52 protein-coding genes, 1 pseudogene and 1 riboswitch (1 of these 54 running past the window's edge) are annotated in these 57,671 nt (G+C 51.8%); of the genes and pseudogenes, 26 read left to right on the top strand and 27 right to left on the bottom strand.

The annotated features are described in order from the left end of the window. Positions 1 to 1,092, top strand: partial view of an SLC13 family permease gene (locus SK32_RS23035; protein WP_048214004.1) — the 3' portion only. Its footprint begins 213 nt before the window's first position; the window shows 1,092 of its 1,305 coding nt (coding positions 214-1,305); the start codon falls outside the window, past its left edge; the stop codon is at positions 1,090 to 1,092. Between the two features lie 113 nt (positions 1,093 to 1,205). Further along, the gene (locus SK32_RS23030; RefSeq protein ID WP_048214003.1) at positions 1,206 to 2,678 is read left to right on the top strand and encodes a DASS family sodium-coupled anion symporter; all 1,473 of its coding nucleotides are present in this window, start codon (positions 1,206 to 1,208) and stop codon (positions 2,676 to 2,678) included. A 39-nt stretch (positions 2,679 to 2,717) separates the two neighbouring features. On the opposite strand, the gene tpiA is transcribed toward SK32_RS23030, so the two are convergent. Together tpiA and SK32_RS23020 are read right to left on the bottom strand one after the other, a co-directional pair. Continuing rightward, entirely contained in the window at positions 2,718 to 3,485 is a 768-nt protein-coding gene (gene tpiA, locus SK32_RS23025; RefSeq protein WP_003028783.1) for a triose-phosphate isomerase, read from the bottom strand. Positions 3,486 to 3,596: 111 nt separating this feature from the next. Further along, entirely contained in the window at positions 3,597 to 4,193 is a 597-nt protein-coding gene (locus SK32_RS23020) for a YiiQ family protein (protein WP_048214002.1), read from the bottom strand. A gap of 100 nt (positions 4,194 to 4,293) precedes the next feature. On the opposite strand from SK32_RS23020, the gene SK32_RS23015 reads away from it, so the two are divergent. Further along, positions 4,294 to 4,722, top strand: a complete 429-nt coding sequence (locus SK32_RS23015; protein WP_048214001.1) for a DUF805 domain-containing protein — start codon at positions 4,294 to 4,296, stop codon at positions 4,720 to 4,722. A 33-nt stretch (positions 4,723 to 4,755) separates the two neighbouring features. On the opposite strand, the gene fpr is transcribed toward SK32_RS23015, so the two are convergent. The 4 genes from fpr to SK32_RS22995 form a co-directional block, all read right to left on the bottom strand. Further along, the gene (gene fpr, locus SK32_RS23010) at positions 4,756 to 5,502 is read right to left on the bottom strand and encodes a ferredoxin--NADP(+) reductase (RefSeq protein WP_048214000.1); all 747 of its coding nucleotides are present in this window, start codon (positions 5,500 to 5,502) and stop codon (positions 4,756 to 4,758) included. 95 nt (positions 5,503 to 5,597) lie between these two features. Further along, a complete protein-coding gene (gene glpX / locus SK32_RS23005) occupies positions 5,598 to 6,608 on the bottom strand; it encodes a class II fructose-bisphosphatase (protein ID WP_003840506.1) in 1,011 nt (336 codons plus the stop codon). 135 nt (positions 6,609 to 6,743) lie between these two features. Beyond that, complete coding sequence (gene glpK / locus SK32_RS23000; RefSeq protein ID WP_048213999.1) at positions 6,744 to 8,252, bottom strand: glycerol kinase GlpK; 1,509 nt, start codon at positions 8,250 to 8,252, stop codon at positions 6,744 to 6,746. 21 nt (positions 8,253 to 8,273) lie between these two features. Further along, on the bottom strand, positions 8,274 to 9,119 hold the full coding sequence (locus SK32_RS22995) for an MIP/aquaporin family protein (protein ID WP_048213998.1): 846 nt from the start codon (positions 9,117 to 9,119) through the stop codon (positions 8,274 to 8,276). Between the two features lie 426 nt (positions 9,120 to 9,545). Between SK32_RS22995 and zapB the strand changes: the two genes are divergently transcribed. The 3 genes from zapB (at position 9,546) to SK32_RS22980 (ending at position 10,937) form a co-directional block, all read left to right on the top strand. After that, positions 9,546 to 9,791 (top strand): septal ring assembly protein ZapB, encoded by a 246-nt coding sequence (gene zapB / locus SK32_RS22990; protein WP_019077914.1) that lies wholly within the window; start codon positions 9,546 to 9,548, stop codon positions 9,789 to 9,791. Between the two features lie 92 nt (positions 9,792 to 9,883). Further along, positions 9,884 to 10,447: a hypothetical protein gene (locus SK32_RS22985; protein WP_048213997.1), complete on the top strand. Its 564-nt coding sequence runs from the start codon at positions 9,884 to 9,886 to the stop codon at positions 10,445 to 10,447. A 100-nt stretch (positions 10,448 to 10,547) separates the two neighbouring features. Next, entirely contained in the window at positions 10,548 to 10,937 is a 390-nt protein-coding gene (locus SK32_RS22980) for a hypothetical protein (protein WP_048213996.1), read from the top strand. 37 nt (positions 10,938 to 10,974) lie between these two features. Here SK32_RS22980 and rraA read toward each other — a convergent pair whose 3' ends face one another. Continuing rightward, complete coding sequence (rraA, locus tag SK32_RS22975) at positions 10,975 to 11,460, bottom strand: ribonuclease E activity regulator RraA (RefSeq protein ID WP_048213995.1); 486 nt, start codon at positions 11,458 to 11,460, stop codon at positions 10,975 to 10,977. 269 nt (positions 11,461 to 11,729) lie between these two features. Here rraA and SK32_RS26550 point away from each other — a divergent pair, with 269 nt between their 5' ends. Together SK32_RS26550 and SK32_RS26545 are read left to right on the top strand one after the other, a co-directional pair. Next, complete coding sequence (locus tag SK32_RS26550; RefSeq protein ID WP_231591601.1) at positions 11,730 to 12,011, top strand: Arm DNA-binding domain-containing protein; 282 nt, start codon at positions 11,730 to 11,732, stop codon at positions 12,009 to 12,011. A gap of 86 nt (positions 12,012 to 12,097) precedes the next feature. After that, positions 12,098 to 12,505 (top strand): hypothetical protein, encoded by a 408-nt coding sequence (locus SK32_RS26545; protein WP_231591600.1) that lies wholly within the window; start codon positions 12,098 to 12,100, stop codon positions 12,503 to 12,505. Positions 12,506 to 12,674: 169 nt separating this feature from the next. Here SK32_RS26545 and tssD read toward each other — a convergent pair. The 3 genes and pseudogenes from tssD to SK32_RS22960 all read right to left on the bottom strand — a co-directional run bounded on the left by tssD (position 12,675) and on the right by SK32_RS22960 (position 14,061). Next, positions 12,675 to 13,096: pseudogene (gene tssD / locus SK32_RS22965) on the bottom strand (type VI secretion system tube protein TssD). Between the two features lie 75 nt (positions 13,097 to 13,171). Continuing rightward, positions 13,172 to 13,513 (bottom strand): putative T6SS immunity periplasmic lipoprotein, encoded by a 342-nt coding sequence (locus SK32_RS26785; RefSeq protein WP_180963306.1) that lies wholly within the window; start codon positions 13,511 to 13,513, stop codon positions 13,172 to 13,174. Beyond that, positions 13,510 to 14,061, bottom strand: a complete 552-nt coding sequence (locus tag SK32_RS22960) for an eCIS core domain-containing protein (RefSeq protein ID WP_048213994.1) — start codon at positions 14,059 to 14,061, stop codon at positions 13,510 to 13,512. The genes SK32_RS26785 and SK32_RS22960 overlap by 4 nt, the downstream gene beginning before the upstream one ends. Before the next feature lie 175 nt (positions 14,062 to 14,236). On the opposite strand from SK32_RS22960, the gene SK32_RS26625 reads away from it, so the two are divergent. Next, entirely contained in the window at positions 14,237 to 14,362 is a 126-nt protein-coding gene (locus SK32_RS26625) for a hypothetical protein (RefSeq protein ID WP_255562811.1), read from the top strand. Positions 14,363 to 14,634: 272 nt separating this feature from the next. On the opposite strand, the gene menA is transcribed toward SK32_RS26625, so the two are convergent. From menA to priA, 6 genes are all read right to left on the bottom strand, one after another. Beyond that, positions 14,635 to 15,564: a 1,4-dihydroxy-2-naphthoate polyprenyltransferase gene (menA, locus tag SK32_RS22955; protein ID WP_048213993.1), complete on the bottom strand. Its 930-nt coding sequence runs from the start codon at positions 15,562 to 15,564 to the stop codon at positions 14,635 to 14,637. A gap of 67 nt (positions 15,565 to 15,631) precedes the next feature. Beyond that, positions 15,632 to 16,963, bottom strand: a complete 1,332-nt coding sequence (gene hslU, locus SK32_RS22950; RefSeq protein ID WP_003028803.1) for an ATP-dependent protease ATPase subunit HslU — start codon at positions 16,961 to 16,963, stop codon at positions 15,632 to 15,634. Between the two features lie 9 nt (positions 16,964 to 16,972). Further along, positions 16,973 to 17,503, bottom strand: a complete 531-nt coding sequence (gene hslV / locus SK32_RS22945; protein WP_003028805.1) for an ATP-dependent protease subunit HslV — start codon at positions 17,501 to 17,503, stop codon at positions 16,973 to 16,975. A 92-nt stretch (positions 17,504 to 17,595) separates the two neighbouring features. Beyond that, the gene (gene ftsN, locus SK32_RS22940; RefSeq protein WP_075551463.1) at positions 17,596 to 18,570 is read right to left on the bottom strand and encodes a cell division protein FtsN; all 975 of its coding nucleotides are present in this window, start codon (positions 18,568 to 18,570) and stop codon (positions 17,596 to 17,598) included. Positions 18,571 to 18,663: 93 nt separating this feature from the next. Beyond that, positions 18,664 to 19,689, bottom strand: coding sequence for a DNA-binding transcriptional regulator CytR (gene cytR, locus SK32_RS22935; RefSeq protein ID WP_003825179.1), 1,026 nt, complete (start codon positions 19,687 to 19,689; stop codon positions 18,664 to 18,666). A gap of 156 nt (positions 19,690 to 19,845) precedes the next feature. Continuing rightward, positions 19,846 to 22,044 carry a primosomal protein N' gene (gene priA / locus SK32_RS22930; protein ID WP_048213991.1) on the bottom strand — a complete coding sequence of 733 codons (2,199 nt, stop codon included), beginning with the start codon at positions 22,042 to 22,044 and terminating at the stop codon, positions 19,846 to 19,848. Between the two features lie 204 nt (positions 22,045 to 22,248). Here priA and rpmE point away from each other — a divergent pair, with 204 nt between their 5' ends. From rpmE to SK32_RS22915, 3 genes are all read left to right on the top strand, one after another. Continuing rightward, on the top strand, positions 22,249 to 22,461 hold the full coding sequence (gene rpmE / locus SK32_RS22925; RefSeq protein WP_003028810.1) for a 50S ribosomal protein L31: 213 nt from the start codon (positions 22,249 to 22,251) through the stop codon (positions 22,459 to 22,461). 340 nt (positions 22,462 to 22,801) lie between these two features. Then, positions 22,802 to 23,482 carry an oligogalacturonate-specific porin KdgM family protein gene (locus SK32_RS22920; protein WP_048213990.1) on the top strand — a complete coding sequence of 227 codons (681 nt, stop codon included), beginning with the start codon at positions 22,802 to 22,804 and terminating at the stop codon, positions 23,480 to 23,482. An 89-nt stretch (positions 23,483 to 23,571) separates the two neighbouring features. After that, a complete protein-coding gene (locus SK32_RS22915) occupies positions 23,572 to 24,996 on the top strand; it encodes an MFS transporter (protein ID WP_048213989.1) in 1,425 nt (474 codons plus the stop codon). A gap of 59 nt (positions 24,997 to 25,055) precedes the next feature. On the opposite strand, the gene metJ is transcribed toward SK32_RS22915, so the two are convergent. Beyond that, positions 25,056 to 25,373 (bottom strand): met regulon transcriptional regulator MetJ, encoded by a 318-nt coding sequence (metJ, locus tag SK32_RS22910; RefSeq protein WP_048213988.1) that lies wholly within the window; start codon positions 25,371 to 25,373, stop codon positions 25,056 to 25,058. Positions 25,374 to 25,638: 265 nt separating this feature from the next. On the opposite strand from metJ, the gene metB reads away from it, so the two are divergent. Together metB and metL are read left to right on the top strand one after the other, a co-directional pair. Further along, a complete protein-coding gene (gene metB / locus SK32_RS22905; protein WP_005121701.1) occupies positions 25,639 to 26,799 on the top strand; it encodes a cystathionine gamma-synthase in 1,161 nt (386 codons plus the stop codon). A gap of 2 nt (positions 26,800 to 26,801) precedes the next feature. Then, on the top strand, positions 26,802 to 29,234 hold the full coding sequence (gene metL, locus SK32_RS22900; protein WP_048213987.1) for a bifunctional aspartate kinase/homoserine dehydrogenase II: 2,433 nt from the start codon (positions 26,802 to 26,804) through the stop codon (positions 29,232 to 29,234). 26 nt (positions 29,235 to 29,260) lie between these two features. On the opposite strand, the gene SK32_RS22895 is transcribed toward metL, so the two are convergent. After that, entirely contained in the window at positions 29,261 to 30,433 is a 1,173-nt protein-coding gene (locus SK32_RS22895) for a cytoplasmic protein (protein WP_048213986.1), read from the bottom strand. Positions 30,434 to 30,566: 133 nt separating this feature from the next. Here SK32_RS22895 and SK32_RS22890 point away from each other — a divergent pair, with 133 nt between their 5' ends. Then, complete coding sequence (locus tag SK32_RS22890) at positions 30,567 to 32,123, top strand: bifunctional metallophosphatase/5'-nucleotidase (RefSeq protein ID WP_048213985.1); 1,557 nt, start codon at positions 30,567 to 30,569, stop codon at positions 32,121 to 32,123. A 38-nt stretch (positions 32,124 to 32,161) separates the two neighbouring features. On the opposite strand, the gene SK32_RS22885 is transcribed toward SK32_RS22890, so the two are convergent. Then, entirely contained in the window at positions 32,162 to 32,539 is a 378-nt protein-coding gene (locus SK32_RS22885) for a carboxymuconolactone decarboxylase family protein (protein ID WP_048213984.1), read from the bottom strand. A gap of 89 nt (positions 32,540 to 32,628) precedes the next feature. On the opposite strand from SK32_RS22885, the gene SK32_RS22880 reads away from it, so the two are divergent. The 3 genes from SK32_RS22880 to katG all read left to right on the top strand — a co-directional run bounded on the left by SK32_RS22880 (position 32,629) and on the right by katG (position 36,931). Continuing rightward, positions 32,629 to 33,537, top strand: coding sequence for a LysR family transcriptional regulator (locus SK32_RS22880; protein WP_048213983.1), 909 nt, complete (start codon positions 32,629 to 32,631; stop codon positions 33,535 to 33,537). Positions 33,538 to 33,694: 157 nt separating this feature from the next. Further along, entirely contained in the window at positions 33,695 to 34,582 is an 888-nt protein-coding gene (gene metF / locus SK32_RS22875) for a methylenetetrahydrofolate reductase (protein ID WP_005121692.1), read from the top strand. A 168-nt stretch (positions 34,583 to 34,750) separates the two neighbouring features. Then, positions 34,751 to 36,931 carry a catalase/peroxidase HPI gene (gene katG / locus SK32_RS22870; protein WP_048213982.1) on the top strand — a complete coding sequence of 727 codons (2,181 nt, stop codon included), beginning with the start codon at positions 34,751 to 34,753 and terminating at the stop codon, positions 36,929 to 36,931. An 85-nt stretch (positions 36,932 to 37,016) separates the two neighbouring features. Here the strand turns inward: katG and gldA are convergent, their stop codons facing one another. The 6 genes from gldA to argE all read right to left on the bottom strand — a co-directional run bounded on the left by gldA (position 37,017) and on the right by argE (position 45,965). Next, positions 37,017 to 38,120 (bottom strand): bifunctional L-1,2-propanediol dehydrogenase/glycerol dehydrogenase, encoded by a 1,104-nt coding sequence (gldA, locus tag SK32_RS22865; protein ID WP_048213981.1) that lies wholly within the window; start codon positions 38,118 to 38,120, stop codon positions 37,017 to 37,019. 12 nt (positions 38,121 to 38,132) lie between these two features. Further along, a complete protein-coding gene (gene fsa / locus SK32_RS22860; protein WP_048213980.1) occupies positions 38,133 to 38,795 on the bottom strand; it encodes a fructose-6-phosphate aldolase in 663 nt (220 codons plus the stop codon). Between the two features lie 247 nt (positions 38,796 to 39,042). Beyond that, positions 39,043 to 39,891, bottom strand: coding sequence for an AraC family transcriptional regulator (locus SK32_RS22855; RefSeq protein ID WP_048213979.1), 849 nt, complete (start codon positions 39,889 to 39,891; stop codon positions 39,043 to 39,045). 85 nt (positions 39,892 to 39,976) lie between these two features. Beyond that, positions 39,977 to 41,710 carry a phosphoethanolamine transferase CptA gene (locus SK32_RS22850; protein WP_048213978.1) on the bottom strand — a complete coding sequence of 578 codons (1,734 nt, stop codon included), beginning with the start codon at positions 41,708 to 41,710 and terminating at the stop codon, positions 39,977 to 39,979. Between the two features lie 209 nt (positions 41,711 to 41,919). Then, positions 41,920 to 44,571: a phosphoenolpyruvate carboxylase gene (ppc, locus tag SK32_RS22845; protein ID WP_048213977.1), complete on the bottom strand. Its 2,652-nt coding sequence runs from the start codon at positions 44,569 to 44,571 to the stop codon at positions 41,920 to 41,922. A gap of 242 nt (positions 44,572 to 44,813) precedes the next feature. Further along, positions 44,814 to 45,965 (bottom strand): acetylornithine deacetylase, encoded by a 1,152-nt coding sequence (argE, locus tag SK32_RS22840; protein ID WP_048213976.1) that lies wholly within the window; start codon positions 45,963 to 45,965, stop codon positions 44,814 to 44,816. Between the two features lie 155 nt (positions 45,966 to 46,120). Between argE and argC the strand changes: the two genes are divergently transcribed. From argC to oxyR, 4 genes are all read left to right on the top strand, one after another. After that, positions 46,121 to 47,125 (top strand): N-acetyl-gamma-glutamyl-phosphate reductase, encoded by a 1,005-nt coding sequence (gene argC / locus SK32_RS22835; RefSeq protein WP_048213975.1) that lies wholly within the window; start codon positions 46,121 to 46,123, stop codon positions 47,123 to 47,125. 7 nt (positions 47,126 to 47,132) lie between these two features. Next, complete coding sequence (gene argB / locus SK32_RS22830; RefSeq protein WP_086523529.1) at positions 47,133 to 47,909, top strand: acetylglutamate kinase; 777 nt, start codon at positions 47,133 to 47,135, stop codon at positions 47,907 to 47,909. A 108-nt stretch (positions 47,910 to 48,017) separates the two neighbouring features. Then, on the top strand, positions 48,018 to 49,391 hold the full coding sequence (gene argH / locus SK32_RS22825; protein ID WP_048213973.1) for an argininosuccinate lyase: 1,374 nt from the start codon (positions 48,018 to 48,020) through the stop codon (positions 49,389 to 49,391). Between the two features lie 285 nt (positions 49,392 to 49,676). After that, a complete protein-coding gene (gene oxyR, locus SK32_RS22820) occupies positions 49,677 to 50,594 on the top strand; it encodes a DNA-binding transcriptional regulator OxyR (protein ID WP_003028858.1) in 918 nt (305 codons plus the stop codon). On the opposite strand, the gene sthA is transcribed toward oxyR, so the two are convergent. After that, the gene (sthA, locus tag SK32_RS22815; RefSeq protein WP_040233022.1) at positions 50,577 to 51,977 is read right to left on the bottom strand and encodes a Si-specific NAD(P)(+) transhydrogenase; all 1,401 of its coding nucleotides are present in this window, start codon (positions 51,975 to 51,977) and stop codon (positions 50,577 to 50,579) included. The two genes, oxyR and sthA, sit on opposite strands and share 18 nt — an antisense overlap. Positions 51,978 to 52,168: 191 nt before the next feature. On the opposite strand from sthA, the gene fabR reads away from it, so the two are divergent. Then, positions 52,169 to 52,804, top strand: coding sequence for an HTH-type transcriptional repressor FabR (gene fabR / locus SK32_RS22810; protein ID WP_003028862.1), 636 nt, complete (start codon positions 52,169 to 52,171; stop codon positions 52,802 to 52,804). Between the two features lie 15 nt (positions 52,805 to 52,819). After that, positions 52,820 to 53,179, top strand: a complete 360-nt coding sequence (locus tag SK32_RS22805; RefSeq protein ID WP_003028863.1) for a YijD family membrane protein — start codon at positions 52,820 to 52,822, stop codon at positions 53,177 to 53,179. 82 nt (positions 53,180 to 53,261) lie between these two features. On the opposite strand, the gene trmA is transcribed toward SK32_RS22805, so the two are convergent. Further along, positions 53,262 to 54,362, bottom strand: a complete 1,101-nt coding sequence (gene trmA, locus SK32_RS22800; RefSeq protein WP_048213972.1) for a tRNA (uridine(54)-C5)-methyltransferase TrmA — start codon at positions 54,360 to 54,362, stop codon at positions 53,262 to 53,264. A gap of 115 nt (positions 54,363 to 54,477) precedes the next feature. Then, positions 54,478 to 54,674, top strand: a riboswitch (cobalamin riboswitch). Between the two features lie 64 nt (positions 54,675 to 54,738). Between trmA and btuB the strand changes: the two genes are divergently transcribed. Together btuB and murI are read left to right on the top strand one after the other, a co-directional pair. Then, positions 54,739 to 56,577, top strand: a complete 1,839-nt coding sequence (btuB, locus tag SK32_RS22795; RefSeq protein WP_048213971.1) for a TonB-dependent vitamin B12 receptor BtuB — start codon at positions 54,739 to 54,741, stop codon at positions 56,575 to 56,577. Further along, a complete protein-coding gene (murI, locus tag SK32_RS22790; RefSeq protein WP_048213970.1) occupies positions 56,522 to 57,373 on the top strand; it encodes a glutamate racemase in 852 nt (283 codons plus the stop codon). Before btuB ends, murI begins: the two co-directional genes overlap by 56 nt. Positions 57,374 to 57,671 lie beyond the last annotated feature (298 nt).

The following is a 57,671-nucleotide window of genomic DNA, read 5'->3' as shown; positions in this document are numbered from 1 at the left end:
ATCGCAATTCGTAAAACGGGGCTGGCGGACCGGGCGGCGAGGGCATTGTCGTCAAGGCTGACAGACTCCTGGCCATTAATGGTCGCAAGCGTAGTGCTATTGAGTTATGCGCTGGCGTTCGTCATGCCGTCCAACATGGGACGTATTGCGCTGCTGATGCCGATTGTCGCGGCGATGGCGAAACGGGCTGGAATTAACGACGGCACGCGCGCCTGGTATGGTCTGGCGCTGGCCGTTGGGTTTGGGACGTTCCAGCTTTCCGCCACGATCTTACCTGCTAACGTACCAAACCTGGTGATGAGTGGCGCTGCGGAAGGCTCTTACGGCATCCACCTCAATTATCTTCCCTATTTGCTGCTGCATACGCCCGTGTTGGGTTGGCTAAAAGGCGCGGTACTTATTGGTCTTATCTGCTGGCTGTTTCCCGGCCAACCTCATGCTCCGCGCGATCTGACGCCACCTGAGCCAATGAGTCGTGATGAAAAACGTCTGGCCTGGATGTTAGCGGTGGTGCTGTTTCTGTGGGTCAGCGAAAGCTGGCATGGTGTGGGGCCGGCATGGACCGGGCTGGTGGCGGCGGTGATTACGCTGTTGCCGCGCGTAGGATTTATTAATGGCGAAGAATTTTCCAGTGGGGTGAATATCCGTACCTGCATTTACGTGGCGGGTATTCTGGGGCTGGCCATCACCGTGACACAGACCGGTATCGGTAGCGCGGTAGGCGAGGCGCTGTTACAGGTGATGCCGCTGGATGCGGACAAACCGTTTACCAGCTTCCTTGCATTGACCGGCATTACCACCGCGCTCAATTTCATCATGACGGCGAACGGCGTTCCGGCACTGTATACCACACTGGCACAAAGCTTTTCAGATGCGACCGGTTTCCCGCTACTCTCGGTGATTATGATTCAGGTACTGGGCTATTCCACACCGCTATTGCCGTATCAGGCATCACCGATTGTGGTGGCAATGGCGTTAGGAAAAGTACCGGCAAGAGCTGGAATGCTGCTGTGTATCGCGCTGGCGGCGGCAACGTATCTGATACTGCTGCCGCTGGATTATCTGTGGTTTAGCGTGTTGGGGAAATTATAGTTGCATCAGAATGTTAATTTTTTGTTTTGTGAGTGGGTGAATTGTATTATGCGCACCGATATTGGTTAATACCTGAGCGCATAATTGCGTGCTGGAAACTCAAGGATTGATTCATGGACAGATTGACCCCCATCCGCTGTTGGCCTGCCATCATCTCGATTGTTATTACGCTGACCATCTGGTTTGTTATCCCATGTCCAGCAGATGTCACCCCCGAGGCGTGGCATCTGCTGGCATTATTTATCGGTACTATCGCGGCAATTATTGGTAAAGCGATGCCTATCGGCGCGATTGCGATTGTGGCAATTATGCTGGTAGCCATGACCGGCGTGACGCATCCCGGTAAACCCACCGCGGCGCTGAGCGATGCGTTAAGTGGTTTCTCCAACCAGCTTATCTGGCTGATCGGCATCTCGATTATGTTGTCGCAAAGCCTGTTGAAAACGGGGCTGGGCGCGCGTATCGGCTATGGGTTTATTGCTTTGTTTGGCAAAAGAACGTTGGGTATCGCGTGGGCGCTAACGCTGGCAGAAACGCTGATCGCACCCGTTACGCCAAGCAATACCGCACGCGGCGGCGGTATTATTCACCCAGTGATGCGGGCGATTGCGGAAAGTCTGGGTTCTCAACCCGGTGACAAAGAGAACGGTGCTACAGGTCGTTATCTGGCTCTGGTGAACTACAACATTAACCCGATCAGTTCGGCAATGTTTATTACCGCTACCGCGCCAAACCCGCTTATTGTGAGTTTCTTGACCAAAGGGACGGATGGGGTGCTGAATATGACCTGGGGAATGTGGGCGATTGCGGCGCTTCTTCCTGCCGTTGTCTCACTGGGCGTGATGCCTATTGTCATCTGGTGGCTCTATCCGCCCGCTATTACACGCACGCCGAATGCGCCAGAGTTTGCCCGGGAAAAGCTGGGGGCACTCGGTCCGTTGTCGCTGGCTGAAAAAATCACCCTCGCGGTTTTCGCTTTGCTGCTCTGCCTGTGGGCAGGTGTTCCTGCCATGCTGATGGGCAGTACCTGGGCCGTTAACCCCACCAGCGCGGCGCTCATTGGCTTGTCTGTTCTGTTAGTGACAGGGGTATTGAGTTGGGACGATATCCTTAAATGCCGCGGTGCATGGGATACGATAGTCTGGTTTGCCGCACTGGTTATGATGGCGGATTTCCTGAGCAAACTGGGTCTGGTGGGGTGGCTGGCGACGAGTGTTGGTAGCGCAATTGACCATCTCGGCGTGCACTGGAGTATCGCCACGCTGCTGCTGATCCTGCTTTATGTCTATTCACACTACTTTTTCGCCAGTACCACTGCACATATCACGGCCATGTTCGCGGCTTTCTTTGCTGCCGGATTAGGCCTCGGTGCTCCACCGGCGCTGCTCGGTCTGATGCTGGGCTTCTCCTCCTCCTTGATGATGTCACTGACGCACTATGGCACGGGTACTGCGCCTATTATCTTTGGTTCGGGCTATGTCACGCTGGCGGAGTGGTGGAAAACGGGGCTGGTGATGAGTGTGGTCAACCTGACCATTTGGGGTGTGACCGGCGCCTTCTGGTGGCACTGGTTGGGATACTGGTAGTTAATACAGCGGGAGGAGTGCTCCTCCCGCTTTAACAACTTAAGCCTGTTTAGCGGCTTCTGCTGCTTTAACGATGACTGCGAAGGCGTCTGCTTTCAGAGAAGCACCACCCACCAGCGCACCGTCGATGTCCGGCTGAGCAAACAGTTCTGCCGCGTTAGCTGCGTTTACAGAACCGCCGTACTGGATGATAACTTGTTCAGCGATTTTCGCGTCAGCTTTAGCAATGTGGTCACGAATAAATTTGTGAACAGCCTGAGCCTGAGCAGGAGTTGCAGATTTACCGGTACCGATAGCCCATACAGGTTCGTAAGCGATAACCACGCCTTCGAATGCTGCTGCGCCCTGAGTTTTCAGCACTGCGTCGATCTGACGTGCACAAACTTCTTCAGTTTTGCCCGCTTCGTTTTCTGCTTCGGTTTCACCGATGCACAGAACTGGAGTCAGACCCTGCTCTTTCAGCACAGCGAATTTCTTCGCGATCAGTTCGTCAGACTCTTTGTGGTAAGTACGACGCTCAGAGTGACCGATAATGATGTACTGCGCGCCGATATCTTTCAGCATTTCAGCAGAAGTTTCACCGGTGAATGCGCCAGACAGGTTCAGGTCAACGTTCTGCGCGCCCAGAATGATGTGGCTACCGGCAGCGGCGTGTTTCGCCAGGTCGATATACATTTCCGGCGGAGCGATTGCTACTGCACAGCCAGCAACGCCAGCCAGTTCTTTACGCAGGTTAGCAACCAGTTCGTTTACCATGTGGCGGCTGCCGTTCAGTTTCCAGTTACCCATCACTAAAGGATGTCGCATTTCATTTCTCCACGCTTGTCAGCGAATTAAGGAAGATGGCCGCCCGTCAGGGCAGCATGGTCTGTGAAACAGTATAGAGATTCATCTGCGGAAAGGCTTTGCTTTTTGTCATCAATTCGCCTTCTCAAGACTTTCTGATAGTGCCAGCTTAATCGGTTCAACAGCGAAGGTCAGCCCCTTTTCGCCGTTATCTGCAACAACATAGCGGATTGCGCCTTCCGTTTCGGCGTAATAGTGCTTACCTTTGCCGGCAGCGAGCAGTTTTTGCAGTTTTTTCTGGCTCTGTTCCTTCGTTAGTAGCGGTGCGACGGTGCGGATGACGGCGGTCATGTATTCCAGCGCTTTCGCTTTGGCTGTCTTTTGTTCTGGCCCCTGAATGGGTAACCAGGTTATCTGCATGCTTTTGATTTTAAGGGTGCCGCGTTCAAGAGCGGAAGACGCATACAGGTTTTCATTGATTTTACTGGCCGCGCGGGTGAGATTTGCCCGATCGCGGCTGCTGTCGATGGCACGGAACTCATTCAGAATAAGCTTCGGATTCTGCGTATTAAAGTTTTCGCGAAACTGGCTAATCGACAGGTCAAAGGTCGGCGCACCCGCCAGTAAATAGGGGGCCGTGGTTGCCGTCGATGGCTCTTCCGCCAGCGCCGCTGTATTCACGGACATGGCTGAAAACAATAATAAAAACAGTGTAAATCCTTGCTTCATCAATCGTACCTTTCATTCTCACTGCTCACGATTAAAACGGTAACCGTCGGGCTTGTCAAAAGGGTAAACTGTTCTGGAAGGTAATAATAAAGGAACTTACATGACCATACAGCAGTGGTTATTCTCATTTAAAGGACGTCTTGGACGCCGTGATTTCTGGATTTGGATAGGCTTGTGGATAGTCGGGATGCTGGTTCTGTTCTCGCTGGCGAGTAAACAATTGCTCGATATCCAGACGGCGGCATTTTGTCTGGTTTGTCTGCTGTGGCCGACGGCTGCAGTCACAGTAAAACGTCTGCATGACCGGGGGCGCTCCGGAGCGTGGGCGCTGTTGATGATTCTGGCGTGGATGCTGCTGGCCGGAAACTGGGCAGTATTGCCCGGTGTCTGGCAATGGGCGGTAGGCCGCTTTGTACCGACGCTGATTCTGGTGGGTATGCTTATCGATCTGGGCGCGTTCGTTGGCACCCAGGACGCAAATAAATACGGTAAGGACACGCAGGACGTAAAATACAGAGCTGACTCGTAGGCCGGATAAGCGTGAGCGCCATCCGGCAAGCCCTCACCAGTAATGCTCAGCGGTCATATGGCCCGGTCGACGACGCAGGTGTTTGGTCATCTGCCGGGTTTCTTTCAGCAGTTGCTGCGTGTCGCGTACCATTTGCGGGTTACCACAGAGCATCACATGACTGGTTGCTGTATCCATGGGTAGCCCAACAGCAGCTTCCAGCGCGCCGCTCTCAATCAACGCCGGAACTCGCCCGGTTAATGAACCTGCGGCGGTTTCACGGCTCACAACCGTCTGGATGCGTAATTTACCTTCGTAGCGTTTTTCCAGGTCCTGCATTAACGGCAGATAGCTTAAATCGGCGGCATAGCGGGCGGCATGGACCAGCACCAGATTCTTAAAACGGTCCAGATCTTTGCCCAACTGCAGAATCGATAAATATGGGCCGATAGCGGTACCGGTTGCCAGCATCCATAGCGTGTCACAATCGGGGACTTCATCCAGCACGAAGAAACCAGCAGCTTCACTCACCACCTGGACTTCATCGCCAGTCTTCAGTGCTGCCAGACGAGGGCTGAGTTTGCCGTCGGGAACCGTCACCAGATAAAACTCTAAATCGGGGTTATCAGGGGCATTTACGTAAGAATAGGCGCGCTGGACGCGTTCGCCGTCGATCTCAAGGCCAAGCTTAGTGAACTGACCTGCAGTGAAAGGAGGAACTGGAGCTCGCACGGTCAAACTAAACAGGGCATCGGTCCAGTTTTGCACCTTTGTGACTTTGCCTGTTACCCAATCTGCCATGGTTTTCTCCTGTCTGCTTTGATTGCCTTATCTTCGTTCGTTGGACGAAAGATTTCCAGCCCATATGGGCTGGAAGGCTCTATTGATCAAATCAATTACAGGATGTGCGCCTGCACATCCGGATCTTTGCGATCGAGGTAGTGGATGGACTGAATACGACGGATCGTACGTGATTTCCCACGGATCAGCAGTGTTTCGGTGGTGGCAATATTACCTTTGCGGCTAATCCCTTCCAGCAGATCGCCTTTGGTGATCCCGGTGGCGGAGAAAATGACGTTGTCGCTACGCGCCATTTCATCGAGGCGCAGCGCTTTGCCCGCTTCAATGCCCATGGCGGCGCAACGAGCCAGTTCTTGTTCGCCAATGCGACGGTTCTCTTCGCTGTCGCCTTTGACGTCATGACGCGCCAGCAAACGGCCCTGCATGTCGCCGTCCAGTGCGCGGATCACCGCTGCGGAAACCACACCTTCAGGTGCGCCGCCAATGCCGTACAGCACGTCAACTTCACTGTCTGGCATGCAGGTCAGAATGGAGGCCGCAACGTCGCCGTCTGGAATAGCGAAGACGCGCACGCCCAGTTTTTGCATTTCGGCGATCGTTTCATCATGGCGTGGTTTGGCCAGAATGGTTACGGTCAGCTCACTCAGCGGTTTATTGAGTGCAGCGGCAACGTTATGCAGGTTGGCTTCCAGCGACAGGTTCAGGTCGATAGACCCTTTTGCGCCTGGGCCGACAATCAGCTTTTCCATGTACATATCTGGCGCATTCAGGAAGCAGCCTTTATCGCCCACAGCCAGTACGGCCAGCGCGTTTGCCTGACCCATTGCCGTCATGCGTGTACCTTCGATAGGATCGACGGCGATGTCGACCGCATCGCCAAGACCGGTCCCGACTTTTTCACCGATAAACAGCATCGGCGCTTCATCAATCTCACCCTCGCCAATCACGATGGTGCCGTCGATGTTGACCTGGTTGAGCATAATACGCATGGCGTTCACCGCCGCGCCGTCGGCGGTATTTTTATCGCCGCGGCCCAGCCATTTATAGCCAGCCAGCGCGGCCGCTTCGGTCACGCGTGAAAATTCAATGGCAAGTTCTCGTCTCATTGCAAACTCGTAGCTGAAAGGAATGGCGCGAAGTGTAGCACAGGGGAGGGGACGATATTATTGATGTGTGTGCGGGGTTGCCCCCGCACGAAGAGATTGCCGGATAAGCCAAAGTTGCCATCCGGCAATGACGTATTACTCGTCGTGATCTTCCCACGCCAGAGCGCGTTTGACCGCTTTTTTCCAGCCGCTGTAACGGAAGTTACGTTCGGTGGTTTCGATGCCTGGGCGGAACTCACGCTCAATGACCGCTTTTTCCTGCAGCTCATCCAGATTCTGCCAGAAGCCGACAGCCAGACCGGCCAGATATGCTGCGCCTAATGCGGTGACTTCGCGGACTTCCGGACGCTCTACGCGGGTACCCAGAATGTCAGACTGGAACTGCATCAGGAAGTTGTTGGCGACCGCACCGCCATCGACGCGCAGGGCGTGTAAACGAATACCGGAGTCAGCCTGCATCGCTTCCAGCACGTCACGCGTCTGATAAGCGATAGACTCAAGCGTTGCACGGATGATGTGGTTGGAGTTTACGCCACGGGTCAGGCCGAAGATGGCGCCGCGTGCATACGGGTCCCAGTACGGTGCACCCAAACCGGTGAACGCCGGAACAACATATACGCCGTTGGTGTCTTTCACTTTGGTGGCGAAATACTCAGAGTCGAATGCATCGCTGATGAGTTTCATTTCATCGCGCAGCCACTGGATGGATGCGCCAGCCATAAATACCGCACCTTCCAGCGCGTAGTTCACTTCCCCGGTCGGTCCGCAGGCGATAGTGGTCAGAAGCCCATTTTCTGACTTAACGGCTTTCTCGCCAGTATTCATCAGCATGAAGCAGCCAGTACCGTAGGTGTTCTTCGCCATCCCTTCTTTCACGCACAGCTGACCGAATAGTGCAGCCTGCTGGTCACCCGCGATACCGGAGATAGGAATACGTGTGCCGCCTTTACCACCGATGTTGGTCTGGCCATAGACTTCAGAAGAACGACGCACTTCTGGCAGCATGGCACGCGGAATGTCCAGCGCATCCAGCATCGTGTCATCCCAGTCCAGGGAGTGGATGTTGAACAGCATGGTACGCGAGGCGTTGGTGTAATCCGTGACGTGTACGCGTCCCTGAGTCATTTTCCAGATAAGCCAGGTGTCAACGGTACCGAACAGCAGTTCGCCGCGACGAGCGCGCTCACGCGAGCCTTCTACGTGGTCGAGGATCCACTTCACCTTGGTACCGGAGAAATACGGGTCAATCACCAGGCCGGTGTTGTTACGGATGTATTCTTCCATGCCATCGCGCTTGAGCTTTTCGCAGATATCTGCGGTACGACGACACTGCCACACAATGGCGTTATAGATTGGTTTACCGGTCTCACGCTCCCAGACGATGGTGGTCTCACGCTGGTTGGTAATACCGATCGCTGCAATTTCATCGGAACTGATATCGGCTTTCGCCAGAACTTCAACCAGCGTAGAGCTTTGGGTTGCCCAAATTTCCATTGGGTCGTGTTCTACCCAACCTGCTTTCGGGTAGATTTGCTCGAATTCGCGCTGTGAAACGGCAACGATATTCGCATCGTGGTCCATTACGACCGCGCGGGAGCTGGTGGTGCCCTGGTCGAGCGCAACGATATATTTTTTTTCAGTCATAATTTTTGTCCCGTAGTCACATTACAGCGAAGCTTTTTGTTGAGTGTTAGCCGCCGCGTCTTTTTCTTCAATCGCGCAGACATCGCACGGTAAATGGCGACCAATCAGTTTGCGATATGCCCATGCGCCCAAAATCGCGCCGGTAATTGGGCCAAACACCGGAACCAGGAAGTAAGGGATATCACGACCACCCGTGAAGGCAATCTCACCCCATCCGGCCATCCAGGCGAAGAGTTTCGGTCCGAAGTCACGTGCCGGGTTCATCGCAAAACCGGTCAGTGGGCCCATGGATGCACCAATAACGGCAATCAGTAAGCCGATCAGCAGCGGTGCCAGTGGACCACGCGGTACACCATTACCATCATCGGTCAGTGCCAGAATCAGCCCCATTAGAATAGCGGTAATGACCATTTCAACCGCGAAGGCCTGCACAAAATTGATATGTGGGTTTGGATAGGTGGAGAAAGTACCTGCCAGATTGAGGCTTTCTACACTACCGCGCACGATATGGTTCGTTTGTTCGAAATCGATGAAAAGATTGTAATAAAGCCCGTAAACCAGTGCCGCTGCGCAAAAGGCGCCGGCAATTTGCGAAATAATAAAAGGAACGACTTTGCGTTTGTCAAAACACGCAAACAGCCATAGTGCGATTGTGACTGCTGGATTCAGATGTGCGCCAGAAACGCCTGCGGTCAGATAGATAGCCATGGCTACCCCCAGACCCCAGATGATACTGATTTCCCACTGACCAAAAGTAGCCCCGGCCACTTTGAGTGCAGCGACACAACCCACACCGAAGAAAATCAACAACCCGGTACCGAGGAATTCAGCAATGCACTGGCCTTTCAAGGTTGATGTTTGACTCATAATCGGATCCTGAAGAGTTTAATGTTTATTGTATGCGAGAAGGTCACTGACATCCCCGGAGCCGGTAGGCACACTGTTAATTTATCGTTAACGCTCAAAAACGAGAAATATCGAAATTAAAATGTGTGTACTCCATCAACAAAATGAGCGTTTTCGCGCCATTGCGCGGTATTTGTTATACAAAAATAGTGTGAGCTGAATCATTTCACCGATCATCCTGTTAACACTTAAGAGTTATGACAGTTGTGTCACCAGGACAAAGATTAAAAGTGTTGCAAACCGCAATCTGCGCGGGATGCCGCTGGACAGGGATGGCGCGGCTTCATACAATCGGTGTTAAGTAGTGTGCGCTCGTTTTTATTAAGGCGTCGCCGGTTATCGGGACGAGGATTTTTATCCATCAACGCCTTGCAATTCAGGAGAGGTATGACGATGTCATTAGAAGTGTTTGAGAAACTGGAAGCAAAAGTACAGCAGGCGATTGATACCATCACGCTGTTGCAGATGGAAATCGAAGAGCTGAAAGAAAAGAACAACTCACTGTCGCAGGAAGTTCAGTCTGCACAGCAGCAGCGTGAAGAGCTGGAGCGTGAGAACAACAACCTGAAAGAACAGCAGAACGGCTGGCAGGATCGTCTGCATGCCCTTTTAGGTCGTATGGAAGAAGTCTAATTCTGATTTCTTTAAAAAGGCATCCATAATGGATGCCTTTTTACTATGTAGAGATTAGGATATCGTAACTTTTAAATTTCAAAGAATACGATATGACAAAAAGAAACGATATTATTGATAATTCGGATCGATTTATCACCAGTGATATTAAATATGGCCTTATCTATACAGAGAATCTAGGATGGATTGATTTAGGCCATGCTAATCCAGCAGGGGCGGAAAGATTATGGTTTGAAATGATAAGAGCTCGTGGTGGTGATAGCGAATTTTATGAAGTAAATTATCATCAAAGTATGTCCAAAAACATTCATGGCCTAAATATTAATACTGGTATATATCGTAGATTTATGGTGCGACGAGGATTACCGGAACGAACCTTACAAGGTATTGCTTTATCGATATTCTTAGGTACGTCACATCGCTTCGAATCCTTGCAGGATTTTTGGCCTTACGTATATTTAACGGATAGTGGCTATAGTGCTGAAGATTTGGTATCGAACTTATTTGGTTTTTACCAAGCTGTAAATTATGCAGATTACACCTCTCGTCTTCAGATCTGTTCGAAAGAAAAGGCTTATCGTATCTGGGACTTCTATGGCCCTGTTGGTAAGTTTAAAAACAAAAGCGTTATTCCTTTACTATTTCCTGACCAATAGATAAGGATAAGAAACATGAACCCTACTCAGGGGAATTACCTTTATTTATGGATATAATAAAACCTGTTGCGAATCCAAATTATGTTCGGGAACTCCGCATATGAAGTTCAGGAAATCAGGTTTTATTATTGTATTTATGATTTTAATTTCGCTACTTTATTGCTGTTTCATGTTGAGCATCTTTACAGAAAAAATCTATACACAGCAGAATTTATTATTCTATCATCTGCTAACACCGAAACCTCTTAAACAGGTTCCAAGGGTATCCAGCGACTGGTTTTTTGTAAGCTATTCAGATGAAGGTAGCCATCTTCAACTCAGTGAAATAATTTTTACCGGAATACAAAAGAGTGACGTTCAGATAGCTGAGGATAAATTAAATGCTTATATCGAAACTTATCCTGCCAGTCGTGAGATGATGAGCGTCGTTGCCGAAGAAAAAAATGAAAAGTATGATATTAAAGTCATTCATTACGAATCAAATGAATGAAAAAAAGGCCATCAAATTTGCTGATGGCCTTTTTTACTTACTCGATATCGAGCGGGTCTTCGGAGAGGATTATCCCGGTGTTGTCGGCGTACAGGTGGTCGCCAGAGAAGAACGTTACGCCGCCAAAGTTGACGCGTACATCGCTTTCCCCAATACCTTCCCCTGCGGCACCGACCGGAATTGCGGCAATCGCCTGAATGCCGATATCCATTTCTCCCAGATCGTCTACCTGACGGACTGAGCCGTAGATAACCAGACCTTCCCATTCATTCTCTACTGCCAGCCGTGCCAGTTCGGCATCGACCAGCGCACGACGGACAGAACCGCCGCCATCGACCAGCAGAATGCGACCACGGCCGTTTTGTTCGAGCAGATCGTACAGCAACCCGTTGTCCTCGAAACATTTTACCGTGATGATTTGTCCGCCAAACGACGACCGTCCTCCAAAGTTAGAGAACAGTGGTTCCACGACGTTGACATCTTCCTGATAGATGTCACAAAGCTCGGATGTATCGTATTTCATAGGCTCAACGTTCAGTTGCTGCGAGAATTTTTAGTATATCGCGCTATGTGTACTGTTGGCAAAATCATCAATTGTTAATTAGTGTCCAGATCAATAAATATTCGTATTTTTCATTTAAAAACAGTCAATTACTGATTTTTAAGACAACCGATAATGACCTATAATTACCCGTATTTCCCTCTGTAAAGTATCCCCGAGGTATCCCCGGAAGATTGCTGGAGCATAAAAGAAAGCCCTATGAGAACGATTAGATTCACCAAGCCGTGCTGATGGAACTCCCCGTTCGCCTTGAATATGCTGATAGTGTCGTTAATGGGTTGCGGCTGCGCGTTACGTCCAGTGGCAGCAAAAGTTTTTGTGTGTCCCGAAAGCGCGACGGAAAATTTTACCGTGTGACGTTGGGCAAGTTCCCGGATATGACTATTGAGCAGGCCAGAGAGGGGGAATATAACGCCTTAAGTGAAGTAGCTACCACACGGCGTAACCCGAACGAACGACGGCGTGAAGAGAAAAAACGGGCGGTAACGCTGTCTGATGCTTTGGATGAGTAGATTAAATCCCGGTTGGCTGCCGGGCGTATGAAAAAAACGACCAGCGAAAATATGAAGACACTATCAATAATTATTCTGGTGACTGGATGGCTCTTCAACTTTCATCTATCACGCGTGAAATGATGGATACGAGACACCAGATCATTACCGGGCATGGCATATGGTTTGGTGGCCCGTTCAGGCGTGAAGAAAAAGTCAGTAAAGCCCAGGCTGATTTATGGGCACGTGTTCTGCGTGCTGTCTATCGCTATGCATATGATAGCTACCGTGATAGAGATGGCGGGAGATTGTTACCGGATCCGCCCACAACCATTTTAAGTACAAAAATGCTTTGGAATGGAAATACACGGAGAACAACTAAAATCAGAAATAATGATTTAGGCCGCTGGCTCAAGGCCCTTAATACCGTAAGACAATGGGCTATAGCAGGCTATAAAACTGATGTGTTGATGGGGGGAAGCCCAACCGTACGGAAATGTACGCTAAGAACGTAACCTTATGATTTTGAGTCTATAAAGTTGTTGCAGTATTGGTTTGATTTACGTTGATTTGATGACCAAGTACGCTCGTATTGCAAGTAAGCGTGTTTGGGAATAGCGACGAGTATTGCAGGCAGTCTGCTAAGTGGTCTTTATTTTCAACAGATCTGCCTGCCAATTCGATTTACCTCTGCTGCTGGTTGTAACCAACCGGGTGGCTCCAGTCATCGTCGTATTTGATATTCCCTTCGATATAAAACCACTCAATGCCTGAGTAGGTGATGGCGATATTTTCCATCATGCCTGGAGTGTGGGAACCCGGCATATAAGCATGAGCAGCATTGACGGACATGATTACGATGTTGTTAAGCGTAATTCGGTAAATCTCATATTCGATACCCGCCTCGTTGATGTCGTAATAGTGGATTACTGCCTTTTGCAGACTGCAACCGCAAAATATGGTGAGGTCTTATCAATCTCTTTGTGCAGGGTAAAAGCGTTGTGTTCGCGCGACCCCATCAGCTTACCAGTGTTGCGGCATGTGTTTTGGTACACACCGTAACTGCTGTTCATGATTTCAACTGCACCCTCACGGCCCAGCGCCATGCAACTGCCTTTGATCAGTTGTCCATTTTCATCATAAATATACATATAAGCTGGTAATGACATTTATAGATCTCCTTATTTTGTGCTTAATATTTGCCCGTTTCTGTCGATGAAAAAGTTGTAACGGTAATTCTTTCCGTTCAATGTGTATGAAGCCGCATAGATATAGCCCGGCGTTATCGGTATTTTTAAGCACGTTTCAGGGTAGGAGAGAGCTACATGCGAATTTTCCGCCAATGTCTTGTATTCATTTCCCTGCTCAGAATAAACGCCGTATCGGCTCAGAACGTCCGATTTATTAACAGAGAAGCAAAGCGAATTATTTATAATAGGGAAACTACGCCATGGGGGAACGCTATCACCAGCGCCACACCCAGCCAGCGCAAAAAAGGCAGGAATGAGAAAGTAGCGTTTCAATGCGGGAACCTCCCTAACACTTTCTCATAGCGGGATATGAGGCTAAGGACAGGTTCAGATGGATCGTAATCCTTGAGGCGATACAAATCAGAGCGGTTGCCGAATCCATATGTTTTAAGCAGCCAATAATCAGTCACCATTGCAGCCTGCTGCTCTAAGCCGTAATCCAAGAGTATGGCCTTATCCAACGTGTAATAGTAATCAACTGCCCAAGAGAACAGGCCCCGCATCCTTACCATCATCCCGCGCTGATGCTGCCAGACGTGCATCATTTCATGTAAAAAAAGATGCTGCCCACCAACGCGATCGTTATTAACATGCGGCTGTGAAAAGTCAGGCTCATAAGTACCTTCCTGAAAGTACAATTCGCCGTTGGGCGTCATGGCGTAGTTGTTCTTTTGGAGGTTGAAAGGTAGATAGCTGCTGCGGTGGATCCAGACTTCGTTATAGCGGATGGTGAAAGCGTAGAGGGTACGGGCCAAGTTAATCTCACCAAGCGTTAACAGCCGTAACCCGCCCCGGTCTATATCGTTCATTTCCCTTATCATTGGAGGCATCATCCATTGGTAAAAATACCTTAATACGCCTTAAAGTAAATTTTTTCCTGTTAAAAAATGCGGGAAATATTCGAAATTGTCACAAACTGCGGCTACGCCGCTTCTACCGTTAAGCCCCTGGTTTAGGGAGCAACCGTACGAGTTCGTACGCTAAGAACGTAACCTTATGAATTTAAATCTACAACGTCGTGGCGTTGTCGGTCAGGTTTACGTTGATTTGATTAACGGGTTTATTAACACCATTAATGCCGGAAACCGCACGGATACTGGCATTAATGGAAAAAGTAAATAAAACCCTCATTTTCTTTACTCGCCCAATCTGCTTAAAAAATGTACTTAGAGTACGCTCTCGTACGGGTGGGCTTCAGACCCCGTGATCGGTTAAGTAAGCTGGGAAACGCTGGTTTTAGTACTTATAGGTCACGGTGTTTACCGTTCGTTGGTATCTCCGAGGTATCCCCGGAAAATATAAAAAACATGAAAAAACCTCGCGACCCTCTATTGTAAGGGTTGCGAGGCGTTATGCGATTCTAAAAATTGAAATTATTAATTGATATTTGTCAGTTAAAGAGACCACTGACTTAAGAAAATTCCAACAACAAACAGCAGGTTAGTCAACAGTGCCGCTTTTACGGTGCGTTCCAGCATCGGGCGCATTGCCGCTGGATCCATCTCACGCATCACGTATCGCGCCTGTTTAATCAGCAGCGGAGCGGCGAGGATAAACAGCCATCCCCACAGGCTTTGCAGTGAAAACAGGTTAAACAGCGCCAGGCAGACCAGCGTCCCCATCAGCAGACAGGCGTGGTAGCGGCGGGCATTGACGGCGCCTAAACGCACCACCAGCGTGTTCTTGCCGTTCTCTCTGTCGCTGTTGATATCGCGCAGGTTGTTGACGTTGAGCACGGCAGTTGCCAGCAGGCCGCAGGCGGTAGCAGGCAGAATGAGCGCCGGAATCAACGTATGCGCCTGCAGATACCAGCTTCCCATCACGCTCAGCCAGCCGAAGAACACCAGCACGGAAATATCACCGAGGCCGATGTAGCCGTAAGGGCGATTACCTACGGTGTAAGTGATCGCGGCGATAATCGACAGGCCGCCGAGAATCAGGAAGCCGACAAAATCCGCCAGCGTGTGACAGGCCACCGCCACCAGCGCCAGACCGGACAGGCAGATTAAGACCACGGTGACAATCAGCGCACGCTTCATCTCCTGCTGGGTAATAACGCCTTTTTGCATGCCACGCAGCGGTCCGATGCGGTCGGGCTTGTCGCTGCCTTTGACGGCATCGCCATAGTCGTTCGCGAGATTGGACAGGATTTGCAGCAGTCCTGCAGTAATCAATGCTAGCAGAGCGACCAGCGGATCAAAGAACCCTTGCCACCATGCTAATGCCGTACCGACGATGATCGCCGCGAAGGCGAGCGGTAAGGTCTTAGGTCGTAAACTTTCCAGCCAGGCTTGTGAGCGGCTAATTTGTTGTTGTTCAGTCATATTTAGCGCCAATAAAAATGGGGCTTTATCAGCCCCATCAACAGTGATGAAAATGCATTGAACGCGATTATAGGATAAAACGGCTCAGATCTTCATCTGCGACCAGCGCATCCAGATGTTTGCTCACATATTCGGCATCAATTGTGATGCTTTGACCGTTCAAATCGCTCGCATCATAGGAAATATCTTCCATCAGACGCTCAAGAACGGTATGCAGGCGACGCGCACCGATGTTTTCGGTGGTTTCGTTAACCTGCCAGGCCGCTTCGGCAATGCGTTTAATACCCGATTCGGTGAAGTTGATGTCCACACCTTCAGTCGCCATCAGCGCTTTGTACTGCACGGTGATGGAGGCATTCGGTTCGGTAAGGATACGCTCAAAATCGCTGGTGGTCAGCGCCTGAAGTTCAACACGAATCGGCAGACGACCCTGCAGTTCCGGGATCAGGTCGGACGGTTTCGCCACCTGGAATGCGCCAGAGGCGATAAACAGGATGTGATCGGTTTTCACCATACCGTGTTTGGTAGAGACGGTGCAGCCTTCAACCAGCGGCAGCAGGTCGCGCTGTACGCCTTCACGGGAAACATCCGGACCGGAGGATTCGCCGCGCTTACAGATTTTGTCGATTTCGTCGATAAACACGATCCCGTGCTGTTCAACGGCGTCGATAGCTTCCTGTTTAAGCTCTTCCGGATTGACCAGTTTGGCCGCTTCTTCTTCAATCAGCAGCTTCATTGCGTCTTTGATTTTCAGCTTACGCGGTTTTTGCTTCTGACCGCCCAGGTTCTGGAACATGGACTGCAGCTGGCTGGTCATCTCTTCCATTCCCGGAGGCGCCATAATTTCAACGCCCATCGGTGCGGCCGCGAGATCGATTTCGATCTCTTTATCATCCAGCTGGCCTTCACGCAGTTTTTTACGGAACGCCTGACGCGCTGCAGAAGGTTCCTGCGGCTGCTCTGACTGTCCCCAGTTATTTTTAGCCGGTGGGATCAGCACGTCGAGAATGCGCTCTTCCGCCATCTCTTCTGCGCGGAAGCGGTTTTTCTCGATTGCCTGAACGCGAACCATCTTAATGGCAGCATCGGTCAGATCGCGGATGATCGAGTCAACTTCTTTACCTACATAGCCAACTTCGGTGAATTTCGTTGCTTCAACTTTGATGAACGGCGCGTTGGCTAGTTTTGCCAGGCGACGGGCGATTTCGGTTTTACCGACGCCGGTCGGGCCAATCATCAGAATGTTTTTCGGTGTGACTTCATGGCGCAGTTCTTCGTTGAGCTGCATGCGGCGCCAGCGGTTACGCAGGGCAATCGCCACGGAACGCTTAGCGTTATCCTGGCCGATGATGTGTTTGTTCAGTTCGCTGACAATTTCGCGTGGGGTCATTTCAGACATGGGGGATCCTTACGCTTTGGAGTTCAATTCTTCGATGGTATGGAAGTGGTTGGTATAAATGCAGATATCCCCTGCAATATCCAACGCTTTCTCAGCAATTTCGCGTGCGCCAAGCTCGGTGTTTTCCAGCAGAGCGCGTGCTGCAGCCTGGGCGTAGGGACCGCCGGAGCCGATGGCAATCAGATCGTTTTCTGGCTGAATGACGTCACCGTTACCGGTGATGATGAGCGATGCTGTTTCATCTGCAACGGCCAGCAACGCTTCGAGTTTGCGCAGCATACGGTCGGTACGCCAGTCTTTAGCCAGCTCAACGGCGGCCTTAACCAGGTGACCCTGGTGCATTTCCAGTTTACGTTCAAACAGTTCAAACAGCGTGAATGCATCCGCAGTCCCGCCCGCAAAGCCCGCAATGACTTTGTCGTTGTACAGACGGCGGACTTTTTTCACGTTGCCTTTCATTACGGTGTTACCCAGTGTGGCCTGACCATCACCGGCGATTACCACATGGCCGTTACGGCGTACGCTTACTATTGTTGTCACGAGCAGACCCCTTGGTTACAAATGCAGAATACAGGCCCCGCACAGTTGTACGGGGCGTAATGCAAGTATAGATGGGGGAGATTTTGGGGGTTTCAACCCCCAGTGGCGAGTCGAATGCAGTTTGTGTGGCCGGCAACTTTCAGGCGGCTGATGGTATTGTCGGCATTTTCCTTGCCTTTCACCGGGCCAATCACCACGCGATTCCAGCCGTTGTTGGTGGTAATGCGGGAGTTGAAGCCTTCAAAAGCCAGCTGCGCCCGCACGGTTTCTGCTTGCTCTGCGCCTTTAAATGACCCGCACTGCACCATCCAGCGGCGTTCGTCTTTTTTCTCCGCCGTCTGTTTTGGCGGCTGCGTTTCATTCGTTATTGGCGCGGCCGGCTGCGTTTTCGGCTGCGCGGCGGTGGTGTGCGCAGGCGTCTGCAACAGATCCTGATACGGCTGCTGGGCCACTGGTTTTGGCTGCGCTTTCGGCTGTTGTACCGGTGCGGCTTGTGCCGTACGCGTTTGTGGCTGCTGGTAAGGCTGTTCCGTCGCCCGTGGGCGCGGCTGCTGAGCCTGCTGCTGCGTGTTGGCCCATTGCTGTTGCTGCACCTGGCGTTGGCGCTGCAGCGTTTGCTGGCGCTGTTCAGGCGTTTGTTCGTTCCACGGTACTTCGTTGAGCTGTGTCGGCTGTTGACGCATATCAGCCTGCATTTGCGCCAGCAACTGGCGCTGCTCATTGGTCAACTGATCGGCGTTAAGCACTTCGCCACCCGCAGAGGGTTCGGTAGGCGCACGCACGCCAGGCTGACGGCTTTCCAGCTCTTTTATATAGCGCCAGCGTTCTTCCGGTTTAGGCGGGATGCCATTACCGGTGACTTTCTGGCTTTGCAGCGTCTCGGACTCTTCTTTCTTGTGATGCGTAATGAAGTACAGACCACCGATAAAGGTCACGAGTACGGCTGCAGCAATAGCGACCATCGCGGGGGATACCGCTGGCGTACTGCGTTGCTTTTTCCGTGATGTGCTCTTTTTGCGCCGCGAAGGTGCCGGTTGGCCGCGACGTACATAATCTCGTTGTGCCACTATCGTTTCGCTGTATTTATTCGTTCGTCAGCCCGCCATGTTACTTAAGCGACGGGCCTTTGACCAGACAGGGGAGTCCGAAAGCACTTTACTTTACGTCAGTGCCCGGGTAGTACCCCGAATAATTAGCTCGCAGTCCAGTAAACGTGAGCCACTGCTGACGCTCTGCCCTTGTAATTGATCGAGCAGTAACAGCATAGCTTCACGTCCGATATCGAAACGCGGTTGTGCGACGGTTGTCAGGGGTGGATCACAAAATTCCGTCAGTGAAATATTATCGAAGCCAATGATAGATAAATCATCCGGTACTTTTAAGCCCTGACGTTTGGCGTAAGAGAGTGCGCCAAGCGCCATCACATCGCTGTGACAAAAGACCGCGGTCGGAGGTTGCGGTAGCTCAAGCAGCTGTTTTAACGCGTTGGCGCCCGCTTCATAGGTGAAATCACCGCGCGCGATGAAGTGTGGATCGACGGTAATTCCACTGCGGCGTAGTGCCTGAACATAGCCTTGCAGGCGGTAGTGGCACAGCGGCATATCCTCTGGCCCGGCAATACAACCAATGCGCTTATGCCCCAGTTCCAGCAGATAATTCATCGCGTTAAAGGCGGCAGTGAGGTTATCAATGTGCACGGTGGGCAGTTCCAGCTCTGGCGCGAACTCGTTGGACATGACCATCGGCGGCAAGTTGCGTTGCTCTTCCACGCTGGCATCAAACGGCAGGCGCGAGCTGAGCAGCACCATGCCATCGATCTGCTTGGTGATTATGAGATTGAGGAAGGTCTTTTCCTGCTGGTTCTGGTGCGCGCAATCGCCGATCAGCACCAGATATCCCTGTTCTGCGGCGGTCACTTCTATGCCGCGAATCACTTCGCTAAAAAAGGGATCGCAGATATCCGGCACAATCACCAGAATGGTACGTGACTCATTACGCTTAACATTGCGTCCCATTGATTGGGGTAAATATCCCACTTCCAGCGCGGCCTGCTCAACCTTGTTACGGGTTGACTGTGAGACTTTGTCCGGGTTCATTAATGCGCGGGATACGGTTGCCGTTGAGACTTTCGCCTTCAGAGCAACATCTTTCATCGTAGCGGCGGCAACCTGCTTATTCGGTTTCACTCTTTCTCCTCGCCAGAGGGCTGCTGGCACAGACTCGTCCCTGGGTAACCTTCATCTGAAACATTTTTATCAGATAGTTAATGGAAGCGGTTACAGAATTTTCATAAAAAGTGTGATGGATGTTTAATTTTACGATCCGCCTCGCATCATGAGGCATTATCCCTCGATGGGATCGACATCCAGCACCCATTTAACCTTACGTGCATCGGGTAACGTATTGATCAGCGCCAGCGTGCCGCTGATGATATGTTGCAGGCGAATTCTCGACGGGTGCTGCAACAAAATTTGCCAGCGATAGCGACCGCCGCGTTTGGGCGCCAGGGCGGGAACCGGGCCGAGCACCCACAGCTTGTCATCAGACAGCGGACTGGCCTGAATCAGATTTCGTAACTGCTGTAAGAACATTGGCGCATGCTGGTTATTATGATCTTCTGCCCGCACGATCACATGGCTGGTCCACGGTGGAAGCTGGAGCGTTTGTCGCTCGGCCAGCGCCTGTTCGGCAAACGCGTCATAACCTTTATACAGCAAGGTTTGTAGCAACGGATGTTCAGGATGGTGCGTTTGCAGCACTACTTCGCCTTGTTTCCCGGCGCGCCCAGCTCGTCCGGAAACCTGGGTATAAAGTTGGGCGAAACGTTCAGCCGAACGGAAATCGGCAGAGAATAGCGCCCCGTCAACATCCAGCAGTGCAACCAGCGTGACATCCGGAAAGTGGTGGCCTTTGGCCAGCATTTGTGTGCCGATAAGAATGCGAGCGCCGCCGCGATGCACTTCCGCCAGATGCTGCTCCAGCGAGCCTTTACGGCTGGTTGTGTCGCGATCGATGCGTGAAATCGGCACACCGGGGAAAAACGGTGCCAGAGCCTGCTCAAGCTGTTCGGTGCCAAGTCCAACCGGAACCATATGCGTCGAGCCGCAGGAAGGACACTGACGCGGTATTGGGCGCTGGCTGTCGCAGTGGTGGCAGCGTAAATGGTGCTGTGCCTGATGCAGGGTATAGTAGTGATCGCAGCGCGGGCATTCGGCAATCCAGCCGCAGTCGTGGCACAGCAGCGCAGGGGCAAAACCCCGGCGGTTCAAAAACAGAATTACCTGGTTATCTGCTTGCAGATGCTGACGCATGCGGGTGATAAGCGCAGGGGCGAGTCCGGCCTGCACCTGCTGACCTTTGAGATCCAGCACGTGCTGAGTGGCTGGGCGTGCGTTTCCGGCGCGTCGCGTCAGGCGCAGCATGCGGTATTTGTTCTGCCGCACGTTGCACAACGTTTCCAGCGCCGGGGTGGCTGAGCCGAGAATAATCGGGATCTGCTCACTGTGGGCGCGATAAACCGCGAGATCGCGCGCGTGATAGCGCCAGCCTTCCTGCTGTTTATAAGAGCTGTCGTGCTCTTCGTCGATGACAATCACGCCCAGATTTTTAAACGGCGTAAACAGCGAGGAGCGCGTACCGATAACTATCGCCGCTTCGCCATTCTTTGCTTTCAGCCAGGCTGAAAGACGTTCACTGTCATTTAAAGCCGAGTGCAGAACTTCGACCGGCGCATTGAAGCGTTCGCGAAAACGGGCAATAGTTTGCGGCGTCAGGCCAATCTCCGGCACCATTACCAGCGCCTGTTTGCCCTGGGCAAGGACATTTTCCAGTACGCTTAGATAGACCTCTGTTTTGCCCGACCCTGTCACGCCCGCTAATAGCCAGGCGCTAAAGCTGTCCGACGCGCTATGAATCGCGCCAACAGCGGTGGCTTGCTCGGTATTCAGCCGCAGACGCTCACCGGAAACGGCGTAGTGCGTACGCCAGTCGCTAAAGCCTGGCGTTTCATTCGCCAGGGAGCACAGACCTTTTTTCCGCAACGCCTGTAATGCGGCGTCATTAAATTCCAGTTCAGCGACCTGGTCGCGCCATATTTTTCCCTGGCGTAGCGCAGCCAGCGCCTGCTGCTGCTTGGGAGAACGCTTCAGGCTGTTGAGGTCAATAACCTGGCCTTCTTCAGTGGCAAACCAGTACCACATGGGCGCGTTAGTCGCCGGGCGTCCCTGGCGCAGCAGAATTGGCAGGGCATGAAACAGTACGTCGCCGATAGGATGGTGATAATAATCCGCCGCCCACAACAGCAGACGCCAGACAGAGGTCGAGTAGACCGGTTCGCTGTCCAGCACTTCGAGAACGGCTTTCAATTCGCTCCGCGGCAGTTCACTGTGCTCGCTGACGGAAAGGACGATACCCACGCGCTCCTGCTGCTTGCCAAAAGGCACGCGTACACGACACCCGGCTTTGGCGCTCATGCCTTCCGGCAGGAGGTAGTCAAAGGTACGAGGTAGCGGAACGGGTAAGGCAACGTGCGCAACGGGCATTGAATCATCCTGACTTGAAATCTGGCGGGTTAGTATACACATTAGTGGAGGGTAGAATGCGGATCAGTTTGCATGAGCAGGTTAATTTCTGTATGATTCGCCGCCTTTGATACAAATTTGTATCACTGACCTATACTATTAACATCGCGTGGTGTCTGGCGTTAGGGCTGGAAGAGCGACGCGGCCTTAAACCGAGGTTTTCCCATGAAAAAAGATATTCACCCGAAATACGAAGAAATTACTGCAAACTGCTCTTGCGGTAACGTCATTAAAATCCGCTCTACTGTCGGTCACGATCTGAACCTCGACGTGTGCAGCAAGTGCCACCCGTTCTATACTGGCAAGCAGCGTGATGTTGCTACCGGTGGCCGTGTTGATCGCTTCAACAAGCGTTTCAGCATCCCGGGCAGCAAATAAGTTCCTGCTGTCAGAAAAAAGCGCCTTATGGCGCTTTTTTTGTATCTGTACTTGATAATAAAACATACATTGATGTATTGAATGATGTTTCACTTTTAATAAATGAAACAGTGTTTTTATTTTTTAAGATAAAATATTCGCACTAGTGATCTTCGTCATTTTTATCTTCTGTTCTTTGCCACTCATGCCAATTCCTGGCAAAATCTCAAAGGTTTATCCCCTCTTTCTAAAATACACTTTCGCGGAAATATAAAATTATTCTTACGACTCTATTGCTTTCCTGTTTATAGCCCGGAATGTGATGGTGAATTTTCTTTATTTAGTGTGAAAAGGGATTGTCATGAACTTTAAATCTACCTTGTTACTTATTCCATTATTATCTGCGGCCGCGCAGGCGGGTTATGTTGATTACCGCCATGAATATTATGATGACGGGCGAAATTACGATCGTGTTTATATGTCTCATCGTTTTGCTACAGGTTTTGGTGTAGCGGTAGAGGCCATTTCACGTTCTGAAGATACGCAATCGAACGATGCGTGGAATAATATGGAAAGTAACGGTAACGAGTATACGGCAAGTTACCAGTTTACCTGGCGGGATCTCATCTGGCAGCCAGGTATTGCGATCGAAACGGGCGATAACATCACGATTTATAAACCTTATATCCGCGTGCAGTACAACATCAACGACAGCTGGTGGACCGCGTTCCGCTATCGTCAGGAGTACATGCGCAGAAACACTGACGGCAAAGATGACCGCATGGTCTATCGTCCGGAAGCCTGGCTTGGTTATAACGTCAATAACTGGATGTTTGAGCTAAACGGCATTTATAAAATTGCCGATAGCGAAGATTTATATAACAACCGGAAAGATGATTATGAATATAACTTCCGTGTCGCTTATAAAATAGATTCCTGGGTTCCATTTATTGAAATTGGTAATGTTTCTTCGGGTTATGACACCACCACGACTGACGATCGCCAGACCCGCTATCGTGTCGGCCTCGGTTATAACTTCTGATTGTTAATACTCTGCGTATTCGTTTATTACGTTGAACACCAGGATATACGCATAGTTTGCGTGAATAATATGTCTAAGGAGTTGACATCATGTCTAATGATGGAACAGTGAGTGGAAGCAATCAAGATATTGTCGTCAGACCTTTCGGATTCAGGGATAAAATTGGTTATTTGTGTGGTGACCTGGGAACCTGTTTTATTCTTGGGTTAGTAAATAGTTTTTTAATGATTTATTACACTAACGTCCTCGGCATTTCAGGAGTTATTGTCGGCTCGCTCTATTTTGTGACTAAGCTCTTTGATGCGTTTGTCGATGTTGGTGTAGGGCGCTTATGCGATACCTCTAAATTGACGGTACATGGACGATTTAATCCGTGGGTGCGCCGTATGAAGTACCCGTTCTGCATCATTGCGGTGGTCCTGTTCCTGCCGTTTGTGAATGATTTTTCTTATACGGCGAAAATTATCTATATCTGCTGTTCCTATTTTGTTTACGGTTCACTGTTATCGACAGTCAGCATTCCATATGGCGCCATGTCTGCGGCGATTAGCTCGAACCCGGAAGATCGGGTGTCACTGTCAACCTGGCGCAGCGTGGGTTCCGCCATCGGCGGTGGAGCAACCGGCTTTTTTATCCCGATTCTGATGTACACCACCCTGGTGGACGGAAGTCAGGTGATTTCCGGGCAACATTTTTTCTGGATTGCTATTGGTTGTGCCGTACTGGGCTTTATCTTTTTAACGTTGACCTGTCAGTTAACAACAGAACGTGTGCGCGTGGAGCGAAAAGAGAGTATGCCCGTATCGGTGCTGCTGAAGGGATTGTTACGCAATAAAGCACTGATCGTTTTAGTTGTGGTGGATCTGCTGATTGTGATTAACCAGGGGTTGTCAGGTACCAACATGACTTACCTGTTTAATGACTACTTCCACAACAAAGAGGCCATGTCCGTGGCGTTGCTATTTACCTTCGGCTCTCTGGTTTTGCTGGCACCCTCGGCATCCTGGCTGACGAAGCGGTTTGGCAAAAAAGAGGCCAGCGTCGGCGCATTGCTCTTTGCGGTGGCGATGTATCTGATTATGTACTTCATCCATATTACGGACGCGAAAGTCTATTTGGTTTTCCTGTTCCTGGCGACGCTGGGGGCAGGGCTATTCAACCTGATGATTTGGGCGTTTATGACCGATGTTTGTGATTATCATCAGTATGTCACCGGCGATCGTGAGGATGGTACGGTTTACGGTGTGAACTTCTTTGCCCGCAAGGTGGGTCAGGCGTGTGCAGGGGCGATTGGTGGCTTTATGCTGGCCATCATTGGTTATCAATCTTCGTCAACGGGCGGTGCAGTGCAAACCAGCATTGTGCAGGAAAATATTTATACGATGGCAAATCTCTTGCCGGCTTTGTGCCTGTTTTTGGCGGCGGTTATTCTGATTTATTGCTATCCATTGAACCGCAGAGAAACGCTCAAAATGGAAGAAACATTGAATAAAATCAATGGTATTAGAAAATAACGTTGTGAGAAACGGCGGGGTTATCCCGCCTTTTCTCTTTTTTTCTAACCGTCAGCCGATCAGTACTCCCACGTCTCCGGGTCGATCCCCAGTTCACGCATGATGATCTTCGCCTCTTCCGGGATCTCATCACTGCGTTCTTTGCGCAGATCCTCGTCGTTTGGCAACGGTTGTCCGGTAAAGGCGTGCAGAAACGCTTCACACAGCAGTTCGCTGTTGGTGGCGTGACGCAGGTTATTCACCTGACGACGCGTGCGTTCATCGGTAAGGATTTTTAACACCTTCAGAGGAATGGAAACCGTAATTTTTTTGACTTGCTCACTCTTCTTACCGTGCTCAGCGTATGGGCTGATATATTCGCCGCTCCATTCAGCCATGAGATACCTAATCCTCTTTGTCATTAATATTGAGGCCAGAACCTGAGCCCGGACCATAATTGCGCGTAGTTTATCGTAGTGGCGCGGCCCTGACACGAAGTTAGCCGACGCAAATGTACGCTAATGCATATAATTTTAACGGCTATTTCCTGTTTGCTCAATCTATACGCAAAGAAGTTTAGATGTCCAGATGTATTGACGGCTATTGTAACAATGATTACTCTGGTGTCTGACTTTTCACCGACTCAGCCAGGATCTCCTCAATATGACGCGTAAACAGGCCACCATTGCAGTGCGTAGCGGATTAAATGACGACGAGCAGTACGGTTGCGTTGTCCCGCCGATTCACCTCTCCAGTACCTATAATTTCACCGGTTTTAATGAGCCTCGTGCTCATGACTATTCACGCCGTGGTAACCCGACGCGTGATGTGGTTCAGCGTGCGCTGGCGGAGTTGGAGGGGGGCGCTGGTGCAGTGCTGACCAATACCGGCATGTCGGCGATTCATCTGGTCACCACGGTGTTTCTGAAGCCTGGCGATCTGCTGGTCGCACCGCACGACTGTTACGGTGGTAGCTACCGCCTGTTTGACAGTCTGGCAAAACGTGGCTGTTATCGTGTGCTGTTTGTCGATCAGGGTGATGATCAGGCGCTGAAAGCGGCGCTGGCAGAAAAACCGAAGCTGGTGCTGGTCGAAAGTCCAAGCAATCCGCTGCTGCGCGTGGTAGATATTGCAAAAATCTGCCAACTGGCACGTGAGGCTGGTGCGGTGAGCGTTGTCGACAACACTTTTTTAAGTCCTGCACTGCAAAATCCACTGGCATTGGGCGCCGATCTGGTGTTGCATTCATGCACGAAATATTTAAACGGTCACTCAGACGTGGTGGCTGGTGTTGTTATAGCCAAAGATCCGGAAACGGTCACTGAACTGGCATGGTGGGCGAATAATATTGGCGTGACCGGCGGCGCATTTGATAGTTATCTGCTGTTGCGCGGCCTGCGTACTCTGTCACCGCGTATGGAGGTGGCGCAACGTAATGCTCAGGCTATTGTGGACTACCTGCAAACCCAGCCGCTGGTGAAGAAACTGTATCATCCGTCACTGCCGGATAATCAGGGGCATGAGATTGCCGCGCGTCAGCAAAAAGGGTTTGGCGCGATGTTGAGTTTTGAACTGGATGGCGACGAGCAAACATTGCGTCGCTTCCTGAGCGGGTTGTCATTGTTTACGCTGGCGGAATCATTAGGGGGCGTTGAAAGTCTGATCTCCCACGCCGCGACCATGACACATGCGGGTATGGCGCCAGAAGCGCGTGCTGCTGCCGGAATTTCGGAAACGTTGTTGCGTATCTCCACCGGTATTGAAGATGGCGAAGATTTAATTGCCGACCTGGAAAATGGCTTCCGGGCTGCAAACAAGGGGTAAACATGAGTGTGATTGCGCAGGCAGGGGCGAAGGGTCGTCAACTGCACAAATTTGGTGGTAGTAGTCTGGCAGACGTGAAATGTTATTTGCGTGTCGCAGGTATTATGGCGGAGTACTCGCAGCCTGACGATATGATGGTTGTTTCCGCCGCGGGCAGTACCACTAACCAGTTGATTAGCTGGCTGAAGTTAAGCCAGACCGATCGTCTTTCTGCGCATCAGGTTCAACAGGCGTTACGTCGCTATCAAAGCGAGCTTATCAGCGGTTTGTTACCTCCTGAGGTGGCGGATGGGTTGATCGGCGCGTTTATTCACGATCTGGAACGCCTGGCCGGGTTACTCGACAGCGGTGTAAACGATGCCGTTTATGCTGAAGTCGTCGGGCATGGCGAGGTGTGGTCCGCGCGTTTGATGTCCGCTGTCCTTAATCAACAGGGGCTGGAATCGGCCTGGCTGGATGCGCGTGAGTTTTTACGTGCTGAACGCGGCGCTCAGCCGCAGGTGGATGAAGGTCTTTCTTACCCATTACTGCAGCAACTGCTGGCGCAGCATCCGGGTAAGCGCCTGGTGGTGACTGGTTTTATCAGCCGTAGCAATGCGGGTGAAACGGTCCTGCTGGGGCGTAACGGCTCTGACTACTCGGCGACGCAGGTTGGTGCGCTGGCGGGCGTTTCTCGTGTCACCATCTGGAGCGATGTCGCCGGGGTTTACAGCGCGGATCCGCGTAAAGTAAAAGACGCCTGTTTGCTGCCGCTGCTGCGTCTTGATGAAGCCAGCGAGCTGGCGCGTCTGGCGGCTCCGGTTCTGCATGCCCGCACCTTACAGCCGGTTTCGGGTAGCGATATCGACCTCCAGTTGCGCTGTAGCTACACGCCGGATCAGGGATCAACGCGGATTGAGCGAGTACTGGCTTCTGGTACCGGGGCGCGCATCGTGACCAGCCATGACGACGTCTGTCTGATTGAGTTTCAGGTTCCCACCGGCCAGGACTTTAAGCTGGCCTACAAAGAAGTCGACCAGATTTTAAAACGCACCCAGGTGCGTCCACTGGCGGTGGGCGTGCATCCTGACCGCCAGCTACTGCAATTTTGCTACACCTCTGAAGTCGCTGACGGCGCACTGAAAATTCTTGATGAAGCCGGTTTGCCGGGCGAGCTGCGTCTGCGCCAGGGGCTGGCGCTGGTGGCGATGGTTGGGGCAGGCGTAACGCGTAATCCGCTGCATTGCCACCGTTTCTGGCAACAGTTAAAAGGCCAGCCAGTCGAGTTTACCTGGCAGTCGGAAGAGGGGATCAGTCTGGTTGCGGTACTGCGTACCGGCCCGACCGAAAGCCTGATTCAGGGGTTGCATCAGTCTATTTTCCGCGCAGAAAAACGTATTGGTCTGGTGCTGTTCGGCAAGGGGAATATTGGTTCACGCTGGCTGGAACTGTTTGCTCGCGAACAAACAACGCTTTCCGCGCGTACCGGGTTTGAATTCGTGCTGGCAGGCGTGGTGGATAGCCGCCGCAGCCTGCTGAACTATGAAGGGCTGGATGCCAGCCGTGCCCTGGCCTTCTTCGACGACGAAGCGGTAGAGCAGGATGAAGAGGCGCTATTCCTGTGGATGCGCGCCCACCCGTATGATGATTTAGTGGTGCTGGATGTGACGGCCAGTGAACAATTGGCCGATCAGTATCTGGACTTCGCCAGCCATGGTTTCCATGTCATTAGCGCCAATAAACTGGCGGGGGCGAGTACCAGTGATAAGTATCGCCAAATTCATGATGCTTTCGAAAAAACCGGTCGCCACTGGCTGTATAACGCCACCGTGGGCGCAGGTTTGCCGATCAACCATACTGTGCGCGATCTGATTGATAGTGGCGATACGATTCTGTCGATCAGCGGGATCTTCTCCGGCACGTTATCCTGGCTGTTTCTGCAATTTGATGGCACGGTCCCGTTCACCGATCTGGTGGATCAGGCCTGGCAGCAAGGACTAACTGAACCGGACCCGCGCGTCGATCTTTCTGGCAAAGATGTGATGCGTAAGCTGGTGATCCTGGCGCGTGAAGCAGGTTACGATATTGAGCCGGACCAGGTTCGCGTTGAGTCACTGGTGCCTGCGCACTGCGAAGAAGGCTCCATTGACCATTTCTTTGAAAATGGCGATGAGTTGAACGAACAGATGGTGCAACGTCTGGAAGCTGCACGTGAAATGGGGCTGGTGTTGCGCTACGTGGCGCGTTTTGACGCCAATGGTAAAGCGCGTGTGGGTGTTGAAGCGGTCCGCGCTGAACACCCGCTGGCAGCGCTGTTGCCGTGCGATAACGTGTTCGCCATTGAAAGCCGCTGGTATCGTGATAACCCGCTGGTGATCCGTGGGCCGGGCGCAGGTCGTGATGTGACCGCCGGTGCTATCCAGTCCGACATCAACCGTTTGGCGCAGTTGCTGTAGTTTGCGTTGCCGGATGGCGCTTACGCTTATCCGGCCTGGCGATGACACAAACCGTAGGCCCGGTAAGCGGCAGCGCCACCGGGCAAATCCAGGATGTTGTATTTCTCCGTCAGCGTCCTTATCGTCTGAAACACAGAATGGGCAGAGTAACGTGGGCTTTGCTGAAATTCCGTCTGTTGCTGCAACCAGTTGAGAAAATGATGACTTGCCGCCAGGGTTATTGACGCTCCTTTTTCAACCTGACCCTCTGTTAACAAACACACCATTTTACGTGTGTCGCCTTGTTGCCAAATTTGCCACTGGTTCTGCCACCATCCCTGATAACTTTTGCCCAGTAACTGCCAGGGCCTGGTGTGTTGATCGTCGCTGATTTCTTCATCCACAAACCAAAGCGAGGCGTGATGTTCGCGAAATTGTTCCGCCCATGCGGTAATCACTGCGCCGCGCAGAAAGCATTCGTGGGCAATAATGTGCGTTTTTACCGCAGGCCAGAGATGGCTCAGGACGCGGAAATGCCCATGCGCGGTAATGACCGGGCGTAAAATTGCGCCGCTGGCGTTACGTTTGAGCATCGCGCTGCCGTACTGAATTTCGTCAAATTGGCTGCGGCGTAAAAACTGCGTTTCTCGCTGACTGACTCGTTCCACAATATCATCATGACTCACCACTGGCTCAGTGCTGCCGCGCCAGCGGTAACGCAATGAAGCCCCGGCAGGATGAGGTGTGAAATTGCTGGAAATATGCAGAATATTACCGCGAATAGCGTCAAAACTGAGCAACACATAGAGTTGCTGATCTGCACTGGCGCCCTGAAAAGGTACGATCAGAGAGACTGTTGCGATTTGTTCGGGCGGTTGGATGGCGACGAGCGGTTGCTGCTTTGGTGTCCAGACCTTTTTGCAGCTCCGGCACTGAACGCGTTGGCTGCCCTGAGGATTTCGGCCATAGCGTATCGTTTCTCGCTGGTAACAACGTGGGCAAAAATGACCGCTTTGGGCGGCAAAATCCGTTAAATATGCTGACAACCACCTACCAAACTGTTCCTCATTAAACAGCGGGGGATAGCTGCCGCATGCCCGGCAATGCAGTGCGGCATAACCCAGCCGATACTCTGGCCAGCTGTAATCTGCTGAGCTCGCCAGTCCCAGATTTTGGCAGCCAAAGGATTTACAGCAATTGATAGTGAACGGAGATGTCATCGTATTACCAACGATTTTTAATGGTCGTTGATTTTGACCCGCGACTATCACCGGTGGATGTGAGTTTTCTCACATAAAAAACCCTTTCAGAACGTAACGTAGCGATTCTTTATATGACTGAAAGGGATTGATTATGAAGTTAAAAATGCTTGCTGTTGGTGTTCTGGTATCGTTGCCGCTCTGGGCGAGTGCCAAAGATGTCACAATTATCTATACCAACGATCTTCACGCCCACGTTGAACCTTATAAAGTCCCATGGATTGCGGATGGCACGCGTGACATTGGCGGTTGGGCCAATATCACGACGATGGTGAAGCAGGAGAAAGCGAAAAACAGCGCCACCTGGTTTTTTGATGCGGGTGATTATTTTACCGGGCCGTATATCAGCAGTCTGACCAAGGGTAAGGCGATTATCGATATCATGAACACCATGAATTTTGATGCTGTCACCATGGGTAATCATGAATTCGATCACGGTTGGGACAATACGCTGTTGCAACTGAGTCAGGCGAAATTCCCCATCGTGCAGGGTAATATCTTTTATCAGAACAGCAGCAAAATGTTCTGGGATAAGCCTTACACCATTATTGAAAAAGATGGCGTGAAGATTGGCGTGATTGGCCTGCACGGCGTGTTTGCTTTTGATGATACGGTTTCTGCGGCGACACGTATTGGTATCGAAGCGCGTGATGAAGTGAAGTGGTTGCAACGCTATATCGATGAGCTTAAAGGCAAAGTCGATCTCACCGTGGCGCTGATCCATGAAGGCACGCCAGCGCGCCAGTCCAGTCTGGGCGGCACCGATGTGCGCCGTGCGCTGGATAAAGACATCCAGACCGCAGGCCAGGTGCAGGGGCTGGATATCCTGATCACCGGTCATGCGCATGTGGGCACGCCGGAGCCGATTAAAGTCGGTAATACCCTGATCCTTTCCACCGACAGCGGGGGTATTGATGTGGGTAAACTGGTGCTGGATTATCAGCAGAAACCGCATCAATTTACCGTGAAGAATTTCGAGCTAAAGACCATTTTTGCGGATGAATGGCAACCAGACCCGCAGACGAAACAGGTCATCGATGGCTGGAATAAAAAGCTTGATAAGGTGGTACAACAGACGGTTGCAAACTCTCCGGTTGAGCTGACGCGTGCTTACGGTGAATCTTCTTCGTTGGGCAATCTGGCGGCGGATGCGCTGCTGGTGGCGGCAGGTAAAGATACCCAGTTAGCGCTCACTAACTCAGGCGGCATCCGTAATGAAGTCCCCGCAGGAGCCATCACCATGGGGGCGGTCATTAGCACCTTCCCGTTCCCGAACGAGCTGGCCACAATGGATCTCACCGGTAAGCAGTTGCGTAGTTTGATGGAGCACGGTGCGAGTTTAAGTAACGGTGTTTTGCAGGTATCTAAAGGCCTGGAGATGAAGTATGACAGCAGTAAACCGGTCGGTCAGCGAGTCACCGTATTGACGTTAAACGGCCAACCCATTGAAGACGCCACCATCTATCACATTGCCACCAATAGCTTCCTGGCGGACGGTGGTGATGGTTTTGCCGCATTTACCGAAGGTAAAGCGCGAAATACATCCGGAGGCTACTACATCTCTAATGCGGTTGTTGATTATTTCAAAGCGGGAAATCCGCTGACGGATGAGCAACTCAAAGGCATGCGTGTGGCAGATGTGAAACCGTAGCGAGCTCAGGCCAGCAGACAATCCGCTGGCCTGTTGTTTTAGCCTCTGTGAGAGGCAAACACCTCTTTCGCGGCAAACAAACCATTGAGTGCCGCGGGGAAGCCAGCATATACGGCCATCTGCATAATCACTTCAACGATCTCATCCTGCGTTAAACCCACGTGTAATGCCGCGCCAATATGTACTTTCAGTTGCGGTGTGGCGTTACCCAGCGCAGTTAATGCCGCGACGGTAGCTATTTCTCTACTGCGTAAATCCAGCCCCGGTCTTGAATAGATGTCGCCAAAAGGAAATTCAATCAGGTATTGGGCGAAGTCTGGCGCAATGTCCTGCAGACTTTCGATGACTGCATCGCCCCCTTTGCCATCTACTTTTTGCAACATCTCCTGGCCGGTAATAAAGCGTTCTGAAAGCATCATTTCTTCCTCTATCGTGTGGTCTGTGGCGTGAGGATAGAGCGCGCAGAATGATTGGGATAATACCGTTTCCGTGATACTTTTTTGGTATGACAATATCGCCCCTGCACTCTCTGGATATCCGTCTGCTGCGCTACTTCACCGTAGTGGCCGAAGAGAACAACATGAGTCGTGCGGCGCAACGTCTTTTTATGTCGCAGCCGCCGCTAAGCCGTCATATTCGCCAGCTTGAAGAACGCCTGGGGGTGACGCTTTTTGTCCGTCATACCCGTGGGCTTACGCTGACGGAGGACGGCCAGCGCGTACTTGAAATGGTGCGTCCGCTGCTGGCGCTACAGGACAAGACCTATATTGCATTGAGCCAGTTAGCGCAGATGGAGGTGCAACCTCTGCGTTTAGGATTAAGCACGGCGTTTGAACAGGGCGTTTTTGTGGCTCTTGAATCAACGCTAAATGCTCGTGTAAAAATGCTGCGTGTCATGCGTCACGGCTCACCTGAACTTGTTCGTCAGGTAAGGCGAGGCAAACTGGATGCGGCGCTGGTGGCTTTGCCTATTGAGGCATCTGGGCTTACCGTCACCCCTTTAGCCTGGCAAGAGCCGATAATTGCTGCATTACCCTCCTTTTGGTCAGAGGCTTGTACGGCTTCTCTTTCCTTATCGGCACTCAACCACCGACCGTTGTTCTGGTTCCAGCGGGAACGTAACCCGGCTTTTTTTGACTATACCCGGCAGATTTTCCACCGCGCTGGTTACTCTCCTTCCTGTCTTGAAGAACCACTGGAGCATGATGTGCTGCTTGCGCGGATTGCCCAGGGCGATGGTTTAAGTTTGCTTCCGGCTTCATTTGCTGCTATCCAGCGTCAGGGCGTGGTATTCCATCCACTGAGCGATGCTGAGCTGTGTATCCGTGCCGGGTTAGTGATGTTGCCTGAAAATGAGAGCCGGTTGCAGTGGGTGCAAGAACTCATGATGCAATCCCTCATCATTTCAAGCTGATGTGAATTTTTTTCACGTTGGCTGAGTATTCCTCACCTTTAGCGATGATTTTTGTGTTGACGCCAGCATGCTTTTCCGTCATTTTTACATCTAGACGTCTAAACGTATAGCAGTTCACAACACAACATATAACGACAAAAGATTGATGAGGTAAGGTATGAGCTTTTTTCACGCCAACCAGCGGGAAGCCCTGAATCAGAGCCTGGCAGAAGTTGCCGGTCAGATTAACGTTTCATTTGAGTTTTTCCCGCCGCGCACCAGTGAAATGGAGCAAACCCTGTGGAACTCCATCGATCGCCTGAGCAGCCTGAAGCCGAAGTTTGTTTCAGTCACTTACGGTGCAAACTCTGGTGAGCGCGACCGTACGCACAGCATTATTAAGGGTATTAAGGATCGCACGGGTCTTGAAGCGGCGCCGCACCTGACCTGCATTGATGCGACCCGTGATGAGCTGCGTACCATTGCTCAGGACTACTGGAACAACGGTATTCGGCATATTGTGGCCCTGCGTGGTGACCTGCCGCCGGGAAGCGGTAAACCGGATATGTATGCTTCTGACCTGGTGACGCTGCTGAAAGACGTTGCTGACTTTGATATCTCCGTTGCGGCTTACCCGGAAGTGCACCCGGAAGCAAAGAGTGCTCAGGCTGATTTGCTGAACCTGAAGCGTAAGGTTGATGCCGGTGCGAACCGCGCGATCACCCAGTTCTTCTTCGATGTAGAAAGCTATCTGCGTTTTCGCGATCGCTGCGTGTCTGCGGGTATCGATGTGGAAATTATTCCGGGTATCCTGCCAGTCTCCAACTTTAAGCAGGCGAAAAAATTTGCCGACATGACCAATGTTCGTATCCCTTCCTGGATGTCGACAATGTTTGATGGTCTGGATGATGATGCCGAAACCCGCAAGCTGGTAGGGGCGAATATCGCCATGGACATGGTGAAGATCCTCAGTCGCGAAGGGGTGAAAGATTTTCACTTCTATACGCTCAACCGCGCTGAGATGAGCTACGCTATTTGTCACACACTGGGTGTAAGACCGAATTAAACAGATGCCCCAGCCCTCTACGGAGGGCTTTTTATTGATCATTTTGATCTACATCTCTGTAACGTAAAATATAAAAGGAATTAGCTATCGAATCTGTGGGTTATTTCGACTATATCTTATCTCTGGTGGTGTATATCGTAGTCAGAACACTGTAAAGGGAGCATATAGATGAGCATGTCCGACGATAGCCAGAACACATCAACTGCCGGTAAGTGTCCTTTTCATCAGGGCGGTCACGACCAGAGCGCGGGAGCAGGAACGAACAACCGCGACTGGTGGCCTAATCAACTCCGTGTAGATTTGCTGAACCAACATTCCAACCGTTCGAACCCGCTGGGCGAGGACTTCAACTACCGCAAAGAATTTAGCAAACTCGACTATTCTGCCCTGAAAGGGGATCTCAGAGCCCTTCTGTCCGAATCTCAACCGTGGTGGCCTGCTGACTGGGGTACCTATGCCGGTTTATTCATCCGTATGGCATGGCACGGTGCAGGGACCTATCGCTCCATCGATGGACGCGGTGGCGCGGGTCGCGGACAGCAGCGTTTTGCACCACTGAATTCCTGGCCGGACAACGTTAGCCTTGATAAGGCGCGTCGTCTGCTGTGGCCAATCAAGCAGAAATATGGTCAGAAAATTTCCTGGGCCGACCTGTTTATTCTCGCGGGTAACGTGGCGCTGGAAAACTCAGGTTTCCGTACCTTCGGTTTTGGCGCAGGGCGTGAAGACGTCTGGGAACCGGATCTGGACGTAAACTGGGGTGATGAGAAAGCCTGGCTGACTCACCGCCATCCTGAAGAGTTGGCAAAAGCGCCGCTGGGCGCAACCGAAATGGGCCTTATCTATGTGAACCCGGAAGGGCCGGACCATAGCGGCGAACCGCTTTCTGCGGCAGCGGCTATTCGCGCGACCTTCGGTAACATGGGAATGAACGACGAAGAAACTGTCGCGCTGATTGGTGGTGGTCATACGTTGGGCAAAACCCACGGTGCAGCACCAGCATCCCATGTTGGTCCTGATCCGGAATCTGCACCAATTGAAGCGCAGGGCCTGGGCTGGGCCAGCAGCTACGGCAGCGGCTCGGGTGCAGATGCCATCACTTCTGGTCTGGAAGTTGTCTGGACGCAGACTCCGACCCAGTGGAGCAACTATTTCTTCGAGAACCTGTTCAAATATGAGTGGGTGCAAACTCGCAGCCCGGCAGGCGCTATTCAGTTTGAAGCGGTTGACGCACCGGAGATTATCCCCGATCCGTTTGATCCGTCGAAAAAACGCAAGCCAACAATGCTGGTCACCGACCTGACCTTGCGCTTTGATCCTGAGTTCGAGAAGATCTCTCGTCGTTTCCTTAACGATCCGCAGGCGTTCAACGAAGCCTTTGCCCGTGCGTGGTTTAAACTGACGCACCGTGATATGGGGCCGAAAGCGCGTTACATCGGACCGGAAGTACCGCAAGAAGATCTGATTTGGCAGGATCCACTGCCGCATGCGTTCTTCAACCCAAGCGAAGAAGACATTCTTAACCTGAAGGCGACCATTGCAGCTTCCGGACTTTCTGTCAGTGAGCTGGTATCGGTGGCGTGGGCTTCCGCATCGACTTTCCGTGGTGGTGACAAACGTGGTGGCGCTAACGGTGCGCGTCTGGCGCTGGATCCACAGCGCGGCTGGGATGTGAATGCCACCGCAGCACGCGTTCTGCCTGTGCTGGAAGGTATTTATAAATCTGCTCATACCGCCTCGTTGGCTGATATTATCGTGCTGGCCGGTGTGGTCGGTGTCGAGAAAGCGGCAAGCGCGGCGGGTGTTAACATCACTGTACCTTTTGTTCCGGGCCGCGTAGATGCGCGTCAGGACCAAACCGATATCGAGATGTTTGAGCTGCTGGAGCCTATTGCAGATGGTTTCCGTAACTATCGTGCCCGTCCTGACGTGTCGACCACCGAGTCGCTGCTGATCGATAAAGCGCAGCAGCTGACCCTGACAGCACCGGAAATGACCGTGCTGGTGGGCGGGATGCGCGTACTGGGTGCCAACTTTGATGGTAGCCAGCATGGCGTCTTTACCGATCGTCCTGGCGTACTCAGCACTGACTTCTTCGTCAATCTGCTGGATATGCGTCATGAGTGGAAGGCGGTTGATGAGTCAAAAGAGCTGTTTGAAGGCCGTGATCGTCTGAGCGGCGAAGTAAAATACACCGCAACCCGCGCCGATCTGGTATTTGGTTCTAACTCTGTACTGCGCGCAGTGGCTGAAGTTTATGCCTGCAGCGATGCCCACGAGAAGTTCGTGAGAGATTTCGTGGCCGCATGGGTGAAAGTGATGAACCTGGATCGTTTCGATCTGCTGTAACAGACGATGCCGGATGCCGCTTGTGCGGGTCCGGTATCGTAGGAATAAAAAAATCCCCGCATTTGCGGGGATTTTTATTGGCAGGTTATTCCCACTCTTGCAGATACCGCTGGCCATACTGATCGGCCACCAGCAGCGCAGCGTAAACCTGATCCGGCGTGGCGCCGCCCGGCATGTTGTGGATAGTTTCGCCTTCGGCACAAGCCGCTTCTGCCACAATACGCATTTTCGCCGGGATATCCTGTTTGATGTCCAGTTGCGCCAGGGTAATCGGCAAGCCAACGGAATGGCACAGCGCTGCCACGGTTTCGATTTCGTCTACCGGCGCGTTTTCCAGCACCAGTTGCGTCAATGTACCGAAAGCCACCTTCTCACCGTGGTAGTAGTGATGCGCATCCGGGATTGCCGTCAGACCGTTATGAATGGCGTGTGCCGCAGCCAGGCCACCGCTTTCAAAACCGACGCCGCTCAGATAGGTGTTAGCTTCAATTACACGCTCCAGTGCAGGCGTGACCACGTGCTGCTCGGCGGCCAGCATCGCTTTTTCACCTTCTTCGATCAGCGTATTGAAGCACAGCTCAGCCAGTGCCAGCGCCGCCTGAGTGCATTGACCACCCGCCATGGTTGTGGCGCCGCTGCGCGAGCAGGCGCGTGCTTCAAACCAGGTTGCCAGCGCATCGCCGATACCTGCTGCCAGCAGACGCGCCGGTGCGCCCGCGACAATTTTGGTATCAACAATGACCCTGTCCGGGTTGTTCGGCAGCAGCAGATAGCGGTCAAATTCACCGGCATCAGTGTAAATGACGGACAGTGCGCTACACGGTGCATCGGTGGAGGCGATGGTTGGCGCAATGGCGACCGGTACACCCATAAAGTGCGCCAGTGCTTTGGCGGTATCCAGCGTTTTACCGCCGCCGATACCGAGCACGGCCCCGCATTGCGCTTTTTCCGCTACGCCACGCAGGCGGTCGATTTCGTTTTGCGAACATTCGCCGCCAAATGGTGCAATTTCCAGCGCCAATCCGGCGTCATGGAAGCTTTTTTCCAGCGCAGGTTGGGCAAAGCCTAAGACAAACTTGTCCCCAACGACCAGCCAGCGCTCTGCCAGTGGTTTGAGGTAGCTGCCAAGACGGGTAATAACATCAGCACCCTGGATGTACTTACCAGGTGATTGAATAATGCGATCCATACTTTATTTCCCTCACAGGTTGATGTGACCAAATGCGTTGTTCCAGTCCTGCTCAAACTTCTCTATCGCTGACTCTACCGCAGGGGTATTGAGCATTTGTTGCGCTACGTCTAATGGCAGGGTGATTGCTTCACATCCTGCCAGCAAGCAATCCAGCGCCTGACGCGGAGTTTTAAAGCTGGCCGCCAGTACCATGCTGTTCGGTGTATGCAGTTCCAGCAATGTTTGCAGTTCTTGTACTGTGCGAATTCCGTCGCCGCCCTGAGCGTCAATACGGTTAACGTAAGGTGCGATATATTTTGCCCCAGCCAGTGCGGCCAGCAGACCCTGAGAAGCACTGTATACCGCGGTGCCCAGTGTGGTGATACCCTCTTTTTTCAGCATTTTGATCGCGGCCAGACCTTCAGCCGTGACGGGAATCTTCACCACCAGACCGGGCACGGCGTTGCTCAGGCGTTTAGCTTCTTCCACCATGCCCTGCGCATCCCGGCTCATGGTCTGGGCAAACAGAATACCCTCTTTGCCAATGGCGTTCTGCAGGCGTGGCAGTACATCCCAGATAGATTCTTTGCTTGCTGCCACAATGCTTGGGTTGGTGGTGACGCCCGCGATAGGGAAGATGCGTGCCAGACGTTCGACTTCTGCGACGTTGGCGGTATCAAGATAAAGTTCCATACAAAAACACCCTCTACGTTTTCCGTTAGCTGCCCGTTGCCGGGTTGCTTTGCTATGCACAGGATAAGAGTGTTTCGTCACGCGGCGCTATCTGACAAATCTGCCAAAAGCTGGATAAATGTAATATGTCTAAAAAAGTGAGAGATACTTCACATGTAAGTGATATGTGCTGGTATATGTTTTTTGATAATACAAAAATCCAGTAAATGTTACCTTTGTCTCCGTTTTCTGTCCCAGTATGCGACTATTACTGGTCAGTTTTTTTCTCCGTCAACTGGCTGTGATATTGCCGACGATACTCTGACGGCGAACGTTCAGTATTCTTGCGAAACAGGCGGCAGAAGTAGTTGCTGTCAATAAACCCACAGGTGTGCGCCACGTCTTTGATCTTCAGCTCGTAACCCTTGAGCAACGTTTTTGCGTGTTCCAGTCGCGTGTGGTTCAGGTATTCGTTAAACCCGATAGCGCCCGTTTTTTGAAACAGGTGGGAGAGGTAGTTGGGTGAAATGTAAAACGCCTGTGCGACGGATTCACGGGTGAGCGGCGAAGCGTAGCGTTCGTCAATATAGCTGCGAATGGCGTCGAAAAGCGCCTGACTACGTGATGCGGTTTGGATCTGGCTGCCGAGCAGATCGCGACAGTGGCTCAGCAAGCTCGCAACGATTAGCCTGGCCGTTTGCTGCTCCTGTGGCTGCATTTTCATCTCATGGAGCGTTTGCAGCAGAAAAGAGCCAATACGCGGCCCACGCCGAGCGACGTGCTGGTGGGTAAGGTTTTGATATTGCTTGCCGTCCCATTGGACGATGCTGAAACCCAGTTGCTGTTTGCCGAACAGAATGCTGAGTGTCGTGACCGGTGTGACCCACTGCGGAATATTCCAGCCGCCAGCCGGAACAAACAAGACATCGCCGGGGGTAAGCACCTTATCGATACCAGAATCCGCAAATTCACCTTCCAGCACAATTTCCAGTCGCGGAAAATCGACCTTATACGCCAGTTCTGGCGTTGCGGCGTTGCTGCTGGCGAAGTAAACCTGGTGCAGCGGTAAGGGACCGTTAATCAGGCGGGAAAGTAGGTGGCTGATGTTGTGATACATGTGAATCCCTGACAGATCGTGGACAGGGAAACAGTAACCGTCATCATAAAAAAAGGCCACTCTTAAAGAGTGGCCTGAGAGGGCATTACTGATTCCCGATTTGATCGCCGTAAGGCAGGGAGTCGTAATCAATCAGGGCGTTTTTCTTGTACGGATTACCAATCCAGCGGGTCGTCTCTTTGAACTCCGGGCTGGTAATAGAACGGGTCGGATCGAAACCGTCGTACGTAAAGCCGGCCAAATCTGACCAGGTATGGATAAGTTCAGAGCTGCTGTACTTGCGATTAACGTCCTGTGAGAAGTCGCGTGGGTGCGCAGCCTGCCATTTTTCAGACGTCCACAGCAGGAACGGTACCGTATACATATGGCGCGTTGGGCTATCTTCGTTACGGCCCTGCGTTTTATGTGGCGGCGTGTCATACACTTCTTCACCATGGTCAGAGAAGTAGAGCAGGAAGCCGTTTGGATCAGTTGCTTTGTAGTCTTTGATCAGGCTGGCAATGATATGGTCGTTATAGACGTTGGCATTGTCATAATCGTTATATGACTCCAGTTCATCATTGCTCAGACCTGCAGGTACGTTCTCGGTATTACCGTCAAACTTGCCCTGGCCTTCCGGATAGCGGAATTTGTATTTAATGTGCGTACCCAGCAAGTGAACGATGATGAACTTTTTCGGAGCCGGGTCGGCCATGACTTCTTTAAACGGCGCCAGTACGTTGCTGTCATATTCACGCGCACTTTGGGTACGCTGCTGGTTCATATAGAACTGCTTGTCTGTCTGCCGGGAAAATACGGTCAGCATGGTGTTACGGGCGGTCATTGTTTGCTGGTTGGTGATCCAGAAGGTTTTATAACCCGCCTGTTTCATCATATTCATCAACGACGGCTGCGTCAGATATAAATCCGGGTTCTTCTCGTTCGCGAAGGTCAGCGCCTGTTGCAGGATTTCAATCGTGTACGGACGTGAGGTCACGACATTATTGAAAACGGTGAAGTTTGGATCGGATTTATGCAGCGCATCCAGTTCCGGCGTGGTTTCACGTGGGTAGCCGTACAGGCTCATGCGGCCACGTTGAGTTGACTCGCCAATCACCAGCACCAGCGTACGCGGAGCATCACCAGAATTGTCTTTAAAGTTAGCCAGTGGTGGCAGTGCGTTGTTCTCATTCAGCAGGCTATTTAATGCGGTCAATTGTTGACGGTATTGATAATAACCAGAGATGAACTGCCATGGCGCGGCAGGCTCCATGCGCGATGCAAGGCCGCCCAGCGTTTTCTCAAAAGGCTTATGCTTGATAAACGTATTGACGGTCATTGGGTGCAGAATTAAACCGTACAACAGCGCAAATGACACCAGATAACGCCATGGCGAAGGAATATGAACCGGGCGTAAACGCGTCCACAGCAGGATTGCGGTTGCTGTGTAGGCCAGTGCGATAAGTACGATCTTGAGACTGAAATATTGGCTCAGATATTCGCGGGCTTCGTTGGCGTTGGTTTCAAACATGACGAACAGAACGCTTTGTGAGAATTCTTGTCCGTAAATAACATAATAACTCAGCGCGGCCAATGAAGCAGCCCAGAGTGCCACACCAATAACGGCAGCGATAATGCGAATACGGTTCGGGAATAAGAATACCGGAATCAACCACAATGAGCTGAACAGTATTGAGTCGCGTAATCCGTTAGTTCCGCTATAGCCAGTAAAATAAATAATGGCCTGGAGTAAGGTAGAGAAGAACCAAAAATAGAGGAGTGCCCAACCCAGGGCTTTCCAGCTAAATTTGGGTTTAGACTGGAGTTGTAAGGATTGCATAGTGTGAGCCTGTCTTTAATCGTAGCGCCAACGTTAGCGGCTAAACATTAAGAGGATCTGAAGCAATGCGAGTCGAAAATCGCGTTCTGCTAACAAATATCCATTGGATGTATAAAATGCAGACAGGAATATATTAAAAATGAGATGGTTATGACAGCAGTATTTTATATCACCCTCGCGCAATAGCACGAGGGTGACAGGCATAAAAATTAGCCGGTGTTACGCATACCGGCAGCAACGCCAGCAATTGTCACCATTAGCGCCTGTTCGACGCGTGGGTCTGGTGCATGACCTTGCTCTTCTGCCTGGCGCGAACGATATAATAATTCGGCCTGTAAGACGTTCAGTGGGTCAGTATAAATATTCCTTAACTGAATAGACTCGGCAATCCATGGTAGATCGGCCATCAAATGTGAGTCATTGGCGATTGCCAACACCACATTGATATCGGCTTCCAGACGCTGACGCAGTTCTTCACCCAATGGCCAAAGCTCTTTTTTGACCAGGCGCTGATCGTAGTACTCCGCCAGCCACAGGTCAGCTTTTGAGAACACCATCTCCAGCATGCCAAGACGCGTGGAGAAGAATGGCCAGTCACGGCACATTGCTTCAAGCTCGCTTTGCTTACCGTCTTCAACCACTTTTTGCAGTGCCGTACCCGCACCCAGCCAGGCCGGAAGCATCAGGCGGTTCTGCGTCCAGGCGAAGATCCACGGAATAGCACGCAGAGACTCTACGCCACCGGTCGGGCGACGTTTTGCCGGACGTGAGCCGAGTGGTAACTTGCCCAGTTCCTGCTCTGGTGTTGCGGAACGGAAGTAAGGTACAAAGTCTTTGTTTTCACGAACATATCCACGATAGAGATCGCAGGAGATATCTGAAAGCTCATCCATGATATGACGCCAGTTATCTTTTGGCTCCGGCGGCGGTAACAGGTTAGCCTCCAGAATTGCGGCAGTGTACAGCGACAGGCTGCTGATGGTGACTTCCGGCAGGCCGTACTTAAAGCGGATCATCTCACCTTGTTCTGTCACGCGCAGGCCGCCTTTCAGGCTGCCTGGCGGTTGAGAGAGCAGTGCCGCATGGGCAGGCGCGCCGCCGCGACCAATGGAGCCGCCGCGACCGTGGAACAGCGTCAGTTCGATACCGGCTTTTTCGCAGGTTTTGATCAGCGCGTCCTGTGCCTGGTATTGCGCCCAGGAGGCCGCCATCACGCCCGCATCTTTTGCGGAGTCAGAGTAGCCAATCATGACCATCTGTTTGCCCTGAATAAAGCCGCGATACCAGTCGATATTCAGTAGCTGGCTCATGACATCATCGGCGTTGTTCAGGTCGTCCAGTGTCTCAAACAGCGGGGCAACAGGCATAGCAAAACCAATGCCGGATTCTTTCAGCAGTAAATGCACGGCCAGTACGTCAGACGGTGTTTTCGCCATTGAGATAACATAGGCAGCAATGGAGCCATAAGGCGCTTCGGCAATCACCCGGCAGGTATCGAGCACTTCACGGGTATCGTTGCTCGGTTCCCAGTGACGCGGCAGCAGCGGACGCTTGGAATTCAGCTCGCGGATCAGGAACGCTTGTTTATCCGCTTCTGACCAGTTTTCGTAGTCGCCAATTCCCAGATAGCGAGTCAGTTCGCCCAGTGCTTCGGTATGACGAGTGCTTTCCTGACGAATATCAATGCGTACCAGCGGTACGCCAAAACATTTCACGCGCCTAAGGGTGTCGAGCAACTCGCCATTGGCGATGATGCCCATACCACAGGCCTGCAGAGACTGGTAACACGCGTACAGCGGCTCCCAAAGCTGTTCGTTTTGGGTTAGCAGGCCAACAGGTTTTGGCAGTTTTTCGCCTTTCAGACGCGCTTCCAGCCAGGCCTGAGTTGCCATCAGACGTGAACGCAGCATTTTCATCAGATAGCGATAAGGTTCTGCCGCACCTTCTTCACCGACCAGTGCCATCAGTTCCGGTGTGGCTTCAACCATCGACAGTTCAGAAATCAAAAACTGGATGTCTTTCAGGAACAGGTCAGTGGCTTTCCAACGGCTAAGCAGCAGCACATGGCGGGTGATATCTGCGGTGACATTCGGGTTACCATCACGGTCGCCGCCCATCCAGGAGGTAAAACGTACCGGAACAAAATCGACAGGTAGCTTATAGCCCAGATGTTCTTCCAGCTGTTCATTTAGCTCGCGCAGGTAGTTGGGTACGCCTTCCCACAGGCTGTTTTCAACCACTGCGAAGCCCCATTTGGCTTCATCAACCGGGCTTGGTCGTAGTTTACGGATTTCATCCGTATGCCAGGACTGAGCAATCAACTGACGCAAACGACGCATCAGCTGGTGGCGCTCGTAATCGACGATGTCTTTATTATCAAGCTGTTTGAGGCATGCGTTTACTTCACCCATTTTATGAATCAAGGTGCGGCGGGTGATTTCGGTTGGGTGCGCGGTCAACACCAGCTCCAGAGACAGCGATTCCACGGCTTTCTTGATGGTGGTTTCATCGAGGTTGGGCTGGTCTTTCAATTTACGCAGGGTGCGAGCAATCACTTCCGGGTTGCTGGCAGCTTCGCCTTTTGGCGAAATACTATGGTACTGCTCGGCGGTATTGGCCAGATTCAGGAACTGGCTAAATGCGCGGGCGACGGGCAGCAGCTCGTCGTTAGACAGATTTTGCAGTGTGGTGAGCAGTTCCTGGCGATTAACTTCATTGCCAGCGCGGGATGACTTGGACAACTTACGGATTGTTTCTACGCGGTCGAGAATGTTCTCTCCCAGCGCGTCCTTGATGGTCTCTCCCAGCACTTTGCCGAGCATACTGACATTACTACGCAACGCGGAATATTGTTCGTTCATATTTACCCAGACACCCCATCTTGAAATTATTAGCCCTGTATTTTTCGGGCTTAACTTTTTAGCCGTCTTTTATAAAGCCACGTAAAACTCGTGGCGTCAATTGCTGCGAAATCGGTTCAGCAAACGAAAAAATGGCGGCAATTTACGTTATTTAATTCACATCGAACCAAATAAGCGTTGCTTATGGAAATGTTAAGAAATCGCCCCAATTACCCCTAAAGGGTTATCAGGGCAACAAGCCGCTAATGCCAGCAGAAATGGTGCACAACCTGGGTGATTAATTCGCGGGTTGGCTTAATAAAGCGTGTTTCCAGATATTCATCCGGCTGATGTGCCTGATTAATAGAACCAGGACCCAATACCAGCGTCGGACACAGCGTCTGGATAAAGGGCGCTTCGGTGCAGTAGTTCACTACTTCAGTCTGTGCGCCCAGCAGTTTCTCAACCACCTCGACCAGCTGATGGTCCGGCGGACACTCATAGCCAGGAATGGGCGGATGCAGTTCCGATACCGTCAGGCGACCCGGCCAACGTTCACTGACCGGGGCCAGCGCATCGTTAAGTAACCCATTGAGATCGTTTAGCGTCATGCCCGGTAGCGGGCGAATATCCATATGCAGTTCGCAGCAGGCGCAGATACGGTTAGCAGCATCGCCGCCATGAATATGGCCCAGATTTAACGTGGGGTACGGCACGGTAAAGGCGTCATGGTGATAGCGTTCTTTCAGGTCATCGCGCAGCTTCATGATATGGCTGATGGCATCATGCATCAGTTCAATCGCATTCACGCCGCGTGCCGGATCGCTTGAGTGACCCGACTGACCCAAAATTCGAATTGCGTTGGAGATATGGCCTTTGTGCGCGCGAACGGGCTGCAGAGATGTCGGTTCGCCAATGATTGCACAGTCCGGGCGGAGCGAGGTCGTTTCAGAAAAGTAACGTGCGCCGGCCATACTGGTTTCTTCATCAGCGGTAGCCAGAATGTAGAGTGGTTTTTTCAGTTTCGTTACATCCACACCGCGCAGTGCATCGAGAATAAAGGCGAAAAAGCCTTTCATATCCGCCGTACCCAGACCGTAAAGCTTATTGTCGTGTTCGGTGAGGGTGAAGGGATCGCGTGTCCAACGGCCATCGTCAAAGGGTACGGTATCGGTATGGCCCGCCAACAACAGGCCGCCAGCGCCCTGTCCAATGCTCGCCAGCATATTGAATTTATTTCGCGTATCGGGAACCGGTTGGACCTCCACATTGAAGCCTAAATCTTTAAACCAGCCCGCCAGCAGAGTGATTAAACCTGCATTGCTTTGATCGAGCGCTTCTTCGGTGGCGCTGATCGATGGCGTGGCAATCAGAGCGCGGTAAATCTCGATAAATGGCGGTAAATTGTTTTTCATTGTTGACACACCTCGGGTCATGATAGTATCAATATTCATGCAGTATTTGTGAATAAAAATACAATAACGTTGAGCGTAATAAAACCCACCAAGTGTAAGGTGAGGTGATAAAGGCTTATACCTGGCAACCGAATCTAAGAAGGTGAACAGCTCCGATGTTGAATACGCTGATTGTGGGCGCGAGTGGCTACGCTGGCGCAGAGCTTGTGACCTATGTAAATCGCCATCCTGATATGACCATAACCGCTTTGACCGTCTCAGCGCAAAGCAATGATGCAGGAAAATTAATCTCCGATTTACATCCGCAGCTAAAAGGCATTGTCGATTTGCCGTTACAGCCAATGTCCGATATCAGCGAGTTTAGCGCAGGGGTGGACGTTGTGTTTCTCGCGACGGCTCATGAGGTCAGTCATGATCTGGCACCGCAGTTTCTGCGTGCCGGGTGTGTGGTGTTTGACCTCTCAGGCGCGTTCCGCGTAAACGACGGCGCATTTTATGAGAAATACTATGGCTTTACCCATCAGCATCCTGAACTGCTGGAACAGGCGGTATACGGTCTGGCTGAGTGGAGCGCAGACAGACTGAAAGACGCGAATTTGATTGCTGTGCCGGGTTGTTACCCGACGGCAGCACAATTGTCGCTGAAACCACTGATTGATGCCGGGCTGTTGGATCTCCGTCAGTGGCCGGTGATTAACGCCACCAGTGGGGTGAGCGGTGCGGGCCGTAAGGCCGCTATTTCGAACAGCTTTTGTGAAGTGAGCCTGCAACCATATGGCGTGTTTACTCACCGCCATCAGCCGGAAATCGCGACTCACCTGGGTACGGAGGTGATCTTCACTCCACATCTGGGCAATTTCCCACGTGGGATCCTGGAAACCATTACCTGCCGTCTGAATGCGGGTGTAACTCAGGCTCAGGTAGCGCAGACGCTGCAACAGGCATATAGCGATAAACCGCTGGTGCGTCTGTATGACAAAGGGGTTCCGGCGCTGAAGAATGTGGTTGGATTACCGTTCTGTGATATCGGATTTGCAGTGCAGGGCGAACATCTGATTGTGGTAGCGACTGAAGATAACTTATTGAAGGGCGCGGCGGCACAGGCCATGCAGTGCGCAAATATCCGTTTCGGCTTTGCTGAGACGCAGTCTCTTATTTAAGGGTGCAATGATGAATCCATTAATTATCAAGCTGGGCGGCGTTTTACTGGATAGCGAAGAGGCGCTGGAGCGTCTGTTTACCGCGCTGGTAAATTATCGCGAGTCGCATCAGCGTCCGCTGGTCATTGTGCACGGTGGTGGCTGCGTGGTCGACGAGCTGATGAAGCAGCTGAATCTGCCGGTGAAAAAGAAAAATGGTCTGCGTGTTACGCCAGCCGATCAAATCGACATCATCACAGGGGCACTGGCGGGAACGGCGAATAAAACCTTGCTGGCCTGGGCGAAGAAACATCAAATTGCCTCTGTGGGTCTGTATCTTGGCGATGGCGACAGTGTAAAAGTGACGCCACTCGATAAAGAGTTGGGTCACGTTGGACTGGCGCAGCCGGGTTCGCCTAAGCTGATTAACACGCTGCTGGAAAGCGGTTTTCTGCCGGTAGTGAGTTCTATTGGCGTTACTGAGGATGGGCTGTTGATGAACGTTAATGCCGATCAGGCGGCGACGGCGCTGGCGGCAACGCTGGGTGCGGATCTGATCCTGCTCTCTGATGTGAGCGGTATTCTGGATGGCAAAGGCCAGCGTATTGCCGAAATGACTGCGACGAAAGCGGAACAGTTGATTGAGCAGGGTATTATTACCGATGGCATGATCGTGAAGGTCAATGCGGCGCTGGATGCTGCGCGTACGCTGGGCCGCCCGGTAGATATCGCTTCCTGGCGTCATGCTGAGCAACTCCCGGCGCTGTTTAACGGCACGCCAATTGGTACGCGTATTCTGGCTTAACTATTAATGTGCCGGATGGCGGCTTCGCCTTATCCGGCCTGGATGGGTTTTGTAGGCCCGGTAAGCGCAGCGCCACCGGGCAAAAATATCATATTAAGGAAATTCGTTATGGCACTTTGGGGTGGGCGTTTTACACAGGCAGCAGATCAGCGGTTCAAACAGTTCAACGACTCGTTGCGTTTTGACTACCGCCTGGCAGAGCAGGATATTGTCGGCTCTGTGGCCTGGTCCAAAGCGCTGGTAACCGTCGGCGTACTGACTGCTGATGAACAACTGCAGCTGGAAGAAGCGTTGAATAATCTGCTGGAAGAGGTTCGCGCGAATCCGCAGCAGATCCTGCAAAGCGATGCTGAAGATATTCACAGCTGGGTGGAAGGCAAGCTGATTGATAAAGTCGGGCAGTTAGGTAAAAAACTGCACACCGGGCGTAGTCGTAATGACCAGGTGGCAACTGATCTTAAACTGTGGTGCAAAGACACGGTCATGGAACTGCTGTCTGCTAATCGTCAGTTGCAAAGCGCGTTGGTCGACACCGCGCAAGATAATCAGGACGCGGTTATGCCGGGTTACACGCACTTGCAACGTGCACAGCCGGTGACGTTTGCTCACTGGTGTCTGGCTTATGTCGAAATGCTGGCACGTGACGAGAGCCGTCTGCAGGACGCGCTTAAGCGTCTGGACGTTAGTCCGTTAGGCTGCGGCGCGCTGGCGGGTACGGCGTATGAAATCGATCGCGAGCAGCTGGCGGGCTGGTTGGGCTTTGCCTCGGCGACCCGCAACAGCCTGGACAGCGTTTCTGATCGTGACCATGTACTGGAGTTGCTCTCTGATGCTTCTATCGGCATGGTACACCTGTCGCGTTTTGCTGAAGACCTGATTTTCTTTAACACCGGCGAAGCGGGCTTTGTCGAGCTGTCCGATCGTGTGACTTCGGGTTCATCTTTGATGCCGCAGAAGAAAAACCCGGATGCATTAGAGCTGATCCGTGGCAAATGTGGCCGCGTACAAGGTGCGCTGACCGGCATGATGATGACACTGAAAGGTCTACCGCTGGCGTACAACAAAGACATGCAGGAAGACAAAGAAGGCCTGTTCGATGCACTCGATACCTGGCTGGATTGTTTGCACATGGCCGCGCTGGTACTGGACGGCATTCAGGTGAAACGCCCTCGTTGTCAGGAAGCGGCGCAGCAGGGTTATGCCAACGCCACTGAATTGGCGGATTATCTGGTTGCCAAAGGTGTTCCGTTCCGAGAAGCACACCATATCGTAGGTGAGACGGTGGTTGAGGCGATTCGTCAGGGCAAACCGCTGGAAGCGCTGTCGCTTGCTGACTTGCAAAAGTTCAGCAGCGTCATTGGCGATGATGTCTATCCGATACTCTCACTGCAATCCTGTCTGGATAAGCGTGCGGCGAAAGGCGGCGTATCGCCGCAGCAGGTCGCGCAGGCGATCGACGATGCAAAGGCGCGTCTCGCATAACCTTTGTTGTTGTAGGCCTGACAAGCGTAGCGTCATCAGGCAAAAAGTTATCAGAGCCTGGCATTAAGCCGGGCTTTTTTATGCAAAAAAAATGCGGACCAGAGGTCCGCAAAAGTTCACGTTGGCTTTAGTTATTTCGAGTATGAGAACGGACAGGCGCTTCAAGGGTTAAAGGGTACCGTTCCGTTTCTGTGGTGCATTATTAAACAGAAAGCTTGATAGGGATAATCGTTCGTTGCTATGCTACCTATCGCCATGAACTATCGTGGCGATGGAGGATGAATAATGAATATTCGTGATCTTGAATACCTGGTGGCGCTAGCCGAGCATCGTCACTTCCGGCGAGCGGCGGACTCCTGCCACGTCAGCCAGCCAACGCTTAGCGGGCAAATCCGTAAACTGGAAGATGAGCTTGGCGTTATGCTGCTGGAGCGTACGAGTCGTAAAGTGCTGTTCACTCAGGCAGGTTTACTGCTGGTGGATCAGGCGCGTACCGTGCTGCGCGAGGTCAAAGTGCTCAAGGAAATGGCAAGCCAACAAGGCGAGACAATGTCAGGCCCGCTGCACATTGGTTTGATCCCAACGGTGGGGCCATACCTGTTGCCGCATATTATCCCTATGTTGCACCAGACCTTCCCGAAACTGGAAATGTACCTGCATGAAGCGCAGACGCATCAGCTGCTGGCACAACTGGATAGCGGTAAGCTCGACTGCGTCATTCTGGCGCTGGTGAAAGAGAGTGAGGCGTTCATCGAAGTACCGCTATTTGATGAGCCTATGCTGCTGGCGATCTATGAAGATCACCCATGGGCAAACCGTGACTGTGTGCCGATGTCAGATTTAGCAGGTGAAAAACTGCTGATGCTGGAAGATGGCCACTGCCTGCGCGATCAGGCAATGGGCTTCTGCTTTGAAGCGGGTGCTGATGAAGATACCCATTTTCGGGCAACCAGTCTGGAAACGCTGCGTAACATGGTGGCGGCAGGAAGCGGGATTACCTTACTGCCTGCGCTGGCTGTTCCGCCGGAGCGTAAGCGTGATGGTGTCGTTTATCTGCCATGCATTAAACCCGAACCGCGTCGTACGATTGGTCTGGTGTACCGTCCTGGTTCGCCGCTGCGCAGCCGTTATGAACAGCTGGCAGAGGCCATCCGGGGATCAATGGATGGCCATTTCGACAGTGCGTTAAAACAGGCGGTTTAAGCCGTTTAGCGCCGCTACCCGATAGGCTTCTGCCATGGTTGGGTAGTTAAAGGTGGTGTTAACGAAGTACTCGATGGTGTTACCACCACCTTTTTGCTCCATGATCGCCTGACCGATATGAATAATTTCGGCTGCGCGTTCCCCAAAGCAGTGGATCCCCAAAATCTCTTTGGTTTCACGATGGAACAGGATCTTCAGCGTTCCGACACTCATACCGACGATTTGCGCCCGCGCCAGATGTTTAAACTGGGCGCGACCGACTTCGTATGGGACTTTCATTGCCGTTAGCTGCTGTTCGGTTTTACCGACGGAGCTGATTTCCGGAATGGTATAAATCCCGGTCGGGATATCTTCGATCAGATGCGCAGTGGCTTCGCCTTTGACCAGTGCCTGAGCGGCGATACGCCCCTGATCGTAAGCTGCAGATGCCAGGCTTGGGTAACCGATCACATCCCCTACGGCATAGACGTGCGGCAGCGCCGTCTGGTACATGCTATTCACTTTGAGCTGCCCGCGACTGTCGGTTTTCAGACCAATGTTTTCCAGCGCCAGCGAATCGGTATTACCGGTACGGCCATTGGCGTACAGCAGACAGTCTGCTTTCAGCTTTTTACCGGATTTCAGGTGCATGATGACGCCGTCATCACAGCCTTCAATCCGCTCATACTCTTCATTGTGGCGAATGACCACGCCGCTGTTCCAGAAGTGGTATGAGAGCGAATCGGACATCTCTTGATCGAGGAATGCCAGCAGGCGATCGCGGGTGTTGATTAAATCAACTTTTACGTCCATTCCACGGAAGATCGACGCATATTCACAGCCAATCACGCCTGCGCCATAAATCAGAACATGGCGAGGTTCGTGATGCAGGCTGAGGATAGAATCACTGTCGTAAACGCGTGGGTGCGAAAAATCGACGTCAGTTGGGTGATAAGGGCGTGAGCCACAGGCAATAACAAACTTATCTGCGGTGAGTGTTTCCACTGTACCGTCGTGGCATTCCAGGGCGATCGTGTGTTCATCAACAAAACGGGCATTGCCCTGCAAAATTTCGCAGTGGTTACGCTCGTAAAATCCTTGCCGCATACGCGTTTGCTGATTAATGACGTTATCAGCGTGGTTGAGAATATCGGCGAAAGAAGAACGAAGAAGTCGGGAATGGTCGCTATAAAGTGGGTTCTGATTGAATTCGATAATTCGGCTGACTGCGTGGCGGAGCGCTTTCGACGGGATTGTGCCCCAATGGGTACAGCCTCCGCCGACGTTATGATAGCGCTCAATTACCGCGACGCGCGCTCCTTGCTTAACCAGACCCATTGCAGCGCCTTCGCCGCCGGGACCGGAACCTATTACTATTGCATCGTAATCGTAGGAATGTGACATGGTCAGGCTTACCTGTTCTTATACATAAAAGCAACAGAATAGTAACATCGTTGTCGGGATAACCCAATTATCGTTGTGCTTTTTTGCGAAGTCGAAGCACAAACTGCGCGTAAACAATCATTCACAAAGCCATGCCAACCGCCTAATCTCTGGTATAGTGCCAGCAAGGTATGTGGAAGGATTCAGACATCGTGATGGGCGTTAGAGCGCAACAAAAAGAGAAAACCCGGCGTTCGCTGGTAGAAGCCGCATTTAGTCAACTCAGCGCTGAGCGTAGTTTTGCCAGCCTCAGTTTACGCGAAGTCGCTCGTGAAGCGGGCATTGCGCCAACCTCGTTTTATCGCCATTTCCGCGATGTGGATGAACTCGGTCTGACGATGGTGGACGAGAGTGGTCTGATGCTGCGCCAGTTGATGCGCCAGGCGCGTCAGCGCATCGCTAAAGGCGGGAGTGTGATCCGCACCTCGGTCTCAACATTTATGGAGTTCATCGGCAACAATCCCAACGCCTTCCGTTTATTATTGCGCGAGCGTTCGGGGACTTCCGCAGCGTTTCGTGCAGCGGTCGCACGTGAAATTCAGCACTTCATTGCGGAACTTGCGGACTATCTGGAACTCGAAAACCATATGCCTCGTGCGTTTACTGAAGCGCAAGCCGAAGCCATGGTAACCATTGTTTTCAGCGCCGGGGCAGAAGCACTGGATGTTGGCGCTGAACAGCGTCGGCAGCTGGAAGAGCGGCTGGTATTGCAACTGCGCATGATCGCGAAAGGCGCATTTTATTGGTACCGCCGTGAACAAGAGAAGATGACGCACCACTCCGAGTAACGAGAAGGACAAGCAATGAAACAGTCAGGTCAAGATAAAGGTACGCTGCTGCTGGCGCTGGTTGCTGGCTTATCGATCAATGGCACATTTGCGGCGCTGTTTAGCTCCATTGTGCCATTCTCAGTATTTCCGATTATTTCGCTGGTGCTGACGGTTTATTGTCTGCATCAACGCTATCAGAACCGCACTATGCCTGTGGGGCTACCGGGCCTGGCTGCCGCCTGTTTTATTCTCGGCGTTCTGTTGTACAGCACCGTGGTACGTGCTGAATATCCGGATATTGGCTCTAACTTCTTCCCGGCGGTACTGTCGGTGATTCTGGTGTTCTGGATCGGCTTTAAAGTGCGTAACCGTAAACAGGAAATTGTGGAGTAACCGTTGTCGCTGTAGGCCGGATAAGGCAAAGCCGCCATCCGGCAATCTGAACCGGTAGTGCTTATCCGGCCTCCGTTCAGTCTTACTTCTTCGTTAACAGTACTCCGCACTCCATATGGTGCGTATACGGGAATTGATCGAACAGCGCCAGACGTGAAACATTGTGCGTCTGGCTTAACGTTTCCAGGTTCTTACACAGCGTCTCCGGGTTGCAGGAGATGTACAGAATCCGCGGATACGCCTGTACCATTTTCTCCGTTTCGCTGTCCAGACCGCTGCGCGGTGGGTCAACGAAAATGGTTTCACACTGGTAACTCTTCAGATCGATTCCCTGCAAACGGTTGAACTCGCGAACCCCGTTCATCGCCTGAGTAAACTCTTCGGCCGCCATACGAATAATTTGCACGTTATCAATATGGTTAGCCGCGATATTGTACTGTGCAGCAGCCACGGAAGGTTTGGCGATTTCGGTGGCCAGTACGCGGTTGAAGTTTTGCGCCAGAGCTAACGAGAAGTTGCCATTACCGCAGTACAGCTCAAGCAGGTCGCCTTTTGATCCTCTGGTGACATCAATTGCCCATTCCAGCATCTGGATATTCATGGCGGCATTCGGCTGGGTAAAACTGTTCTCAACCTGGCGGTAGATAATCTCTTTACCTGCAACCGGCAAGCGTTCGTCAATGTAGTCCTGGTCCAGCTCGATTTTGGTTTTGGTGGCCCGACCAATCAAATGCACGTTCAGGTTTTGCGCCCGCAGCGCATCCCGCAGCGCTTCGGCTTCCTTACGCCATTCATCATCCAGCTTTTTATGGTACAGCATCGATACCACTGCCTGATCGCTCAGGGTGGTGAGGTAATCAATCTGAAACAGTTTGTGGCGCAGGACGTGGTTGTTGCGTACACCTGCAATCATTGCCGTCATCAGCGTATTGATAAGCTCGCTGGCCGCCGGAAAGCTGTCGACGCGAATACGGTTTTTCGTTTGGCTGTCGAACATGATGTGGTACAGGTCGTCCCCGTCATGCCACAGACGGAACTCGGCACGCATACGGTAATGGCTAACCGGTGAGCGGAACACTTCCGGAGCCTGTGCATAAAATGGCGTCATTAAGCTCTGCAGACGCACCACTTTCTCAGCTAACTGGGCGTCGTACTGTTCTGTCGGAAGGTGTTCGGGGGTCATGATGCGTCCTGAAAAATAAAAGTACGCGGGGATTGTAGGGATTGCTCATCAGATGTCCAGTTATTGATGATTTCCGATATTGTGATATCCGGTCTGGACACCAGGTTGTAACAAACTGTAGCATCCGTTTTCCGGTCCTGTGAGTTAAAAGGGAATCCAGTGTAAATCTGGAGCTGACGCGCAGCGGTAAGGAAAGGTGAAATGAGAGCGTAAAGCAGACACTGCCTGTGGGTGGGAAGTCCTCATTTCTTTTTATTCGGTATCCTGAATAACCTTCCAAGCCCGAAGACCTGCCGGCTAACGTCGCATCTGGTTTTCACTATCGCGTACTATCGGTGGACCTGCGGCATCCTTCTTATATTGTGGATGCTTTACAATGATTAAAAAATCGTTGCTGTTGACGGCGCTTTCCGTCGCGGCATCTTCTGGTTGGGCGCAGGATGCTAGCCCAGATACTCTCGTCGTTACTGCCAACCGTTTTCAGCAGCCCCTAAGTGCAGTACTTGCACCCATCACCGTCGTTACACGTCAGGACATCGATCGCTGGCAATCTACCTCGGTAAACGATGTATTGCGTCGTTTGCCTGGTGTTGATATCGCACAAAGCGGCGGTATGGGGCAAAACTCGTCTATTTTTATTCGCGGTACTAACTCCAGCCATGTTCTGGTGTTGATAGATGGTGTACGTCTTAATTTAGCGGGAGTTAGCGGCTCGGCCGATCTTAGCCAGTTCCCGGTATCGCTGGTGCAACGTATTGAGTATATCCGCGGGCCGCGTTCCGCTATATATGGTTCGGATGCGATTGGCGGCGTGGTGAATATCATTACTACGCGCGAAAAACCAGGGACGGAACTGACTGCCGGCGTGGGAAGCAATGGGTATCAAAATTACGATATCGCAACCCAACAACAGCTTGGCGAAAATACGCGTGTCACGTTGATGGGCGATTATGCCTACACCAAAGGCTTCGATGTCGTGGCCTACGGTAGCACTGGCGCACAGGCTCAACCGGATAAAGACGGTTTCTTAAGCAAGACGCTGTATGGCGCACTGGAGCACAACTTCTCCGAGACATGGAGCGGGTTTGTTCGTGGTTATGGTTATGATAACCGCACAGATTATGACTCGTATTATTCTCCTGGCTCGGCGCTACTTGATACCCGACAGCTTTATAGCCAGAGCTGGGACGCTGGGTTACGTTTTAATAGCGAGCTGATTCAGTCACAACTGGTTTCGAGCTACAGCCACAGTAAAGACTACAACTATGATCCGAACTATGGCCGCTATGATACCTCGGCCACGTTAGATGATATGAAGCAATACAATGTTCAGTGGTCAAACAGCATAGTTGTTGGCCACGGTAACATTGGTGCAGGCGTGGACTGGCAAAAGCAAACTACGGAACCTGGCACTGGGTATGTTACGGACGGTTACGACCAACGTAATACTGGCCTTTATTTGACGGGATTGCAGCAACTTGGTGACTTCACCTTCGAAGGTGCGGCACGTAGTGATGATAACTCTGAGTTTGGTCGTCATGGTACATGGCAAACCAGTGCAGGATGGGAGTTTATCGAAGGCTATCGTTTCATTGCCTCCTATGGCACATCTTACAAAGCGCCAAATTTGGGTCAGTTGCATGGCTATTACGGCAATGCAAACCTTGATCCCGAAGAGAGTAAGCAGTGGGAAGGGGCGTTTGAAGGGATAACATCAGGTGTTAACTGGCGCGTGTCAGGGTATCGCAACGATATCGATGACATGATCGACTACAACACCCACACTCAGAAGTACTACAACGAAGGCAAAGCGCGTATTAAAGGTATCGAAGCGACTGCAAACTTCGACACCGGGCCGTTGGCGCATACGCTTAGCTACGACTACGTAGATTCGCGTAATGCGATTACCAACGAGCCACTGGCTCGTCGTTCTAAACAGCAGGTGAAATACCAGCTCGACTGGCAGGTCTATGATTTTGACTGGGGCCTGACATATCAATATCTGGGGACGCGATACGATACGGACTACGTTACTTATCAACCGGTAAAAATGGGCGGTGTGAGTTTGTGGGATTTGGCAGTGTCATATCCGATCACCTCACAGCTGACAGTTCGTGGTAAAATCGCCAACCTGTTCGATAAAGATTACGAGACAGTTTATGGCTACCCAACTGCAGGACGGGAATACACCTTGTCTGGCAGCTACACCTTCTGATTCACGTCCCACCGTGCTGGTGTTTGATTCCGGCGTCGGTGGGTTGTCGGTCTACAATGAGATCCGGAATCTCCTGCCGGATCTCCACTATATATATGCTTTCGATAACGTCGCCTTTCCTTATGGTGAGAAAAGCGAAGAGTTTATCGTTGAGCGTGTTGTTGAGATTGTGACTGCAGTTCAGCAACGATATCCCCTCGCACTTGCGGTTATCGCATGCAATACCGCCAGCACGGTGTCACTCCCGGCATTACGTGAAAAGTTCGCTTTTCCGGTTGTCGGTGTGGTGCCTGCGATTAAACCCGCGGCGCGGCTCACGGCGAATGGTATTGTGGGGCTACTGGCGACGCGCGCGACGGTGAAACGCTCGTACACACACGAATTGATTGCGCGCTTTGCTAACGAGTGTCAGATAGCGATGTTGGGATCCGCTGAGTTGGTGGAGCTGGCAGAAGCGAAGCTGCACGGCGAAACAGTTTCTCTGGAAGAGCTGCGCCGTATTCTGAGACCGTGGCTGCGGATGTCGGAACCTCCTGATACGGTGGTCCTTGGATGCACCCATTTCCCTCTGTTACAGGAAGAGCTTTTACAGGTCCTGCCCGAGGGGACGAGGCTGGTGGATTCTGGTGCTGCGATTGCGCGTCGAACGGCCTGGTTATTAGAACACGAAGCGCCAGATGCAAAATCGGCCGATGAGAATGTGGCATTTTGCATGGCAATGACAACAGAGGCTGAACAATTATTGCCAGTGTTGCAGCGCTATGGCTTCAAAACGCTCGAAAAACTGGCTATTTAGTCTGTTTTGGTGAAAAAATACGCACTCGGAGAATTATTTTAAATTTCCCCTTGTCAGCCTGAAATAACTCCCTATAATGCGCCTCCACTGACACGGAACAACGGATTACACGCCGCCGGGTCAGCGGAGAAAAGCAAAAATAAATGCTTGACTCTGAATGAGGAAAACGTAATATACGGGACCTCGCGACAGAGCGCTAAAGTGCGTCGCAACTGCTCTTTAACAATTTATCAGACAATCTGTGTGGGCACTCGAAGATACGGATTCTTAACGTCGCAAGACGAAAAATGAATACCAA

Source organism: Citrobacter sp. MGH100, from assembly GCF_001034465.1.
GTDB classification, from domain to species: Bacteria; Pseudomonadota; Gammaproteobacteria; order Enterobacterales; family Enterobacteriaceae; genus Citrobacter; species Citrobacter youngae.
Note: the sequence above shows the minus strand (reverse complement) of the source record. Positions and strands in the feature narration are given on the sequence as shown.

Excerpts from the sequence above, each read along its gene's own strand:
- SK32_RS23030 (WP_048214003.1), top strand. The coding sequence starts at position 1,206 with ATGGACAGATTGACCCCCATCCGCTGTTGGCCTGCCATCATCTCGATT.
- tpiA (WP_003028783.1), bottom strand. The coding sequence starts at position 3,485 with ATGCGACATCCTTTAGTGATGGGTAACTGGAAACTGAACGGCAGCCGC.
- SK32_RS23020 (WP_048214002.1), bottom strand. The coding sequence starts at position 4,193 with ATGAAGCAAGGATTTACACTGTTTTTATTATTGTTTTCAGCCATGTCC.
- SK32_RS23015 (WP_048214001.1), top strand. The coding sequence starts at position 4,294 with ATGACCATACAGCAGTGGTTATTCTCATTTAAAGGACGTCTTGGACGC.
- fpr (WP_048214000.1), bottom strand. The coding sequence starts at position 5,502 with ATGGCAGATTGGGTAACAGGCAAAGTCACAAAGGTGCAAAACTGGACC.
- glpX (WP_003840506.1), bottom strand. The coding sequence starts at position 6,608 with ATGAGACGAGAACTTGCCATTGAATTTTCACGCGTGACCGAAGCGGCC.
- glpK (WP_048213999.1), bottom strand. The coding sequence starts at position 8,252 with ATGACTGAAAAAAAATATATCGTTGCGCTCGACCAGGGCACCACCAGC.
- SK32_RS22995 (WP_048213998.1), bottom strand. The coding sequence starts at position 9,119 with ATGAGTCAAACATCAACCTTGAAAGGCCAGTGCATTGCTGAATTCCTC.
- zapB (WP_019077914.1), top strand. The coding sequence starts at position 9,546 with ATGACGATGTCATTAGAAGTGTTTGAGAAACTGGAAGCAAAAGTACAG.
- SK32_RS22985 (WP_048213997.1), top strand. The coding sequence starts at position 9,884 with ATGACAAAAAGAAACGATATTATTGATAATTCGGATCGATTTATCACC.
- SK32_RS22980 (WP_048213996.1), top strand. The coding sequence starts at position 10,548 with ATGAAGTTCAGGAAATCAGGTTTTATTATTGTATTTATGATTTTAATT.
- rraA (WP_048213995.1), bottom strand. The coding sequence starts at position 11,460 with ATGAAATACGATACATCCGAGCTTTGTGACATCTATCAGGAAGATGTC.
- SK32_RS26550 (WP_231591601.1), top strand. The coding sequence starts at position 11,730 with ATGGAACTCCCCGTTCGCCTTGAATATGCTGATAGTGTCGTTAATGGG.
- SK32_RS26545 (WP_231591600.1), top strand. The coding sequence starts at position 12,098 with ATGGCTCTTCAACTTTCATCTATCACGCGTGAAATGATGGATACGAGA.
- SK32_RS22960 (WP_048213994.1), bottom strand. The coding sequence starts at position 14,061 with ATGATAAGGGAAATGAACGATATAGACCGGGGCGGGTTACGGCTGTTA.
- SK32_RS26625 (WP_255562811.1), top strand. The coding sequence starts at position 14,237 with ATGAATTTAAATCTACAACGTCGTGGCGTTGTCGGTCAGGTTTACGTT.
- menA (WP_048213993.1), bottom strand. The coding sequence starts at position 15,564 with ATGACTGAACAACAACAAATTAGCCGCTCACAAGCCTGGCTGGAAAGT.
- hslU (WP_003028803.1), bottom strand. The coding sequence starts at position 16,963 with ATGTCTGAAATGACCCCACGCGAAATTGTCAGCGAACTGAACAAACAC.
- priA (WP_048213991.1), bottom strand. The coding sequence starts at position 22,044 with ATGCCCGTTGCGCACGTTGCCTTACCCGTTCCGCTACCTCGTACCTTT.
- rpmE (WP_003028810.1), top strand. The coding sequence starts at position 22,249 with ATGAAAAAAGATATTCACCCGAAATACGAAGAAATTACTGCAAACTGC.
- SK32_RS22920 (WP_048213990.1), top strand. The coding sequence starts at position 22,802 with ATGAACTTTAAATCTACCTTGTTACTTATTCCATTATTATCTGCGGCC.
- SK32_RS22915 (WP_048213989.1), top strand. The coding sequence starts at position 23,572 with ATGTCTAATGATGGAACAGTGAGTGGAAGCAATCAAGATATTGTCGTC.
- metJ (WP_048213988.1), bottom strand. The coding sequence starts at position 25,373 with ATGGCTGAATGGAGCGGCGAATATATCAGCCCATACGCTGAGCACGGT.
- metB (WP_005121701.1), top strand. The coding sequence starts at position 25,639 with ATGACGCGTAAACAGGCCACCATTGCAGTGCGTAGCGGATTAAATGAC.
- metL (WP_048213987.1), top strand. The coding sequence starts at position 26,802 with ATGAGTGTGATTGCGCAGGCAGGGGCGAAGGGTCGTCAACTGCACAAA.
- SK32_RS22895 (WP_048213986.1), bottom strand. The coding sequence starts at position 30,433 with ATGACATCTCCGTTCACTATCAATTGCTGTAAATCCTTTGGCTGCCAA.
- SK32_RS22890 (WP_048213985.1), top strand. The coding sequence starts at position 30,567 with ATGAAGTTAAAAATGCTTGCTGTTGGTGTTCTGGTATCGTTGCCGCTC.
- SK32_RS22885 (WP_048213984.1), bottom strand. The coding sequence starts at position 32,539 with ATGCTTTCAGAACGCTTTATTACCGGCCAGGAGATGTTGCAAAAAGTA.
- SK32_RS22880 (WP_048213983.1), top strand. The coding sequence starts at position 32,629 with ATGACAATATCGCCCCTGCACTCTCTGGATATCCGTCTGCTGCGCTAC.
- metF (WP_005121692.1), top strand. The coding sequence starts at position 33,695 with ATGAGCTTTTTTCACGCCAACCAGCGGGAAGCCCTGAATCAGAGCCTG.
- katG (WP_048213982.1), top strand. The coding sequence starts at position 34,751 with ATGAGCATGTCCGACGATAGCCAGAACACATCAACTGCCGGTAAGTGT.
- gldA (WP_048213981.1), bottom strand. The coding sequence starts at position 38,120 with ATGGATCGCATTATTCAATCACCTGGTAAGTACATCCAGGGTGCTGAT.
- fsa (WP_048213980.1), bottom strand. The coding sequence starts at position 38,795 with ATGGAACTTTATCTTGATACCGCCAACGTCGCAGAAGTCGAACGTCTG.
- SK32_RS22855 (WP_048213979.1), bottom strand. The coding sequence starts at position 39,891 with ATGTATCACAACATCAGCCACCTACTTTCCCGCCTGATTAACGGTCCC.
- SK32_RS22850 (WP_048213978.1), bottom strand. The coding sequence starts at position 41,710 with ATGCAATCCTTACAACTCCAGTCTAAACCCAAATTTAGCTGGAAAGCC.
- ppc (WP_048213977.1), bottom strand. The coding sequence starts at position 44,571 with ATGAACGAACAATATTCCGCGTTGCGTAGTAATGTCAGTATGCTCGGC.
- argE (WP_048213976.1), bottom strand. The coding sequence starts at position 45,965 with ATGAAAAACAATTTACCGCCATTTATCGAGATTTACCGCGCTCTGATT.
- argC (WP_048213975.1), top strand. The coding sequence starts at position 46,121 with ATGTTGAATACGCTGATTGTGGGCGCGAGTGGCTACGCTGGCGCAGAG.
- argB (WP_086523529.1), top strand. The coding sequence starts at position 47,133 with ATGATGAATCCATTAATTATCAAGCTGGGCGGCGTTTTACTGGATAGC.
- argH (WP_048213973.1), top strand. The coding sequence starts at position 48,018 with ATGGCACTTTGGGGTGGGCGTTTTACACAGGCAGCAGATCAGCGGTTC.
- oxyR (WP_003028858.1), top strand. The coding sequence starts at position 49,677 with ATGAATATTCGTGATCTTGAATACCTGGTGGCGCTAGCCGAGCATCGT.
- sthA (WP_040233022.1), bottom strand. The coding sequence starts at position 51,977 with ATGTCACATTCCTACGATTACGATGCAATAGTAATAGGTTCCGGTCCC.
- SK32_RS22805 (WP_003028863.1), top strand. The coding sequence starts at position 52,820 with ATGAAACAGTCAGGTCAAGATAAAGGTACGCTGCTGCTGGCGCTGGTT.
- trmA (WP_048213972.1), bottom strand. The coding sequence starts at position 54,362 with ATGACCCCCGAACACCTTCCGACAGAACAGTACGACGCCCAGTTAGCT.
- btuB (WP_048213971.1), top strand. The coding sequence starts at position 54,739 with ATGATTAAAAAATCGTTGCTGTTGACGGCGCTTTCCGTCGCGGCATCT.
- murI (WP_048213970.1), top strand. The coding sequence starts at position 56,522 with ATGGCTACCCAACTGCAGGACGGGAATACACCTTGTCTGGCAGCTACA.